General features: G+C 70.0%; 54 protein-coding genes and 1 tRNA gene (1 of these 55 cut by a window edge). 29 read left to right on the forward strand and 26 right to left on the reverse strand.

The features are described from left to right. The 5 genes from Q8S40_RS13830 to Q8S40_RS13850 all read left to right on the forward strand — a co-directional run. Window positions 1-693 (forward strand): VacJ family lipoprotein (locus Q8S40_RS13830; protein ID WP_305670850.1); only part of this gene is annotated, 693 nt, incomplete at its 5' end. Between the two features lie 144 nt (window positions 694-837). Continuing rightward, on the forward strand, window positions 838-1,827 hold the full coding sequence (locus tag Q8S40_RS13835; RefSeq protein WP_305670851.1) for a tripartite tricarboxylate transporter substrate binding protein: 990 nt from the start codon (window positions 838-840) through the stop codon (window positions 1,825-1,827). A gap of 59 nt (window positions 1,828-1,886) precedes the next feature. After that, window positions 1,887-2,351 carry a tripartite tricarboxylate transporter TctB family protein gene (locus tag Q8S40_RS13840; protein WP_304810297.1) on the forward strand — a complete coding sequence of 155 codons (465 nt, stop codon included), beginning with the start codon at window positions 1,887-1,889 and terminating at the stop codon, window positions 2,349-2,351. A 10-nt stretch (window positions 2,352-2,361) separates the two neighbouring features. Continuing rightward, the gene (locus tag Q8S40_RS13845; protein WP_305670852.1) at window positions 2,362-3,855 is read left to right on the forward strand and encodes a tripartite tricarboxylate transporter permease; all 1,494 of its coding nucleotides are present in this window, start codon (window positions 2,362-2,364) and stop codon (window positions 3,853-3,855) included. Beyond that, complete coding sequence (locus Q8S40_RS13850) at window positions 3,852-4,295, forward strand: MaoC/PaaZ C-terminal domain-containing protein (RefSeq protein WP_305670853.1); 444 nt, start codon at window positions 3,852-3,854, stop codon at window positions 4,293-4,295. Before Q8S40_RS13845 ends, Q8S40_RS13850 begins: the two co-directional genes overlap by 4 nt. A 61-nt stretch (window positions 4,296-4,356) precedes the next feature. Here the strand turns inward: Q8S40_RS13850 and fusA are convergent, their stop codons facing one another. After that, window positions 4,357-6,438 carry an elongation factor G gene (gene fusA, locus Q8S40_RS13855; protein ID WP_304813039.1) on the reverse strand — a complete coding sequence of 694 codons (2,082 nt, stop codon included), beginning with the start codon at window positions 6,436-6,438 and terminating at the stop codon, window positions 4,357-4,359. Between the two features lie 234 nt (window positions 6,439-6,672). On the opposite strand from fusA, the gene Q8S40_RS13860 reads away from it, so the two are divergent. From Q8S40_RS13860 to Q8S40_RS13905, 10 genes are all read left to right on the forward strand, one after another. Beyond that, window positions 6,673-7,995: a DUF1800 family protein gene (locus Q8S40_RS13860; RefSeq protein ID WP_305670854.1), complete on the forward strand. Its 1,323-nt coding sequence runs from the start codon at window positions 6,673-6,675 to the stop codon at window positions 7,993-7,995. Further along, entirely contained in the window at window positions 7,992-9,230 is a 1,239-nt protein-coding gene (locus Q8S40_RS13865) for a DUF1501 domain-containing protein (RefSeq protein WP_305670855.1), read from the forward strand. The genes Q8S40_RS13860 and Q8S40_RS13865 overlap by 4 nt, the downstream gene beginning before the upstream one ends. Window positions 9,231-9,292: 62 nt before the next feature. Beyond that, the gene (locus tag Q8S40_RS13870) at window positions 9,293-9,619 is read left to right on the forward strand and encodes a hypothetical protein (RefSeq protein WP_304813032.1); all 327 of its coding nucleotides are present in this window, start codon (window positions 9,293-9,295) and stop codon (window positions 9,617-9,619) included. A 43-nt stretch (window positions 9,620-9,662) separates the two neighbouring features. Further along, entirely contained in the window at window positions 9,663-10,745 is a 1,083-nt protein-coding gene (gene queA, locus Q8S40_RS13875; RefSeq protein WP_305670856.1) for a tRNA preQ1(34) S-adenosylmethionine ribosyltransferase-isomerase QueA, read from the forward strand. Next, window positions 10,742-11,911: a tRNA guanosine(34) transglycosylase Tgt gene (gene tgt, locus Q8S40_RS13880; RefSeq protein ID WP_305670857.1), complete on the forward strand. Its 1,170-nt coding sequence runs from the start codon at window positions 10,742-10,744 to the stop codon at window positions 11,909-11,911. The genes queA and tgt overlap by 4 nt, the downstream gene beginning before the upstream one ends. A 13-nt stretch (window positions 11,912-11,924) precedes the next feature. Next, window positions 11,925-12,401: a preQ(1) synthase gene (gene queF, locus Q8S40_RS13885; protein ID WP_370690797.1), complete on the forward strand. Its 477-nt coding sequence runs from the start codon at window positions 11,925-11,927 to the stop codon at window positions 12,399-12,401. Between the two features lie 10 nt (window positions 12,402-12,411). Then, entirely contained in the window at window positions 12,412-13,446 is a 1,035-nt protein-coding gene (gene queG, locus Q8S40_RS13890) for a tRNA epoxyqueuosine(34) reductase QueG (protein ID WP_305670892.1), read from the forward strand. After that, on the forward strand, window positions 13,443-14,135 hold the full coding sequence (queC, locus tag Q8S40_RS13895) for a 7-cyano-7-deazaguanine synthase QueC (protein WP_305670858.1): 693 nt from the start codon (window positions 13,443-13,445) through the stop codon (window positions 14,133-14,135). The genes queG and queC overlap by 4 nt, the downstream gene beginning before the upstream one ends. A gap of 103 nt (window positions 14,136-14,238) precedes the next feature. Further along, the gene (locus Q8S40_RS13900; RefSeq protein WP_304813018.1) at window positions 14,239-14,808 is read left to right on the forward strand and encodes a VUT family protein; all 570 of its coding nucleotides are present in this window, start codon (window positions 14,239-14,241) and stop codon (window positions 14,806-14,808) included. Next, complete coding sequence (locus Q8S40_RS13905; RefSeq protein WP_305670859.1) at window positions 14,805-15,323, forward strand: GNAT family N-acetyltransferase; 519 nt, start codon at window positions 14,805-14,807, stop codon at window positions 15,321-15,323. Before Q8S40_RS13900 ends, Q8S40_RS13905 begins: the two co-directional genes overlap by 4 nt. 17 nt (window positions 15,324-15,340) lie before the next feature. On the opposite strand, the gene Q8S40_RS13910 is transcribed toward Q8S40_RS13905, so the two are convergent. From Q8S40_RS13910 to Q8S40_RS13940, 7 genes are all read right to left on the reverse strand, one after another. After that, window positions 15,341-16,309 (reverse strand): tripartite tricarboxylate transporter substrate binding protein, encoded by a 969-nt coding sequence (locus Q8S40_RS13910; protein WP_305670860.1) that lies wholly within the window; start codon window positions 16,307-16,309, stop codon window positions 15,341-15,343. 30 nt (window positions 16,310-16,339) lie between these two features. Next, entirely contained in the window at window positions 16,340-17,296 is a 957-nt protein-coding gene (locus Q8S40_RS13915; RefSeq protein WP_305670861.1) for an ABC transporter substrate-binding protein, read from the reverse strand. Further along, window positions 17,284-19,431 carry a molybdopterin cofactor-binding domain-containing protein gene (locus tag Q8S40_RS13920; protein ID WP_305670862.1) on the reverse strand — a complete coding sequence of 716 codons (2,148 nt, stop codon included), beginning with the start codon at window positions 19,429-19,431 and terminating at the stop codon, window positions 17,284-17,286. Before Q8S40_RS13920 ends, Q8S40_RS13915 begins: the two co-directional genes overlap by 13 nt. Next, window positions 19,428-19,922, reverse strand: a complete 495-nt coding sequence (locus Q8S40_RS13925) for a (2Fe-2S)-binding protein (RefSeq protein WP_305670863.1) — start codon at window positions 19,920-19,922, stop codon at window positions 19,428-19,430. Before Q8S40_RS13925 ends, Q8S40_RS13920 begins: the two co-directional genes overlap by 4 nt. Next, window positions 19,919-20,896 (reverse strand): tripartite tricarboxylate transporter substrate binding protein, encoded by a 978-nt coding sequence (locus tag Q8S40_RS13930; RefSeq protein ID WP_304813005.1) that lies wholly within the window; start codon window positions 20,894-20,896, stop codon window positions 19,919-19,921. Before Q8S40_RS13930 ends, Q8S40_RS13925 begins: the two co-directional genes overlap by 4 nt. A gap of 71 nt (window positions 20,897-20,967) precedes the next feature. Then, window positions 20,968-21,549, reverse strand: coding sequence for an NAD(P)H-dependent oxidoreductase (locus tag Q8S40_RS13935; protein WP_304813003.1), 582 nt, complete (start codon window positions 21,547-21,549; stop codon window positions 20,968-20,970). Beyond that, complete coding sequence (locus Q8S40_RS13940) at window positions 21,549-21,980, reverse strand: cupin domain-containing protein (RefSeq protein ID WP_305670864.1); 432 nt, start codon at window positions 21,978-21,980, stop codon at window positions 21,549-21,551. The genes Q8S40_RS13935 and Q8S40_RS13940 overlap by 1 nt, the downstream gene beginning before the upstream one ends. Window positions 21,981-22,056: 76 nt before the next feature. Here Q8S40_RS13940 and Q8S40_RS13945 point away from each other — a divergent pair, with 76 nt between their 5' ends. From Q8S40_RS13945 to Q8S40_RS13970, 6 genes are all read left to right on the forward strand, one after another. Continuing rightward, the gene (locus Q8S40_RS13945) at window positions 22,057-22,638 is read left to right on the forward strand and encodes an NAD(P)H-dependent oxidoreductase (RefSeq protein ID WP_305670865.1); all 582 of its coding nucleotides are present in this window, start codon (window positions 22,057-22,059) and stop codon (window positions 22,636-22,638) included. Window positions 22,639-22,682: 44 nt separating this feature from the next. Beyond that, window positions 22,683-23,927: a Zn-dependent hydrolase gene (locus Q8S40_RS13950; RefSeq protein ID WP_305670866.1), complete on the forward strand. Its 1,245-nt coding sequence runs from the start codon at window positions 22,683-22,685 to the stop codon at window positions 23,925-23,927. Window positions 23,928-24,176: 249 nt separating this feature from the next. Continuing rightward, window positions 24,177-25,529 (forward strand): PAS domain S-box protein, encoded by a 1,353-nt coding sequence (locus Q8S40_RS13955; protein ID WP_305670867.1) that lies wholly within the window; start codon window positions 24,177-24,179, stop codon window positions 25,527-25,529. 64 nt (window positions 25,530-25,593) lie between these two features. Then, entirely contained in the window at window positions 25,594-26,841 is a 1,248-nt protein-coding gene (serA, locus tag Q8S40_RS13960) for a phosphoglycerate dehydrogenase (RefSeq protein WP_305670868.1), read from the forward strand. A 69-nt stretch (window positions 26,842-26,910) separates the two neighbouring features. Next, window positions 26,911-28,152: an Hsp70 family protein gene (locus Q8S40_RS13965; RefSeq protein ID WP_305670869.1), complete on the forward strand. Its 1,242-nt coding sequence runs from the start codon at window positions 26,911-26,913 to the stop codon at window positions 28,150-28,152. Then, window positions 28,149-29,063 (forward strand): DMT family transporter, encoded by a 915-nt coding sequence (locus tag Q8S40_RS13970; RefSeq protein WP_305670870.1) that lies wholly within the window; start codon window positions 28,149-28,151, stop codon window positions 29,061-29,063. The genes Q8S40_RS13965 and Q8S40_RS13970 overlap by 4 nt, the downstream gene beginning before the upstream one ends. A gap of 43 nt (window positions 29,064-29,106) precedes the next feature. Here Q8S40_RS13970 and katG read toward each other — a convergent pair whose 3' ends face one another. Beyond that, window positions 29,107-31,317 (reverse strand): catalase/peroxidase HPI, encoded by a 2,211-nt coding sequence (gene katG, locus Q8S40_RS13975; protein ID WP_305670871.1) that lies wholly within the window; start codon window positions 31,315-31,317, stop codon window positions 29,107-29,109. 317 nt (window positions 31,318-31,634) lie between these two features. Here katG and Q8S40_RS13980 point away from each other — a divergent pair, with 317 nt between their 5' ends. Next, entirely contained in the window at window positions 31,635-32,771 is a 1,137-nt protein-coding gene (locus Q8S40_RS13980; protein WP_304812979.1) for an efflux RND transporter periplasmic adaptor subunit, read from the forward strand. Then, window positions 32,768-35,887, forward strand: coding sequence for an efflux RND transporter permease subunit (locus Q8S40_RS13985; RefSeq protein ID WP_305670872.1), 3,120 nt, complete (start codon window positions 32,768-32,770; stop codon window positions 35,885-35,887). Before Q8S40_RS13980 ends, Q8S40_RS13985 begins: the two co-directional genes overlap by 4 nt. Window positions 35,888-36,002: 115 nt before the next feature. Here Q8S40_RS13985 and Q8S40_RS13990 read toward each other — a convergent pair. From Q8S40_RS13990 to Q8S40_RS14000, 3 genes are all read right to left on the reverse strand, one after another. Further along, window positions 36,003-36,078: transfer RNA gene (locus Q8S40_RS13990), tRNA-Glu, on the reverse strand. A gap of 41 nt (window positions 36,079-36,119) precedes the next feature. Continuing rightward, window positions 36,120-36,323 carry a DUF2256 domain-containing protein gene (locus Q8S40_RS13995; RefSeq protein ID WP_304812975.1) on the reverse strand — a complete coding sequence of 68 codons (204 nt, stop codon included), beginning with the start codon at window positions 36,321-36,323 and terminating at the stop codon, window positions 36,120-36,122. A 7-nt stretch (window positions 36,324-36,330) separates the two neighbouring features. Continuing rightward, entirely contained in the window at window positions 36,331-36,573 is a 243-nt protein-coding gene (locus tag Q8S40_RS14000) for a DUF6476 family protein (protein ID WP_304812972.1), read from the reverse strand. On the opposite strand from Q8S40_RS14000, the gene Q8S40_RS14005 reads away from it, so the two are divergent. The 3 genes from Q8S40_RS14005 (at window position 36,572) to Q8S40_RS14015 (ending at window position 39,535) form a co-directional block, all read left to right on the forward strand. After that, window positions 36,572-37,627, forward strand: coding sequence for an RluA family pseudouridine synthase (locus tag Q8S40_RS14005; RefSeq protein WP_305670873.1), 1,056 nt, complete (start codon window positions 36,572-36,574; stop codon window positions 37,625-37,627). The genes Q8S40_RS14000 and Q8S40_RS14005 overlap by 2 nt on opposite strands. Before the next feature lie 271 nt (window positions 37,628-37,898). Beyond that, window positions 37,899-38,783, forward strand: coding sequence for an RNA polymerase sigma factor RpoH (rpoH, locus tag Q8S40_RS14010; RefSeq protein ID WP_304812968.1), 885 nt, complete (start codon window positions 37,899-37,901; stop codon window positions 38,781-38,783). A 233-nt stretch (window positions 38,784-39,016) separates the two neighbouring features. After that, window positions 39,017-39,535 (forward strand): VOC family protein, encoded by a 519-nt coding sequence (locus tag Q8S40_RS14015; RefSeq protein ID WP_305670874.1) that lies wholly within the window; start codon window positions 39,017-39,019, stop codon window positions 39,533-39,535. A gap of 12 nt (window positions 39,536-39,547) precedes the next feature. Here Q8S40_RS14015 and Q8S40_RS14020 read toward each other — a convergent pair whose 3' ends face one another. From Q8S40_RS14020 to Q8S40_RS14040, 5 genes are all read right to left on the reverse strand, one after another. Beyond that, window positions 39,548-40,657, reverse strand: a complete 1,110-nt coding sequence (locus tag Q8S40_RS14020) for an MFS transporter (RefSeq protein WP_305670875.1) — start codon at window positions 40,655-40,657, stop codon at window positions 39,548-39,550. Between the two features lie 241 nt (window positions 40,658-40,898). After that, window positions 40,899-41,264, reverse strand: a complete 366-nt coding sequence (locus Q8S40_RS14025) for a cupin domain-containing protein (protein ID WP_305670876.1) — start codon at window positions 41,262-41,264, stop codon at window positions 40,899-40,901. A 19-nt stretch (window positions 41,265-41,283) separates the two neighbouring features. Then, window positions 41,284-42,573 (reverse strand): adenylosuccinate synthase, encoded by a 1,290-nt coding sequence (locus Q8S40_RS14030; RefSeq protein WP_305670877.1) that lies wholly within the window; start codon window positions 42,571-42,573, stop codon window positions 41,284-41,286. 5 nt (window positions 42,574-42,578) lie between these two features. Continuing rightward, window positions 42,579-43,733, reverse strand: a complete 1,155-nt coding sequence (locus tag Q8S40_RS14035; RefSeq protein WP_305670878.1) for an ATP phosphoribosyltransferase regulatory subunit — start codon at window positions 43,731-43,733, stop codon at window positions 42,579-42,581. A gap of 83 nt (window positions 43,734-43,816) precedes the next feature. Continuing rightward, window positions 43,817-44,443, reverse strand: coding sequence for a protocatechuate 3,4-dioxygenase (locus tag Q8S40_RS14040; protein ID WP_305670879.1), 627 nt, complete (start codon window positions 44,441-44,443; stop codon window positions 43,817-43,819). 85 nt (window positions 44,444-44,528) lie between these two features. Between Q8S40_RS14040 and Q8S40_RS14045 the strand changes: the two genes are divergently transcribed. Further along, window positions 44,529-45,062 (forward strand): hypothetical protein, encoded by a 534-nt coding sequence (locus Q8S40_RS14045; protein WP_304812950.1) that lies wholly within the window; start codon window positions 44,529-44,531, stop codon window positions 45,060-45,062. 16 nt (window positions 45,063-45,078) lie between these two features. Here the strand turns inward: Q8S40_RS14045 and Q8S40_RS14050 are convergent, their stop codons facing one another. Genes Q8S40_RS14050 through Q8S40_RS14060 form a run of 3 tightly spaced genes read right to left on the reverse strand, consistent with a single transcriptional unit; the run spans window position 45,079 to window position 47,579 of the window. Then, a complete protein-coding gene (locus Q8S40_RS14050; protein ID WP_305670880.1) occupies window positions 45,079-45,993 on the reverse strand; it encodes an SMP-30/gluconolactonase/LRE family protein in 915 nt (304 codons plus the stop codon). A gap of 4 nt (window positions 45,994-45,997) precedes the next feature. Beyond that, complete coding sequence (locus tag Q8S40_RS14055; protein WP_305670881.1) at window positions 45,998-46,918, reverse strand: MBL fold metallo-hydrolase; 921 nt, start codon at window positions 46,916-46,918, stop codon at window positions 45,998-46,000. A 10-nt stretch (window positions 46,919-46,928) separates the two neighbouring features. Then, window positions 46,929-47,579 (reverse strand): SDR family NAD(P)-dependent oxidoreductase, encoded by a 651-nt coding sequence (locus Q8S40_RS14060; RefSeq protein ID WP_305670882.1) that lies wholly within the window; start codon window positions 47,577-47,579, stop codon window positions 46,929-46,931. Window positions 47,580-47,664: 85 nt separating this feature from the next. Between Q8S40_RS14060 and Q8S40_RS14065 the strand changes: the two genes are divergently transcribed. Both Q8S40_RS14065 and Q8S40_RS14070 read left to right on the forward strand, forming a co-directional pair. Continuing rightward, on the forward strand, window positions 47,665-48,597 hold the full coding sequence (locus Q8S40_RS14065) for a LysR substrate-binding domain-containing protein (protein ID WP_305670883.1): 933 nt from the start codon (window positions 47,665-47,667) through the stop codon (window positions 48,595-48,597). Window positions 48,598-48,695: 98 nt separating this feature from the next. After that, complete coding sequence (locus tag Q8S40_RS14070) at window positions 48,696-49,514, forward strand: hypothetical protein (protein ID WP_305670884.1); 819 nt, start codon at window positions 48,696-48,698, stop codon at window positions 49,512-49,514. 39 nt (window positions 49,515-49,553) lie between these two features. On the opposite strand, the gene serA (Q8S40_RS14075) is transcribed toward Q8S40_RS14070, so the two are convergent. From serA (Q8S40_RS14075) to glmM, 6 genes are all read right to left on the reverse strand, one after another. Next, a complete protein-coding gene (gene serA / locus Q8S40_RS14075) occupies window positions 49,554-51,146 on the reverse strand; it encodes a phosphoglycerate dehydrogenase (RefSeq protein ID WP_304812938.1) in 1,593 nt (530 codons plus the stop codon). After that, window positions 51,143-52,342 (reverse strand): phosphoserine transaminase, encoded by a 1,200-nt coding sequence (locus Q8S40_RS14080; protein WP_305670885.1) that lies wholly within the window; start codon window positions 52,340-52,342, stop codon window positions 51,143-51,145. Before Q8S40_RS14080 ends, serA (Q8S40_RS14075) begins: the two co-directional genes overlap by 4 nt. 95 nt (window positions 52,343-52,437) lie before the next feature. Continuing rightward, entirely contained in the window at window positions 52,438-53,559 is a 1,122-nt protein-coding gene (locus Q8S40_RS14085) for a C4-dicarboxylate ABC transporter (protein ID WP_304812934.1), read from the reverse strand. Beyond that, on the reverse strand, window positions 53,556-54,419 hold the full coding sequence (locus tag Q8S40_RS14090) for a PhzF family phenazine biosynthesis protein (RefSeq protein ID WP_305670886.1): 864 nt from the start codon (window positions 54,417-54,419) through the stop codon (window positions 53,556-53,558). The genes Q8S40_RS14085 and Q8S40_RS14090 overlap by 4 nt, the downstream gene beginning before the upstream one ends. Then, entirely contained in the window at window positions 54,416-55,246 is an 831-nt protein-coding gene (thiD, locus tag Q8S40_RS14095) for a bifunctional hydroxymethylpyrimidine kinase/phosphomethylpyrimidine kinase (RefSeq protein WP_305670887.1), read from the reverse strand. The genes Q8S40_RS14090 and thiD overlap by 4 nt, the downstream gene beginning before the upstream one ends. After that, window positions 55,243-55,273, reverse strand: partial view of a phosphoglucosamine mutase gene (gene glmM, locus Q8S40_RS14100; RefSeq protein ID WP_305670888.1) — the final stretch only. 1,361 nt of this gene lie beyond the right edge of the window; 31 of the gene's 1,392 nt are visible here — the last part of the coding sequence; the start codon falls outside the window, past its right edge — the gene reads right to left on this strand; it ends in the stop codon at window positions 55,243-55,245. The genes thiD and glmM overlap by 4 nt, the downstream gene beginning before the upstream one ends.

The following is a 55,273-nucleotide window of genomic DNA, read 5'->3' on the forward strand; positions in this document are numbered from 1 at the left end:
GGCCTGATGCGCCACGTTGTTCTGCCCGCACTGCTGCTGGTGCTTGCCGCCGCCCCGGCCTCCGCGGCCTCGGACCCGCTGGAGGGGCTGAACCGCCGCATCCACGGCTTCAACCGCCTGGTGCAGGCGCATCTGCTGGACCCGGTGGTGGAGGCCTATGTCACCCACGCCCCGGCGCCGGTCCGCACCGGCATCGCCAATGCCTTCGCCAATCTGCGCGAGCCCATCACGGTGCTGTCCGGGCTGGCGGCGGGCGATTTCGGCCTCGCCTGGCACGCGACCGCCCGATTCGGCATCAATTCGAGCCTCGGCCTGGCCGGGGTGCGGGACAGCGCCGCCGAATGGGGCTGGCCGCGGCGCGTGGCGCAGCCGGGCGATGCGATCTGCGCCTGGGGCGTGCCGAGCGGGCCCTATGTGGTGCTGCCGATTCTCGGCCCCTCGACGCTGCGCGATGCCGGGGCGCTGCTGGCGACCAGCGCAGGGCTGGCCCAGGCGCTCGGGCCGCAGGTTTTCCTCCCCTTGCGCGGCGGCGACCTGATGGTGGCCTACAGCGAAATCTCGACGGAGCTGGGCCGGATCGAGGCCGAGGCGCTCGATGCCTATGCGGTCTATCGCAGCGCCTATCTGCAACGCCGCGCCGCCGCCTGCGGGGTGGATCGGGCGGCGCAGATCGCGGCGGCGGCGGAGGACTGACCGCGGCGGCGGTGAAACACCGGTAACCGCGCAATGAAGTTGCCTCGCCGCCGCTCTCCTGGCTTGAAGCCGCCAAGCAACCCGGCCTAGCCTGCCGGCAAGTGCCTGGGACCAACCTGGGCGCAGAGGAGGAGAGACGATTCCATGACCCTGCTGTCCCGCCGTACCCTGCTGGCCGCCAGCGGCGCCGCACTGACCGCGCCGCTCGCCGTGCCGGCCCTCGGCCAGGGCAATTGGCCGAACCGCCCGATCCAGCTCATTGTGCCGTGGGGCGCCGGCGGCGGCACCGATGCCACGGCGCGCATCGTCGCCAGCCTGCTGGAACGCGACCTCGGGCAGCCGGTGAACGTGGTGAACCGCACCGGCGGGTCCGGCGTGGTCGGGCATTCCGCCATCGCGACGGCGCAGCCGGATGGCTACACCATCGGCATGATCACGGTGGAAATCACCATGATGCACTGGCAGGGGCTGACCCAGCTCAAGCCGGATTCCTACACGCCGCTGGCGCTGATGAACTCGGACCCGCCGGGCGTGCAGGTGGCGCACAACTCGCCCTATGCCGACATCAAGGCGCTGGCGGATGCCATCAAGGCGCAGCCGGCCGGCACCTTCAAGGCGAGCGGCACCGGCCAGGGCGGCATCTGGCACCTGGCCCTGGTCGGCTGGCTGCAGGCGATGGGGCTCAAGGGCGACCATGTGCGCTGGGTTCCCTCCAACGGCGCGGCACCGGCGATGCAGGAACTGGCCGCTGGCGGCGTCGATATCGTCACCTGCTCGGTGCCCGAAGCCCGCGCGATGATCGATGCCGGCCGCGCCAAGTCACTCGCGATCATGGCGCCCGCGCGCAACCCGATGTTCGCCCAGGTGCCCACCTTGAACGAGACGCTGGGCATCAACTACTCGGTCGGTGCGTGGCGCGGCATTGCCGGGCCGAAGAACCTGCCGGCGCCGGTGGCCCAGCGCCTCGGCACCGCGCTGAAGGCGGCCTATGACAACCCGCAGTTCAAGGAGTTCATGACCAGCCGCGGCTTCGGCACGGTCTGGCAGGACGCGGCCGGCTTCGCCAGCTTCATGGCCGAGGGCGACCGCGCCATGGGCGAGGCGATGCGCGGCGCGGGCCTGGCGCGCGGCTGAGTTTCCGGGGGGGCGGCGCCGCCGCCCCCTTTGCCTGGGCGCCGTCCGGAAGACCGAATATGCGATTGAACGATGCCCTGCTGGGCGCGATCCTGCTTGGATTCGCGGGGTGGATCTGGTGGCTGACCAGCTTCTTCCCTGCCTTCCCCGGCCAGGATTACGGACCGAACCTGTTCCCCCGCATCCTCGCCACCGGCATCGGATTATGCGCGCTGGTGCTGGTGCTGCGCGGAGTGCGGAGCCGCGCGCCGCTGCTGGTGGTCGAGGGATGGGTGATGCAGCCCGCGCGGCTGATCTCCTTCCTGCTGATCCCGCTTGCGGCGGTGGCCTATATCCTGGTCTCCGACCCGCTCGGCTTCATCCCGACCGCCTTCCTGCTGCTGCTCGGCCTGTTCCTGTGGTTCAAGGCGCGGCCCGTGGTGGCGCTGCCGGTGGCGGCGGGGATGACCCTGCTGGTGCATTGGTTCTTCGCCGGGCTGATGCGCGTGCCGCTGCCGCGCGGCATCCTCGACAGCGTGTTGTGAGGACCGGCTGATGGACCCGCTGCTCCAGGCCTTCGGGCTGGTCTTCGACCCCTTCGTCCTGGCCGTGATCGGCCTGTCCGCCATATTCGGCATGTTCGTCGGCGCCATGCCGGGGCTGACCGCCACCATGGCCACCGCACTGCTGGTGCCCGTCACCTTCTTCATGCCGCCGGTGCCGGCACTTGGCGCCATCGTCACCGCGACCACCATGGCGATCTTCGCGGGTGACATCCCCGGCGCCATGCTGCGGATGCCCGGCACGCCGGCCTCCGCCGCCTATGCCGATGAATCCTACGCCATGACGCAGAAGGGCCAGTTGAACCTCTGCATGGGCGTCAACCTCGTATTCTCCGTTGGCGGCGGGCTGATCGGGGTGGCGGTGCTGATCGCCTTCGCGCCGATGCTGGCGGAAGTCGCTATCAACTTCTCCTCCTATGAGTATTTCTGGCTGGCCTGCCTCGGCCTGACCTGCGCCGTCTTCATGTCCAACGCCGATCCGGTGAAGGGTTTTCTTTCGCTGTTCTTCGGGTTGCTGCTGGCGACCGTGGGCATCGACCCGGCCGCCGGCTTCCCGCGCTTCACCTTCGACGATGTGAACCTGATGGGCGGGGTGAATTTCATCGCCACCATGATCGGCATGTTCGCGGTGAGCGAGCTGATGCGCGGCGCGGTGACGGTGGATGCGACCACCAAGGTGGTCACCCAGGCGGTGGGAAACCTGTTCCGTGGCCTCGGCGGCGTGTTCCGCCGCTACTGGGTGAACTTCCTGCGCGGCAGCTTCATCGGCACCGCCATCGGCGCCCTGCCCGGCGCTGGCGCCGATATCGCCGCCTGGATCAGCTATGCCGTATCCAAGCGCTTCTCCAAGCAGCCGGAAAAGTTCGGCACCGGGGAGGTGGAGGGCATTGTCGATGCGACCTCCGCCAATAATTCGGCGCTCGGCAGCGCCTGGATCCCGGCGCTGGTCTTCGGCATCCCGGGCGACAGCATCACCGCCATCGTCATCGGCGTGCTCTACATGAAGGGCATGAATCCGGGGCCGACGGTGTTCCAGGAAAACCCGCAGCTCATCTATTCGGTGTTCCTGATCTTCATCCTGGCCAATCTCATCATGCTGCCGCTGGGCTATGCCGCGATCAAATCCGCCCGGCAGATCCTGCGCGTGCCGCGCAACCTGCTGCTGCCGGTGATCCTGCTGTTCTGCCTGGTCGGCAGCTTCGCCATGACCAACAGCCTGTATGGCGTGGTGCTGATGCTGGCCATGGGCATCCTCGGCTGGATCATGGAGGAACATGGCATCCCCATCGCGCCGCTGATCCTGGGCCTGGTGCTGGGGGAGATGCTGGAGCAGACCTTCGTGCAGTCCATGATCAAGGCCGATGGCGCCTTCCTGGACTTCTTCAGCCGCCCGATCGCCGGCACGCTGGGTGTCCTTACCCTGATGATCTGGCTGGTGATGCTGGCGCGCGGCTTCCGCCGGTCCCCGGTGCCGAATGCCGCATGACGCCGCTGCGCTCGGCGGATGACCTTGCGCCCGGCCGGTCCTTCGACCTCGGCGGCTTCGTGCTGCCGCGGGCGGAGGTGCTGGAATTCGCCGCGCGCTGGGACCCGCAGCCCTTCCACCTGGATGAGGAAGCGGCGCGGCATTCCGTATTCGGACGGCTGGTGGCCAGCGGGCTGCACACCTATTCCGCCACCGTTGGCCACCTGATCCGCAGCGGGCTGCTGTCCGGGATCAACCTGGCCGGGGGCGGCGCAACGCTGGTCTGGCCCACACCCCTTGAGCCGGATGAGCCGGTGACGATGCGCCTGGTGGTGGAGGAGATCCGCACCAGCCGCAGCAAGCCGGACATGGCAGTGGCGAAGCTGCGCTACCTGGTGGCCACGGCGCGCGACGGCAGGCTGGTGCTGGATGCCTTGGGCACGCATTTCCTGAAGCGCTGAAACGACAAGCGGCGCGGGGGTTGCCCCCCGCGCCGCATGCCGGTCGCCGATCCCGGAGGGATCAGGCGGACTTCTTCATGATTTCCTCGGCGACGTTGCGCGGCACCGGGTCGTAGTGGTGGAACTGCATCGAGAAGCTGGCGCGGCCCTTGGTCATGCCACGCAGGTTCGAGATGTAGCCGAACATTTCCTTCAGCGGCACATGGGCGCGCACGATGACGGAGGTGCCCGCCATGTCCTGCGACTGGATGACGCCACGGCGGCGGTTCAGGTCGCCAACGACGTCGCCGACATGGTCGGACGGCGTGGTGACTTCCACATCCATGATCGGCTCCAGGATCACCGGGCCGGCCTTCTTCATGCCTTCGCGGAAGCAGGCCTTGGCGGCGATTTCGAACGCCAGGGCGCTCGAGTCGACGTCATGGTACTTGCCGTCCACCAGGGTGTACTTGAAGTCCACCGTCGGGAAGCCGGCCAGCACGCCGGTATCGGCCTGAACGCGGATGCCCTTTTCCACAGCCGGGATGTATTCGCGCGGCACCGAACCACCGGTGGTGCCGTTGACGAACTCGACACCCTCGGTGCGCTCCTTCGGCTCAAAGGTGATCTTCACCTCGGCGTACTGGCCCGAGCCACCGGACTGCTTCTTGTGGGTATAGATCTCGGTGTGGCTCTTGGTGATCGTTTCGCGATAGGCCACCTGCGGGGCGCCGATATGGGCGTCCACGCCGTATTCGCGCATCAGCCGGTCGACGATGATCTCGAGGTGCAGCTCGCCCATGCCGGACAGGATGGTCTGGCCGGTTTCCTGGTCCGTGCGCAGGCGCAGGCTGGGGTCTTCGCCCGCCAGCTTCTGCAGGCCGAGCGTCATCTTCTCGACGCCCTCCTTGGTCTTCGGCTCGACGGAGATGTCGATGACCGGCACCGGGAAGGCCATGCGCTCCAGGATCACCGGGTCGGCGGCATCGGCCAGGGTGTCGCCCGTGCCGGTGTCCTTCAAACCCACGAAGGCCGCGATGTCGCCGGCGAACACTTCCTTGATTTCCTCACGCTTGTCGGCGTGCATCTGGAACATGCGGCCGATGCGCTCACGCGAGTCCTTGGTGGTGTTCATCACCATGTCGCCCTGGCGCAGCGTGCCGCGATAGACGCGCACGAAGGTCAGGTTGCCGTACTTGTCGTTGATGATCTTGAAGGCGAGGCCGGCGAAGGGCGCGTCCGCATCGGCCGGTATGATCCGGCGGTCGGCGGTCTCATCCTCGCCCTCGGCCGGGGCCACCTTGATGCCCGGGATGTCGATCGGGCTCGGCAGGTAGTCCAGCACGGCGTCGAGCAGCGGCTGCACGCCCTTGTTCTTGAAGGCGGTGCCGCACAGCACCGGGCGGAACTCGCCGCTGATGGTGCCCTTCTTGATGCACTTCTTCAGGGTCTCGACGGTCACGTCGCCCTTGTCGAAGTATTCCTCCATCGCCGTCTCATCGATGCCGACGGCGGTGTCGACCAGCTTCTGGCGATACTCGGCGGCCTTTTCCTTCAGGTCGTCCGGAATCTCCTGGTATTCGTACTGCGCGCCCAGCTCATCGCCGAACCAGACGATCGCCTTCATCTCCACCAGGTCGACGACGCCCTTGAAGGTGTCCTCGATGCCGATCGGCAGCTGCAGGGCCACCCAGTTGATGCCCAGCTTCTCGGTCAGCGTGTCCGCGGCGCGATAGAAATCGGCGCCCGTGCGGTCCAGCTTGTTGATGAAGATGATGCGCGGGACGTTGTAGCGGTCGGCCAGGCGCCAGTTCGTCTCGGACTGCGGCTGCACGCCGGCCACGCCCTCGATGATGAAGATGGCGCCGTCGAGCACGCGCAGCGACCGGTTGACCTCGATGTTGAAGTCGATGTGGCCGGGGGTGTCGATGACGTTGATCCGGTGATCCTTCCAGATCGCCGTCACGGCGGCGGAGGTGATGGTGATCCCCCGCTCACGCTCCTGCGCCATGTAGTCCGTCGTGGTGTTGCCGTCATGCACCTCACCGATACGGTGGGACTTGCCGGTGTAGTACAGGATCCGCTCGGTCGTGGTCGTCTTACCGGCATCGATATGCGCGGTGATGCCGATGTTGCGGATCAGGGCCAGTTCAGTGCGCGCCACGATGGGTCTCCATACGCGAAAGCGGGTTCGACATCGAGCTTCCGCCCGTTGCCGCCCGCGCCATGGTTCCGAGAGTTTGTCCGACTCTAAGCTTGTCGAGGCGGGACATGCCCTCTCCCAACGGTTTTTGCAAGCACTCGCCGCATGCCGCGCTCAGGATGCACGGGGGTAGCGCGCAACGCGTTGTCACGAGCTGTTACCCCAAGCGCGCGCTTGTTGTGGTATGCTATCGCCATGAGCATGCTTGGGCATATCGCCGCCATCCGCTTCGGCCTGGGTCTCAGGCTTGGGGAGGCTCCCCCGGCGCAGCCGCAGGCGTGGCTGCTGGAGCAGATCGATCAGCAGGCGCCCCCGCCGGACGGCGTCAGCCTCGCGGAGGCGCTGACCATCCGCGAGGCGGATATCGTGGCCCGCCGCCCCCGCGACCCGGAGGGAGACCCGCAACAGACCCGGGCTGCCATCGCCGCCCTGCTGCGGCAGGAAACCGAGGGCTGGGCCGCGCGGCGGCTGGAGGCGGAGCAGCCGTTCCGGGAAAGGCTGGTCGATTTCTGGATGAACCATTTCACCGTCAGCCGCCGCGCCGGCAGCACCTCCGTGCTGATCGGCAGCTATGAGCGGGAGGCGATTCGCCCGCATGTCACCGGCCGCTTCGCGGATATGGTCGTGGCGGTGGCGCGGCATCCGGCGATGCTGATCTATCTCGATAACTGGAGCTCGATCGGGCCGGGCAGCCCGACCGGCCGTCGCTCACGCCGCGGCCTGAACGAGAACCTGGCGCGGGAAATGCTAGAGCTGCACACCCTTTCCCCCGCCGGTGGCTACACCCAGAACGACGTCCAGGAACTGGCCAAGATCCTGACCGGCTGGACCTTCACCGGCGCCAGCACCGGCGCTGGCGACACGCCTGGCTTCCGCTTCCGCGCCAATGCCCATGAACCGGGTGAGAAATTCCTGCTTGGCCGGCGCTTCGGCCCCGGCGAAGCCGCCGGTGAGGCGGCGCTGCGCCTGCTGGCCGAACACCCCGCTACCTGGCGGCATCTGGCGGTGAAGCTGGCGCGGCATTTCGTGGCGGACAATCCGCCGCCCGAGGCCGTCAGGACGCTGGAATGGGCGCTGCGGGACAGCAAGGGCGACCTGGCCGAGACCAGCCGCGCCCTCGTCGCCCTGCCGCAGGCCTGGGACCCACCCCTGACCAAGCTGCGGGCGCCGGTGGACTATGTCCTGGCCGCCAGCCGGGCGATGGGCCGGACGGCGCGTGAGGCCCGGCCGATGCTCGGGGCCCTGGCCAGCCTCGGCCAGCCGCTCTGGATCGCACCGCAGCCGATCGGCTGGCCCGACATCGCCGCCGAATGGGCGACGCCGGATGCGCTGATGCGCCGGATCGACTGGGCCTTCACCCTGGCCGGCCGGATGGAACGGTTGGACGGGATGGCCGTGGCCGAGGCGGCGCTCGGCCCGCTCGGCCGGGCCGAGACGGCGCAGGCGATGCGCCGCGCCGGTTCGATGCGCGATTCGCTGACCCTTTTACTTGGCAGCCCGGAGTTCATGCATCGATGAACGTACCGATCAGCGCGCCCAGCCGCGACGCCCCGCACGCTTCCTTCCGCATCGGCCGCCGCGGCCTGCTGCTCGGCCTTGGCGCCAGCTTCGCGGCCGGCAAGTCCCGTCTCGCTTTAGGCGAGGCGCCAGGGGATCGGCGGCTGGTGGTGGTGTTGCTGCGCGGCGCGCTGGATGGGCTGTATGCGGTGCAGCCCTATGGCGACCCGGGCCTCGCGCCGCTGCGCGGCCCGCTGGCCTTGCCGGAGCCTGGACGAGGTGAGCCGGGGCAGGAAAATGCGCTGCTCGACCTCGGCGGCCTGTTCGGCCTGCATCCGGCGCTGGCCAACCTGCATGCGATGTACCAGGCAAACCAGGCCATGGTGCTGCATGCGGTGGCCGGCCCCTATCGCAGCCGCAGCCATTTCGAGGCGCAGGACCTGCTGGAAGCCGGCAGCGCCCAGCGCCTGGCCAGCGGCTGGCTGAACCGCGCCCTGCAGGCGCTGCCGCCAGGCGAACAGGCGCGCACCGGGCTGGCCGTCGGCACCGGCGTGCCCTTGCTTTTGCGCGGTGCCGCGCCGGTCGGCGCCTATGCCCCGCCCGGGCTGGACCGGCCAGCGGCCGAGCTGATGTACCGGCTGGCGGCGTTGCAAGAGGCCGATCCGCGCCTCGGCCCGAGCTTTGCGGAGGGCATGCGCGCCCGGGGCTTCGCGGCCCAGGCGCTGGGCGAGACGGAAACCAGCCGTGAGCGTGTTACCTTCCCGCGCCTGGCCGGCATCGCCGGACGGCTGCTGGCGGAAGCCGCCGGGCCGCGCGTGGCAGCCCTCGAGCTGGGCGGCTGGGACACTCATGTCGGACAGGCCGGCCGAATCCTGGGGCCGATGCGCGCGCTGGATAGCGGGCTGGGCGAGCTTCGGGACAGCCTGGGCGAACACTGGACCCGCACCGCCGTGCTGGTGGTGACCGAATTCGGCCGCACCGCGCGCATCAATGGCAGCATGGGCACGGACCACGGCACCGGCGGCGTTGCCTTCCTGGCCGGTGGCGCCGTGGCCGGTGGCCGGGTGCTGGCGGATTGGCCGGGCCTGGCGGAGGACAAGCTGTTCGAGAACCGGGACCTGCAACCCAGCCTGGATCTGCGCAGCGTCGCCAAGGGCCTGCTGCGCGACCATCTCCGCCTGCCGGAGGCCGCGGTGGCCCGCGCCTTTCCCGGCAGCAACGCGGCACCGGCGATGCGGGGCCTGGTCCGCGCCTGAGCGGATCGCAACCGCCGAGGCGCCCCCGGCGTTGCAGTCCCGAACAGGACAGGACCGCGCGCATGGCCGAACGCTTCCCCCTCTATCGCTACGAGACGCAGCACCCGGACGGCCCGGCGGAGGCCCGCTATTCCTTCGCGCCGATGGAAGGCGTGGGGTATGCCGGGCGCGGCAGCGCCACCAGCGCCGGCGATGCCGATACCCCCTCCACCGAGGCGCGCCCCGCCGGCCATGTGGAAGCCCCGGCCGGATCGCGGATCGTCAATGTCGAGCCGCCGACGCTCGAGGTGCCCGGCCGCGGCCAGGTGGATATCTCCGCCGTGGTCGGGGTGACCGATGGCGAGACCTCGGCGACGAGCGACGTGGTGCTCTGGCACCCGGCTGGATGATCCAACTGGACAAGCCGGGCGGGTCGCGTCACATGCCGCGCCCATGCCCGAGGCGCCCCCCCAACCCTCCCTCCGAACCGAGGATTTCGATTTCGCCCTTCCCGAAGGGCTGATCGCGCAGTCCCCGGTGCGACCGCGCGATGCGGCGCGGCTGCTGGTGGTGCGGGCGGATGGGGTGTCGGACCAGGGCGTGCTGGACCTGCCGGGGCTGCTGGAGCCGGGCGACGTGCTGGTGGTGAACGACACGCGCGTCATCCCGGCCCGGCTGAAGGCCCGCCGCGGCGAGGCGCGCATCGAGATCATGCTGAACCGCGCCGAGGGTGGCGGGCTGTGGCAGGCGCTGGTCCGCAATGCCCGGCGGCTGCGCGTCGGCGATGTGGTGGAGATCGAAGGCGCGCCCGGCTGCACCGCGCGCGTGGTGGAACGCCAGGAAGGCGGCTCCGCGCTGTTCGATTTCGGCCCGGACCAGGCAGCGCTGGCCGCGGCGCTGGAGATGGCCGGCGAGATCCCCCTGCCCCCCTATATCCAGCGCGAGGGCAAGCCGGGCGCGGAGGATGCGGCCGACTACCAGACCATCTTCGCGCGAAACCCCGGCGCCGTGGCGGCGCCGACCGCCAGCCTGCACTTCACCGACCGGCTACTGGCGGCGCTGGAGGCGCGCGGCATCACGCGGGTGCCGGTGACGCTGCATGTCGGCGCCGGCACCTTCCTGCCGGTGCGGGATGACGACCCGCGGGCCCATCGCATCCATCAGGAATGGTGCGAGATGCCGGAGGCCTCGGCGGCCGCCATCAACGCCGCGCGCGCCGCCGGCCGGCGCATCGTGGCGGTCGGCACCACCGCGCTCCGGACGCTGGAAAGCGCGGCGGGGGAGGATGGCATGGTGGCGCCGTTCCGTGGCCTGACCGGCATCTACATCCTGCCCGGCCATCGCTTCCGCGCGGCGGATGCGCTGCTGACCAATTTTCACTTACCCAAATCGACGCTGCTGATGCTGGTCTCGGCCTTCGCCGGCACGCGCCGGATGCGCGCGGCGTATGCGCATGCGATCCGCGAGAACTACCGCTTCTTCTCCTATGGCGACGGCAGCCTGCTGTTCCGCTGCGACCAGGACTCTGCCGAATGACCCTGCATTGGAAGATGGCAGCGCGCGACGGCGCGGCGCGGGCTGGCGTGCTGCATACCGCGCATGGCGAGGTGCAAACGCCGGTCTTCATGCCGGTCGGCACCGCCGGCACGGTGAAGGCGATGACCGCCGATTCCGTGCGGGCAACGGGTGCGCGCATGGTGCTCGGCAACACCTACCACCTGATGCTGCGGCCGGGGGCGGAACGCGTGGCCCGCCTCGGCGGGCTGCACAAGATGATGGACTGGCACGGACCGATCCTGACGGATTCCGGCGGCTTCCAGGTGATGTCCCTGTCCGGCCTGCGGAAGCTGGATGCGGATGGCGTGACCTTCCAGAGCCATATCGACGGCTCGAAGCACCGCATCACCCCCGAACGCAGCGTCGAGATCCAGAACCTGCTGGGGGCTGACGTCACCATGTGCTTCGACGAATGCACCCCCTTCCCCGCCACCCACGACCAGGCCGCCGACAGCATGCGCCTGTCGATGCGTTGGGCCGCGCGGTCGCGCCAGGCCTTCGTGGCGCGGGAGGGGCATGGGCTGTTCGGCATCGTCCAGGGCAGCGTCTTCGAGGATCTGCGACGCGAAAGCGTGGCCGCGCTGACCGCGATCGGCTTCGAGGGCTACGCCATTGGCGGCCTCGCGGTGGGCGAGGGCCAGGCGGAGATGCTGCGCGTGCTGGATTTCACCGCGCCTATGCTGCCGCAGGATGCCCCGCGCTATTTGATGGGGGTGGGCACGCCGTCGGACCTGATCGAATCGGTTCGGCGTGGCGTCGATATGTTCGACTGCGTGATCCCGACGCGCTCCGGCCGCACCGGGCGGGCCTATACCAGCCGCGGCGTGCTGAACATGCGGAACGCAAGGCACGCCGAGGATACCCGGCCGCTGGACCCCGATTGCGACTGCCCCGCCTGCCGCAACCATTCGCGCGCCTATCTGCACCATCTGATCAAGGCGGAGGAGATGCTCGGCCCGATGCTGCTGACCTGGCACAATATCCGCTACTACCAGACCCTGATGACCCGGCTGCGGACGGCGATCCTGGAAGGCCGCTTCGAGGCCGAGGCGACGGCGATCGAGGCCGGCTGGGCTGCGAGCACCGACGAGCTCTCCTCGCCCCCTGCCCGCCCCGCTGCTATAGCGCCGGCCAACCAAGGCTAGCGGAACACAGGCGGTGACCGAACCCTCGATTTCCACCGATACCAGCGGGCTGACCCTGCTCGGCCGCCAGGCCGGCGCGCCGGACAACCCGGATGCGGCGGTGCTGGAACGGGTGCCCAACCCGCATCCCGGCACGCGCTATTGCGTACGCTTCACCGCGCCGGAATTCACCTCGCTCTGCCCGATGACCGGCCAGCCGGATTTCGCGCATCTGGTGATCGACTACATCCCCGGCGACTGGCTGGTGGAGAGCAAGTCGCTGAAGCTGTACCTCACCGCATTTCGCAACCACGGGGCCTTCCATGAATCCTGCACCGTGGGCATCGCCAGGCGGCTGATCGACGAGTTGGCGCCCGAGTGGCTGCGGATCGGTGGCTACTGGTATCCGCGCGGCGGCATCCCGATCGACGTGTTTTTCCAGTCCGGCGAAGCCCCGGCGGGGGTCTGGATCCCGGCCCAGGACGTGCCTGGGTACCGTGGCCGCGGCTAGCGGCAAGGGGATGGGGAGCGCGGGTGAGGAGATCCGCGCCGAGGCTTTGCGCCTCGGCTTCGATGCGGTGGGCTTCGCCCGCGCCCATCTGGCGCCTGAGGCGCGCGAGCGGCTCGGCCGTTTCCTGGCGGAAGGCCAGCATGGCGACATGGGCTGGATGGAGGCGCGCGCCGAACAGCGCGCCCACCCCCGCGCGCTGTGGCCGGAGGCGGTTTCGGTCATTTCGCTCGGCCTGAACTACGGGCCGGAAACGGACCCGATGGAAAGCCTCGCCTGGCGCGACCGCGGCACCATCAGCGTCTATGCCCGCAACCGGGACTACCACGACATCGTCAAGAAGCGGCTGAAGGCGCTCGGCCAGTTCATGGCGCATCGCTTCAAGGGTCAGCCGCTGAAGGTCTTCGTCGATACCGCGCCGGTTATGGAAAAGCCGCTGGCGCAGCAGGCGGGGCTGGGCTGGCAGGGCAAGCACACCAATCTGGTTTCTCGCAGCCATGGGTCCTGGCTGTTCCTCGGCGAGATCTTCACCACGCTGGACCTGGCGCCGGATGTGGCGGAGCGCGACCATTGCGGGTCGTGCCGGGCCTGCCTGGATGTCTGCCCGACCGATGCCTTCCCCGCGCCCTATCGCCTCGATGCGCGGCGCTGCATTTCCTACCTCACCATCGAGCATCGCGGGCCGATCCCCGCCGATCTGCGCCCGCTGATGGGCAACCGCATCTATGGCTGCGACGACTGCCTTGCCGTCTGCCCCTGGAACAAATTTGCTCGAATTCATGAGGAGCCTGGCCTGCTGCCACGCGCCGAGCTGACCGCGCCGCGCCTGGCGGAATTGGCGACGCTGGATGATGCGGGATTCCGCGCAAAATTCAGCGGCAGCCCGATCAAGCGCATCGGCCGCGACCGTTTCGTGCGCAACGTGCTGGTCGCCATTGGCAATTCCGCCGATGCGTCGCTGCACCCCGTGGCGCAGGCGCTATGCGCGGACGTGGATGAAACGGTGGCGGATTGCGCCCGCTGGGCGGCTGAAAGGCTCGTTGCATGAGGGATGATGCCGCGCTGGTGCTGTTCAGCGGCGGGCAGGACAGCGCCACCTGCCTCGCCTGGGCGCTGGACCGCTTCGGCCATGTGGAGACGCTCGGCTTCGACTACGCCCAGCGCCATGTGATCGAGCTGGAAACCCGCGCCGCGATGCGGGACGCGCTGTGCCGCGATGCGGGCTGGGCCGCGAAGCTCGGCCCCGACCATGTGCTGGACCTGCGCGCATTGGGTGGCATCAGCGAGACTTCGCTGACCCGCGACGTCGCCATCGAGATGGAGACGGGCGGCCTGCCCAATACCTTCGTGCCCGGCCGCAACCTGATTTTCCTGACCTTTGCCGCCGCGCTCGCCTATCGCCGGGGCATCAGGAACATCGTCACGGGCGTCTGCGAGACCGATTACTCCGGCTATCCGGACTGCCGGGACGACACCATCAAGGCGCTGCAGGTCGCCATCAACCTCGGCATGGAGCGCCGCTTCGTGCTGCACACGCCGCTGATGTGGCGCGACAAGGCGGCGACCTGGGAACTGGCGGAGAAGCTGGGCGGGCCGGCGCTGATCGACTCGATCAGGACCGTGACGCATTCCTGCTACCTCGGCGACCGGACGCCGCATGAATGGGGTGCGGGCTGCGGCACCTGCCCGGCCTGCGAATTGCGCGCCGCGGGATGGAGAAAATATCAGTGCAAGTAGCACCCTCAATCGTGCCGCAGGCACGCCAAAGGCATGACGGGCGCGGCCTTTGGCCGCCCGGCGCACAAGGCCGGCCGGCAGCCACCAATCCCAGGACATTCGCATGACCGGCCGCCAGCAAGGCTTCCTGTTCCTCGCCGGCTTCGCGCTGTGCATCCCCGCGGCCAATTGGCTGATCGGCAATGTCGGCACCTATTGCGTGCCGCAGGGGCCCTGCCTGATTCCCGTCGCGCCCGGCATCATGGCGCCCTCCGGCGTGCTGATGATCGGCCTGGCGCTGGTGCTGCGGGACCTGGTGCAGCGGCGGCTTGGCGTGCGTTGGGGCTTCGGCGCCATCCTGGCCGGCACGGCGCTGTCCGCCCTGGTGGCACCGCCATCGCTGGTCCTCGCCTCGGCCGTGGCGTTCCTGCTTTCGGAAACGGCGGATATGGCCGTCTATACGCCGTTGCAGCGGCGCGGGCTGGTGCGGGCGGTGCTGGCGAGCAGCCTGGTCGGGCTGGTGATCGACAGCGCCATCTTCCTCTGGCTCGCCTTCGGCAATCTGGACCTGCTGCCGGGCCAGGTGCTGGGCAAGCTGTGGATGGTGCTGGCGGCGCTGCCGCTGGTGCATTGGCTGCGGCGCCGGGACACGGCGCGGGGCCTGCGGCCGGATGGCGCACCGGGCCTGGCATGACCGCCGGCGCCGCGACCCCGGTGCTGGAGACGCCGCGCCTGCGGCTGCGCCCCCATGTCGCGGCGGATTTCGAGGCGCTGGCCGCCCTGTGGGCCGATCCGGAGGTCACCCGCCATATCGGCGGCCGGCCCTCCACGCGGGAGGAAAGCTGGGCGCGGTTGCTGCGCTATGCCGGGCTCTGGCGGCTTTGCGGCTTCGGCTACTGGGCGGTGGAGGATAGGGCGACCGGCCGGTTTCTCGGCGATCTCGGCTTCGCCGATTTCCAGCGCGCCATGGACCCGCCGGCGCCCGCGCTGCCCGAGATCGGCTGGGTCCTGGCGCCGCACGCCCAGGGGCGCGGCTTGGCGACGGAGGGGGCGGCGGCCGCACTGGCCTGGCTCGCCCGCCCCTGCTTCTGCATCATCGCCCCGGCCCATGCCGGGTCCCTGCGCGTGGCGACCAAGCTTGGCTTCCGGCAGCAGGGGCTGGCCCGCTACCGGGAGGATGCGGTGGCGGTGCTGGTGCGGGAGGGCTGAACCCCCCCCGCGCCACCTCAATCCGGCTGGATGTTGGCGGCGCGCACCAGCGCCCCCCAGGTTTCCACCTGCCCCTGGAAGAAGGTGCCGCATTCGGCGGGCGAGGACAGCACAAGGCGGGCCTGCTGCGTCTCCGTCATCACCGTCCGGGCGCGTTCCTCGGACAGCGTCTCACGCAAGGCGGTGTTCATGCGGTTGACCAGCTCCGCCGGCGTGCCGCGCGGGGCGAAGACGGCCCACCAGGCCTCGGCCTCCATGCCCGGGAACCCGGCCTCGGCGGCGGTCTGGGTGTCCGCAAGGCGGGACAGGCGCTGCGGGCCGAATTGCAGCAGCGGGCGCAGCGATCCGCCGGAGATATGCGGCAGCATCAGCGCGGCGCTGCCGATCATCATGTCCACATGGCCGGCGACCGCATCATTCACCGCCAGGCCACCGCTGCGATAGGGCACATGCGTGATCCGGATGCCGGCCTTCTCCGCCAGCCGGATCATGGAAAGATGCCCGATCGTGCCATTGCCGGTGGAGCCGTAGGAGACCGCATCCGGCCGCGCCTTCGCCGCTGCCACCACATCCGCCATGGTCTGGAACGGCTTGTCCGGCCGCGTCGCCACCGCATAGGGCGAGCCGCCGATATGCATGACCGGGTCGAGGTCCTTCAGCACATCGAAGGGCGGGTTGCGCAGCAGGGCCGGGATGGTGGCGTGGCTGTCGAAGGTCAGCAGCCAGGTCTGCCCATCCGGCCGCGCCTTGGCGACGATATCCGCCCCGATGGAGCCCGCGGCGCCGGAGCGGTTTTCCACCAGCACCGTGGCGCCAAGCCGCTGCTGCAAGCCTGGCGAGACCAGCCGCGCCACCGAATCCGTGGACCCGCCCGGGCCGAAGGGCACGACGATCCGGATGGTGGAGGTCTGCGCGCGGGCCAGGTTGGGCGCGGCCAGCAGGGCGGCCATGGCGCCGAGCCCGGCACGGCGGGTGATCTGGGTCATTCTTGTTTTCCTCCCATTTCGCAGCGGCCTTCAGGTGCCGTGCGTGGTCTTGTCGAACAACTCCTCCACCGCAACGGCCTGTGCCGTCAACCCATCGGCCTTGGCATAGCGGCACATGGCATCCAGTTCCGCCCGGTTGCGGGTGAAGCCGTAGGGCCAGGGGTCGCCGCCCAGCATCGCCGTCTGCGCCGCCGCTTCCGCCACGATCCAGGGCAACGAGACGCGCAGGAAATTGCCCATGCTGAGGTCCGCCACCGCCTGGTCCTTGGCCGCGGTGAAGGCATGGTGCACGGCCATGGCCAGCCCCGGGCGATCCTCCACCAGGCTGCGGCGGATGGCGATGCAATGCATGATCGGGAAGAAGCCGGTGGCGCGGCAGTAGGATTCCTCCTCCGTCCGGCTGTTGGGGAACAGCCGCGCCACCGGGGCGCTGCCATCCAGGAAGCAGGCGGGCGGGCGCGGGCCGATGAAGGCGTCGATGCGGCCCTCCGCCAGCATCGTCTCCAGCGTCTCCCCCTCCCCGATCACCTGCATGTCGATCTCGGGCGGCAGCGACAGCGGCGTGCGTTCCCCGGCCGAGCGCCAGGAGATGCTGGACATCGACACGCCGTAGTAGGTCCGCATCATGCCGCGCACCCACATCGCCGCGGTCTGCTGGTATTCCGGCACGCCGACGGTCCGCCCGGTCAGGTCCTTCGGCCCGGTGATGCCCCGGTCCGTGCGGATATAGATGGCCGAATGCCGGAAGGCGCGGGAGGGAAACACCGGCACGCCGATATACTGGCTGTCACCCCGCGCCACGGACAGGATGTGGCTGGCCATGGAGAGTTCGGTGATGTCGTAGCGCGCCTCCCGCATCGCGATGCGGAACAGCTCCTCCGGCTCCCCGGCCGTCGCCACGATCTCCTGGCCCTCGACGGCGATGCGGCCATCCAGAATCGGCTGGGTGCGGTCGCTGCGGGTGCAGGCAAGGGTCAGTTTGGGCATGTCGGTTCAATGGCCTTGGCGATGTTCTCGGGCGTGAATGGCCAGTGGCGGAGCCGGATGTCCAGGGCATCCGCAATCGCATTGGCGATGGCGCCGATCACCGGCCCCATGCTGCATTCGCCCGCCCCCAGCGGCGGTGCCTCCGGCCGCGCCACCAGCGTGGCCTCCACCTGCGGCACCTCGGAGAAGCGCAGGATCGGGTAGTCCTCCCAGCTCCCGGCGAGGACGTTGCGCGCATCGTGGCGCACCTGCTCCAGCAGGCACAGCGAGGTGGCCTGGATGGCGCCGCCCTCGATCTGGTTCAGCGTGCCGTCGGGGTTGATCACCTCCCCCACATCGGCGGCGAGCCACAGGCGGCGGCAGAACACCCGCTCCGCCGCCTCGATCTCCGCCACCGCCGCGCACCAGGCGCCGGTGCCCTTGTAGCGGGCGACGGCGAGGCCGAGGCCGAAACCTTCCCGCTTCACGCGGCCGGACCAGTTCGCCATCTCCGCGGCGCGGGTCAGCACGTCCCGCGCGCGGGCATCCTCCATCTGGCGCAGCCGGTAGGCCAGCGGATCGGCGCCGGCCTTGGCCGCCATCTCGTCCATCACGCTCTCGATCGCCCAGACATTCGCCAGCGCACCGAGGCCGCGCAGCGCGCTGGTGCGGACGGGCATTTCGGCCAGATGCGTCATGCCGACATGCAGCGCCGGAATCGCGTAGCCCGGCACCGCATTGCGCTGCGCACCGCCGCCACCGGCCAAGGGCGGGTTGATGGCGTTGGGCACGGCGAAAGGTTCGGCCAGGATCGAGGCCGCGAGCAGCGTCGGCAGCGCGCCGCGCCCCGGCCGGCCGGAATGGCCGTTGGAGGTGACATGCTGGGTCCAGCGCAGCAGCGTGCCCTCGGCATCCGCCTCTGCCGCCACATCCACCAGCATGGCGGGGGAGACGGGGCCCCAGCCGAGTTCCTCCGCCCGGCTCCACAGCACGCGCACCGGCACACCGGGATGGGCACGGGCCAGCAGGGCTGCTTCCAGCGCCACGTCATCGGCGCCGTTATGGCCGTAGCAGCCGGCGCCCTCGACGTGCTGGATATGGAAGGCCTCGGCCGGCAGGTGCATCGCCTTCACCAGATCGGCGCGCAGATTGTAGATGCCCTGGCTGTGGCTCCAGATCCGCATCCGTGCGCCATCCCACTGCGCCAGGGCACAGCAGGTGCCGATCGAGGCGTGGGTGACGAAGGGTCGGAAGAATCGGCCTGAGACGCGATGCGCCGGTTCGGGCGTTTCGGCGACGCGGTCCAGCACGGTGCTGGCCTCGCCGGGCGCCCCGGCCAGCCAGGATTCGGTGTGGTCCGGCAGCGTGTCCCGCACCGCCCATTCGGCGCGCGCGGCCACCCGCAGGGCGGCGGCCTCCGCCTCATGTTCCTCTGGCGCCAGCACGGCCAGGAAGCTGCCGTCGCGATGGATGGTGGCACCATTGGGCAGCGCGCCGTCGCGCAGGGAGACCAGCTTCGCCCCACGCGCTGCCGGCCGCACCATGCGGGCGTGCAGCATGCCGGGCAGGCGCAGATCCTGAATGAAGCGCGGCGCCCCAAAGACCTTCTCCGGCAGGTCGAGCCGTGCCGCGGAGGTGCCGGTGACCCGGCGCTGATCCGCGCGCTTCGGCGTCGCATCCGGCGTCGCTTCCACCGCCAGCAGCGCGGCCTCCGCCAGCGACCAGTAGCTGCCGAGCACACGCCCATCCGGCGCCACGAAATCACCGTCCCGCACCACGATGTCCTCGCGCGACACACCGCTGCGCTGCGCGATGACACCAACGAAAATGCCGCGCGCCTCGGCGCAGGCGTGGCGGATCGCCATGCCGGATTCCTGCACGGAGAGGCTGCCGCTGGTCACCGCCTCATCCGGGCTGGTCGGCGTGGCCGCCGCCTGCACGCGGATGCGGGGCAGCGCCACATCCAGCTCCTCCGCCGCGATCTGGGCGAGCGCGGTCAGGATGCCCTGCCCCAGCTCCACCTTGCCCGGCGTCAGCACCACCGCGCCCTCGGGCAGCATCCGCAGCCATTGGTCGAGCCGCCGGTTCACCTGGAGACTGCCGGGCAGCTTCGGCCGGCCGTCGGCGGGCTGCGGCCCAAGAAATGCCAGGTTCATGGCGTGGCCCCCCTGGGCGCGGCCTCCATGGGGGCCATCTCCTCCGCCGCCCGCAGGATGGCGCGCAGGATGCGGTTGTGGCTGCCGCAGCGGCAGAGATGCGGCTCCAGCGCCGCCCGCACCTGGTCCTCGCTCGGCCGCGGCGTTTCGCGCAGCAAGGCCACGGCGCGGATCTGGATGCCGGAGAGGCAGAAGCCGCATTGCCCCGCCTGCAATTCCAGCAGCGCCCGCTGCACCGGATGCGGGGAGTCTGGCGTGCCCAGCCCCTCCACGGTGGTCACCCGCCGCCCCGCCACCGCCGAGACCGGCAGCGTGCAGGCAAACTGAGGATGATCATCCACCAGCACCAGGCAGGCGCCGCATTGCTCCGCGCCGCAGCCGAACCTTGTGCCGGACAGCCCGAGCGGGCCGCGCAAAGCCGCCAGCAGCGACGCCTCCGGCGCGATCGGCGCGGCCACCGCCGCGCCGTTCAAATGGAAGCTGGTGCTCAAGTGGGCGTCATCTTCGCCATGCGGATGAATTCCGCCTGCTTGGTGATGTCGGCGCGCAGATAGGCGTCGAAAGCCTCCATCGACATCGCCATGGGCTGCGCGCCGAGCCTGGCCTGCGCTGCCGCCGTCGCCGGCAGCGCCAGGATGCGGTTGACCTCCGCATTGATGCGCTGGCGCAGTGCCGCGGGCGTCGCCGCGGGTGCCATGAAGCCGAGCCAGATGGAGGCCTCATAGCCCGGCAGCGCTTCCGCCACCGCGGGCAGTTCGGGCATCAGCGGGCTGCGCTGCGGGCCGGTGGTGGCCAGGCCGCGCACCAGCCCACCCTCGATCTGCGGGCGCATGGTGGGGATGGCGTCGAACATGATCGGCACGGTGCCGCCGATCACGGCGGTGCGCGCCTCGTTCGATCCGCGGAAGGGCACATGCGTTGCCGTCACGCCGGCCATCGCCAGGAACACCTCGCCCGCCACGTGATAGGGCGTGCCGGGGCCGGAGGAGGCATAGTCGTACTTACCCGGATTGGCGCGCAGCAGCGCGATCAGTTCCTGGAGGTTGCTGGCCGGAAGCGAGGGATGCACCGCCAGCACATGGTGGGCGATGTTGATGGCCGCGACCGGCGCCAAGTCCCGCATCAGCACATAGGGCCGGTTCGGCAGCAGCGTCTCATTGGCCGTATGGGTGTTGGACATCAGCAGCAGCGTGTGGCCATCGGGCGCCGATTTCGCCACCGCATCGGTGCCGATGGTGGCGCCGGCGCCGGGGCGGTTTTCCACCACGAAGGGCTGGCCGAAGGCCTGCGACAGTGGCTCCGCCAGGAAGCGCGCCGCGACATCGGCGGACCCGCCAAGGCCGAAGGGCACCACGATCCGCACGGGGCGGGTGGGCCACGCGGCCTGCGCCCGCACCACGCCTGGCGCGGCGAGCGCGCCGACGGCCGCCCCTGTGGCAGCCAGTACCAGCCTGCGTCCGATCATCTTCCTGTTCCTCCCATGCAATCGATTGGGTGCAAGATCGCCTCACGAGGCGGCGAGGGCAAGGGGTTGGTTCAGAACCGTGCCATCCGGCCCCGCACCTGCGCCAGGAAGGCGGCGCGGCGGCGGTCATCCGCGCGGTTCATGTCGTACAGCGCCTGGTAGCCGATTTCCGCCCGCCCGGCGGTCAGCAGGCGGAAATAGCGGGTGACGGCCTTGCGCGGCGGGTCACCCGCCAGCATGGCGGTCCAGCGCGGGCGGCCATAGGTGCTGATGCCGGCCACCTTGCGGAGATGCAGCAGGTTGGGCTTCGCCACCCCATCCTCCAGCCGGAAGGACACGCCGGGCAGCAGCACCCGGTCCATCCAGCCCTTCAGGATGGCCGGCAGGCCGAAGCACCAGGTGGGGAAGGACAGCACCAGCGCCTCCGCCTGCTCCAGCCGACGGACGTAGTCCTCCACCGGGGCGCGGTTGTCCGGGATGGCGTGGTAGCCACGGCGTTCCTCGGCCGACAGCACCGGGTTGAAGCCCTCCGCATACAGGTCGCACAGATCCACCACATGGCCGGCCTGGCGCAGGCCCTCGCGGGCGGCGTCGCGGATGGCGGCGTGGAAGCTCTCGGGCAGCGGGTGGGCATACAGGTACAGCACGCGCATCAGGGCGTGCCGGCGATCACGGCGATGTCTTCCGCGGTCAGTTCCACTGGAACGCCGCCGCGGATCAGTTCCGCAAAACCCTCATTCGGCGCCATGAAGGTCAGGCAATACAGCTTCTCGGCGGTGTCGTTCACCAGGACATGCTCGACGCCCGGCCGCAGCACGAAGGCATCGCCAGGGCCGACCGGCATCTCCACCCCGTCGGCATAGGCCTTGCCCGCGCCCTTCAGCACGAAAAAGCATTCCTCCGCCACCTGGTGCGTGTTGGGCGGGGTGCGGCCGCCCGGCTCGAAAATCTCGATAACCAGGGTGAAGGACACGCCATCCGCCACCGGGTCGAACAGGCAGGCGAAGTAGTTGCTGTCGCCCGGCGCGATGCGGAAGCCGCGCAGATCGGCGGCGCGCCGGGCGAGGACGGGGGCGGACATCATCGGCGGCATATCTCCGTTGCGGTATCGGCCCGGAGCGTTGCATGAGGCGTGCCAGTCCCACAAAGGCCCCTCCGCCATGCGCGTGCTGATGATCCATTGCCACCCCCGCGCGGACAGCTTCTCCGCCGCCCTGCGCGATGCCGCCCGCCGCGCGCTGGAATCGCGCGGCCATGTGGTGGAACTGCGCGATTTATACGCGGAGGGCTTCGACCCCGTGCTGTCCGCCGAGGAACGCGGCCGCTACCACGAACTGCCCGCGAATCTGGCCGGCATCGAGGACCATGTCGAAAGCCTGCGCCGGGCCGATGCGCTGCTGCTGGTCTATCCAACCTGGTGGTACGGCATGCCCGCCATGCTGAAGGGCTGGTTCGACCGCATCTGGGCGCCGGGCGTGGCCTTCCAACTCGGCGAGGGCGCTATCACGCCGCTGCTGACCAACATCCAGCGCATCGGCGTGGTCACCACCTATGGCTCGCCCAACTGGCTGCTGTGGTATATTGGCCGCATCGACCGCAAGCTGCTGAACCGCGGCATCCGCCGGCTCTGTGCCCGCAACTGCCGCACGGATTGGTACACCCTGACCCGCATGGACCATCGCAGCCGCCCGGAATGCGCGGCCTTTGTCGCGCGGGTTGAGAAGGCGCTGGCGGGCTGGTAGCGCATCCGCTTTCACATCCGGCGGCAGGCTGTTACGCCCGCCGGATGAGGCAGGAGCAGGCGATGCAGGTCAGCGAGCAGCGGCAATGGGACCGGCTGATGCAGATGGCGCAACTCGGCGCCATTCCGGGCGATGGCGTGAACCGCGCGGCGCTGACCGACCTGGACCAGCAGTCCCGGCGACTGCTGCTGTCCTGGGCGCAGCCGCTCGGCCTTGCCCCATCCGTCGATGCGCTGGGCAATCTGTTCCTGCGGCATGAGGGCACGGACCCCTCCCTGCCCGCGGTGCTGGCCGGCAGCCACATGGATAGCCAGCCGAAGGGCGGCCGCTTCGACGGCATCTGGGGCGTGCTGGCGGCGCTGGAGGCGGTGCAGGCGATCCGTGAGGCGGGCATCACCACCAAGCGCGCCATCGAAATTGTCGCCTGGACCAATGAGGAAGGCGGCCGCTTCGCCCCCGGCTGCATGGGCAGCATGGCTTTTTCCGGGTTTCGCCCGCCGAACACCTGGGACGATGTAAGGGACAGGGACGGGCTGCGCTTCGGTGACGAACTGGCCCGGCTGCTGGCGGCGGAGGCCGGTATTCCGCGCCGCCCGCTCGGCTACACCCCCTTCGCCTATATCGAACCGCATATCGAGCAGGGCCCGCTGCTGGAGGCGGAGGGGCTGGATATCGGCGTCGTCACCGGCATCCAGGGCAGCCGCTGGTTCCTGGTGGAGATCGCCGGCAAGACCGACCATGCCGGCACCGCGCCCCTGTCGCTGCGCCAGGACGCCGTGCAGGACATGGTGCGCGCCATTTCCGCGCTGAACGCGCTGACCAGCGACCCTGACGACGTGCTGCGCTTTACCGTTGGTCGGGTCGAGGTATTTCCGAATTCCTCCAACACGGTCGCCGACCTGGCGCGTTTCAGCATCGACCTGCGCCACCCGGAAGCGGCGGTGCTGACGGCGCGCGGCGATGCCATTGCCGCCACCATCCACGCCGCCATGGCGAAGTGCCGCGCCACGGTGACGGAAACCTTCAACGCCCTGCCCGCCCGCTTCGACCCCATGGTGCAGGATTCGATCGAGGCGTCGGCGCGCGCCCTTGGACTCGGCGTGAAGCGGATGCCCTCCGGCGCCTTCCACGACGCGCAATTCCTGGTGCCGGTCTGCCCGAGCGGGATGATCTTCATCCCCTCCCGCGGCGGGATCAGCCATCATCCGGCGGAATATTCCACGCCGTCGCAGGTTGCCGCCGGGGCGGCGGTGCTGGCGGGGGTGCTGGTGGATCTCGCCGCGCGCTGAACGTATCGGCCAGCGCAACGAAGCCGCGCTGCCCAACCCGCGCCACGTTCCGCGTGCTAAACATGTGTTGAACAGTGACCGTGCGACCTGTTGCCCGGCCAGGGGTTGTCGTTGCGTGGCCAGCTTCGAGGCCGCGAATGCGGCCGGAGAGACGACAGAGAGATGCCTTTCCCAGAGATCGACTGGTCGGGGACCCCGCTGGGCCCGAGGGAGGACTGGCCCCCGGCCCTGGCCGCCGTCTACCGCCTGATGATGCATTCGCGTCAGCCGATGTTCCTCGCCTGGGGCGAGGAGCTGACCTTTCTGTACAACCAGCCCTACGCCACCATCCTCGGCCCGCGCCACCCGGCTGCCTTCGCCCGGCCCTTCGAACAGGTGTGGTCCGATATCTGGCCGGACATCAAGCCGCTGGTCGACCGCGCCCTGGCCGGCGAATCAACCTGGCGCGAGAACATGCACCTGGTGATGACCCGCCACGGCTACCCCGAGGACACCTGGTACACCTTCTCCTACAGCCCGTTGCATGATGATGACGGCCGGATCGTCGGCATGTTTTGCAGCGCGATCGAAACCACCGGCCAAGTGCTGGCCGAACAGGCCCTGCGGGAGAATGAGGGGCGCTTCCGCGCCCTGCTGGACGCGACGCCGGCCATGATGTGGGTGACCGACCGCAACGGCGACTGCACCCATCTCAACCAGAGCTGGTACGCCTTCACCGGCCAGACCCCGGCCACCGGCCTTGGCCATGGCTGGCTGGATGCCGTGCATCCGGCGGACCGGCCAGCGGCGGAGCGGAAATTCGAGGACGCGACCCGCACCAAGTCGCCGCTGCGCCTGGACTACCGGCTGCGCCATGCGGACGGGACCTGGCGCTACGCGATTGATGCAGCGCAGCCACGGCTGGCGGAAGACGGCACTTATCTTGGCCATGTCGGTTCCGTGCTCGACATCACCGACCGGCGGCAGGCGGAGGAACGCCAGACCCTGCTGGCGCGGGAGGTGGACCACCGCGCCAAGAACGTGCTGGCCGTGGTGCAGGCGATGATCCGCATGACCCAGGCCGATGACGTGGACAGCTACGCCCTGGCCCTGCAGGGCCGCGTGGCCGCACTCGCCCGCGCACACACGCTGCTGGCGGCCGATCGCTGGGCGGCCGCCGATCTCGGCGCGCTGCTGGCCGGCGAGCTGACCGCCTTCCTGGGCGAGGAACGGGCGGTTCGGGTGGTCCTGACGGGTCCGACCGTGGCGCTGCCGCCCGGCACGGCGCAACCGCTGACCATGATCGTGCATGAACTGGCGACCAACGCCTTCAAGCACGGCGCGCTTTCGGCGCAGACGGGGCGGCTGGAAGTGTGCTGGTCCGTGCAGGACGGGCGGTTGCGCCTGGACTGGACCGAGCGTGGCGGACCGGCGCTGGCCGGTGCCCCGCAGCGCCTCGGCTTCGGCACCAGGGTGCTGGATGGCACGGTGCGGCGCCAGCTCGGCGGCCGGCTGCAGCTCGACTGGCGGGCCGAGGGCCTGGCCTGCCGGCTGGAGGTGCCGTTGACCCCGAAGGCGGCGGGTGCAGCCGAACAGCCGGGCCTGATGTGGGGCACGGGGTAGCGCCGGGCCTTGCCGGGGCGGCCTGAAGGGCGCAGAAGGCGCCGGCTTCAACTCGGCCAGGCGCATGAACGACCGCATCTCCCTCCCCAAGGGCCGCATCAAGATCCTGCTGCTGGAAGGCATCGCCGACAGCGCGGTGGATCTGTTCGGCCAGGCTGACTACGTCACCATCCAGCGGGAAAAGAAGGCGCTGGAAGGCCAGGCGCTGATCGATGCGGTGAAGGGTGTGCATATCCTCGGCATCCGGTCCCGCACCGAGGTGACGGAGGAGGTGCTGGCCGCCGCCGACCGGCTGATTGCCATCGGCTGCTTCTGCATCGGCACCAACCAGGTGGATCTGCGGGGCGCCGCCCGGCGCGGCATCGCGGTGTTCAACGCGCCCTTCAGCAACACCCGCAGCGTGGCGGAGCTGACGCTGGCGGAATCCGTGATGCTGATGCGCGGCATCGTCGACAAATCCAACTCCGCCCATGCCGGCGGCTGGGACAAATCCGCCGCCAATAGCTGGGAGATGCGCGGCAAGACGCTGGGCATCATCGGCTACGGCAATATCGGCAGCCAGTTATCGGTGCTGGCCGAGGCCTTCGGCATGCGCGTGCTGTACCACGACCACACCGGCAAGCTGCCGCATGGCAATGCGACGCCTGCCGCCAACCTGCACGACCTGCTTACGCAATCGGATGTGGTCACCATCCATGTGCCGGAGACGCCGGACACCATCGGCATGATGGGCGCCCGGCAATTCGCCGCCATGAAGCCCAGCGCCGTCTTCATCAACAATGCCCGCGGCACGGTGGTGGATGTCGATGCGCTGGCCGCGGCGCTGCGGGAAAAGCGCATCCTGGGCGCCGCGCTGGACGTGTTCCCCGAGGAGCCGAAGCGGAATGGCGAGGCCTTCGTCTCCCCCCTGCAGGGCCTGCCCAACGTCATCCTGACGCCGCATATCGGCGGCAGCACGGCGGAGGCGCAGGACCGCATCGGGCAGGAAGTGGCGCGCAAGCTGGTCGATTATTCGGATACCGGCGCCACCATGGGCAGCGTCAACCTGCCGCAGGTGCAGCTTCCGGCCCGTCCGACCGGCGCGCGCTGGACGCATCTGCACCGCGATGCGCCCGGCATCCTGTCCCAGATGAATGCCTGCTTCGGCCGGCGCGGGCTGAACATCGCCGCGCAGTACTACCAGACGGATTCCGAGCTGGGCTATGTGGTGGTGGAAAGCGTCGAGGCGCGGGCGGAGGCGGAGCTGATCCTGGCCGAGCTGCGCGCCCTGCCCGGCACGGTGCGCGCAAGGCTGATCTACGAGCGACACTAGGCGGCAAGGGTTGCCTTGGAGGGCGGGGTGGGTTCTAAGCCGCGGCCCTCCCCGGCCAAGGCGCTCACCATGCAACCCGTCATCGGTATCGATTTCGGCACCACCAACAGCGTGGTCACCGCGCTGGCCGCCGATGGCAGCGTGCGCGTGCTGCGGCATGCGACGGATGACGTGTTCCGCAGCGTGATCTGCTTCTGGAACGGCGCCGATGGCCGGGTGAAACACGCCGCCGGGCCAGCGGGAATCGAGGCCTATCTCGATGATCCGCTGGACTCCCGCCTCATCATGTCGATGAAAAGCTACCTGGCGCAGCGCAGCTTCCAGGAAACGCGCATCCTCGGCCAGCCCTGGTCGCTGGAGCCGCTGGTGGCGGTGTTCCTGCGCGCGCTGCTGGCGCCGTTCCGGGATGATCTGGCCGGCGCGCAGGTGGTGGTGGGCCGCCCGGTGCGCTTCGTGGGCGAATCCGCCGATGACACGCTGGGCGAGCGCCGGCTCCGCGCCGCCTTCGCGCTCGCCGGGATGGAGCATGTGCAGGTGGCGCTGGAGCCCGCCGCCGCCGGGCACCGCTTCGCCGCCGGGCTGGACCGGCCGGCCACCGTGCTGGTGGCGGATTTCGGCGGCGGCACCAGCGATTTCTCGCTGCTGCGCTTCGACCCCGGGCCACCGCGGCGTGTCACCGCGCTCGGCCAGGCCGGTGTCGGCGTGGCGGGCGATGCCTTCGACTACCGGATCATCGATCGCGTGGTCTCCCCGCTGCTCGGCAAGGGCGGCAGCTATCGCGTCACGGGCACGGACCTGCCGATCCCGCCCGCCTGGTACAGCAGCTTCGCCCGCTGGCACCTGCTGTCGCTGATGCGGGCGCCGAAGACCATGCGGGATATCGAGGCGGTGGCCCGCACGGCGGAACACCCCGAGCAACTGCACCGGCTGATGCGGCTGGTGAAGGATGAGGCAGGCTACGCGCTGTACCGCGCGGTATCTGCCGCCAAGGCCGCGCTGTCCAAGGCGGAGACGGCCACCCTCCGCTTCCGCCATGCGGATTTCGAGGTGGCGGCGGAGATCGCGCGCAGCGATTTCGAGGCCTGGATCGCGCCGGAACTCGCCCAGATGCGGGTCGCGGTGGATGCGGCGCTGGCCGATGCGGGCCTGCCGGCCACGGCGGTGGACCGCGTCTTCCTCACCGGCGGCTCCTCCCTCGTGCCCGCCGTGCGGCGCATCTTCGAGGATCGCTTCGGCGCGGATCGGGTGGTGGCGGGCGGTGAGTTCGTCTCGGTGGCGGAGGGGCTGGCCCTGATGGGCAGCAGCACATGACCGCCCCGCGCGAACACCCGATGTGGGGCATCGCGCTGCGCCTGACGGCGACGCTGCTATTCACCGTGATGGGGCTGCAGGTGCGGCTGGCCTCGGCGGAAGCGCCGGTCGGGCAGATCGTGTTTCACCGCAGCGCCTGGGCGCTGATCCCGGTGCTGGCCTACCTGACCTGGCGCGGGCAGTTCCCGCGCGGGCTGCGGACGCGCAATCCGCTCGGGCATGTGCGGCGCAGCATGTATGGCTGCGCCTCGATGTTCTTTTCCTTCCTCTCACTGTCCAAGCTGCCGCTGGCGCTGGCGACCGCGCTGAGTTTCCTGGCACCGTTGCTGGCCGTGCCGGCGGGGATGATCTTCCTGCGGGAGAGGCCGGGGCTGCTGGTCGGCGGTGCCGCGGTGCTCGGCTTCGGCGGCGTGCTGCTGATGCTGCTGCCCGCCTTCATCGGCCCGACGCTGGATGCGGATACGTTGATCGGCGTCGGCGCCGGGCTCGCCACCGCAGCCACCGTCCTGGGTGCGCGCGTCGAGGTGAAGCGGCTGACGGCGACCGAACTGCCGGGCACCATCGTGCTTTATTTCTCGCTGGTCTGCGCCGCGGGCGGGTTGGCGACCTGGCCGTTTGGCTGGGCCGATGTCACCGGCACGGGCTTCCTGTACCTGGTCGGCGCCGGCTTCGCCGGGGGCCTCGCGCATATCTGCATGACGGAGGCGGTGGCGCGTGCACCCATCTCCCTGCTCGCGCCCTTCGAATACACGGCGCTGCTCTGGGCGGTGCTGTTCGACCTGCTGATCTTCGGCCTGGTGCCGGCGCTGCCCAGCCTGCTGGGCGCGGTGCTGATCGTGGCGGCGGCGGTGCTGGTGGTGTTCGCGGACCGGCTGGGGCCGGTGCTGGCGCGCTGGGTCGGGCGGGGGTAGCGCCGGCCCGGCGGAGGTTCCGCCGGGCCGGGTCGTCACGGCATTACGCCAGGTCGAAGCGGTCCAGGTTCATCACCTTGGTCCAGGCGGCGACGAAGTCCTTCACGAAGGCCTCCTTCGCATCATCGCAGCCATAGCGTTCCGCCAGGGCGCGAAGCTGGGAATTGGAGCCGAACACCAGGTCCACCCGCGTGCCGGTCCACTTCAGCGCGCCGGTCGCCCGGTCACGGCCCTCGAACACCTCCGCTGCTTCCGAGGTCGGGCGCCAGACGGTGCCCATGTCGAGCAGGTTGGTGAAGAAGTCGTTGCTCAGCGTCTCCGGCCGCTGCGTGAAGACGCCGTGCTGCGCCTGGCCGGTATTGGCGTTCAGCACGCGCAGCCCGCCCACCAGCACCGTCATCTCCGGCGCCGACAGCGTGAGAAGCTGCGCGCGGTCCACCAGCAGTTCTTCCGCCGTCAGGCTGTAGCGGGTCTGCTGGTAGTTGCGGAAACCGTCCGAGGTCGGCTCCAGCACCTCGAAGGATTCGACATCCGTCTTGTCCTCGGAGGCGTCGGTGCGGCCGGGGGTGAAGGGCACCTCCACCTCATGCCCACCCTTCCGGGCCGCCTGCTCCACCGCCGCGCAGCCCGCGAGCACGATCAGGTCGGCCAGCGAGACCTTCTTGCCGCTGGTCTGCGCCGCGTTGAAGTCCTGCTGGATCGCCTCCAGCTTCGCCAGCACGCCGGCGAGCTGGGCGGGCTGGTTCACCTCCCAGTCCTTCTGCGGCGCCAGGCGGATGCGCGCGCCATTGGCGCCGCCGCGCTTGTCCGAGCCGCGGAAGGTGGAGGCCGAGGCCCATGCGGTGGCGACCAGCTGGTGGATCGGCAGGCCCGAGGCCAGGATGCGGCCCTTCAGCGCGGCAATGTCCTGCGCATCGACCAGCGGATGATCGACCGGCGGCACCGGGTCCTGCCACAGCAGTTCTTCCTGCGGCACGAGCGGGCCGAGGTAGCGGTCCTTCGGACCCATGTCGCGATGGGTCAGCTTGAACCAGGCGCGCGCGAAGGCATCCGCCAGCTGCTCCGGGTTCTCATGGAAACGCTTGGAGATGGGCGCGTAGATCGGGTCCATCTTCAGCGCCATGTCGGCCGTGGTCATCATCGGCGCGTGGCGCACGGACGGGTCATGCGCGTCCGGCACGGTGCCATCGCCGCTGCCATTGGCCGGGGTCCACTGCCAGGCGCCGGCCGGGCTCTTCGTCAGCTCCCATTCGTAGTTGAACAGGTTGTCGAAGTAGCCGTTGTCCCACTGCACCGGGTTGTTGGTCCAGGCACCCTCGATGCCGCTGGTGATGGCGTGCACGCCGACGCCGGTGCCGAAGGTATTGCGCCAGCCGAGGCCCTGTTCCTCGATGCTGGCCCCCTCCGGCTCACGCCCCACCTGGGCGGCATCGCCGGCACCGTGGCACTTGCCGAAGGTGTGGCCGCCGGCGACCAGCGCCACGGTTTCCTCATCGTTCATCGCCATGCGGGCGAAGGTCTCGCGGATGTCCTTGGCCGAGGCCAGCGGGTCCGGCTGGCCGTTCGGGCCTTCCGGGTTCACGTAGATCAGGCCCATCTGCACGGCGGCCAGCGGGTTCGCCAGTTCGCGTTCGCCGCTGTAGCGGGCATCGCCCAGCCAGGTGTCCTCGCTGCCCCAGTAGACGTCCTCCTCCGGCTCCCACTGGTCGACGCGGCCACCGGCGAAGCCGAAGGGCTTCAGGCCCATGGATTCGATGGCGCAATTGCCGGCGAAGACCATCAGGTCGGCCCAGGAGAGCTTGTCGCCGTATTTCTGCTTGATCGGCCACAGCAGGCGGCGGGCCTTGTCCAGATTGCCATTGTCCGGCCAGCTGTTCAGCGGCGCGAAGCGCAGCGTGCCGGCGCCGGCGCCACCACGGCCATCGCCGGTGCGATAGGTGCCGGCGCTGTGCCAGGCCATGCGGATGAACAGCGGGCCGTAATGCCCGTAATCCGCCGGCCACCAGGGCTGCGAATCCTTCATCAGCGCGAAGATGTCCTGCTTCACCGCCTCGAGGTCGAGCTTCTTGAATTCCTCGGCATAGTTGAAGGCCGGGTTCATCGGGCTCGAGGCGGGGGCGTTCTGGTGGAGAATCCTGAGGTTGAGCTGGTTCGGCCACCAGTCACGGTTGGACCTGCCGCCGAAGCTCGTATGCCGCGGTGCGTTGTGCATCACGGGGCACTTGCCGCCGCCGGGGGGGCTGTTTCCGTCCATGGTTTCTCTCCGATCCTGTTCGTTCTGCCGCGACGGAGGGGGTGTTGGCGAGCCAATGCGGCACGGCACAGGGCCGGCCACACCCGTTCCCGCATGGCGTCAGTGAAGACACGGTAGACGTTTCGCCTGCATCAATGGAAGTTTGGTAACTCAATGGGATCGATTGAGTGAGACTATCGGGTCAGCGGCGCTGACGGGTTGCCGCCGCGCCCGAGCCAGGCACGCCGCCACCGAACACGCCCGCGTTATGGCCGCAACTGTGCTGGTGCCTTAGCCTTGGAGAGACGAGGCGCAACGGGGGACAGGCTATGGCAACGATGCAGCGACGCGGTTTGGCGGCGCCCCGGATATGCGCCGGCGCGGTGGTGGTGGTGCTGCTGAACCTCGCCCTCGCCCTGCCCGCCACAGCGCAGCCCACCCCGCCCCCCCCGGCAGTCGTGGTGGCGGAGGTGGTGGCGGAGCCGGTCAGCCGGCCGGCGGAATTCGTCGGGCGCATGGAAGCGATCCGCAGCCTCGATCTCCGCGCCCGCGTCCAGGGCTTCGTCACGGAAGTGCCCTTCGAGGAAGGCTCTGCCGTGCGGCGCGGCGACCCGCTGTTCCTGCTGGACCCCTCGCAGCATGAGGCCGAGCTGGCTTCCGCCGAGGCACAGCTGTCCCGCGCCCAGGCGACGGCGGAGGAGGCGCAGCGCAGCCTCGGGCGCAGTACGGAGCTGCGCCGCACCAATACCGTGCCGCAGGCGCGGGTGGATGAGGCGCAGGCGATCTATGACGGCGCGCGGGCGGATGTGCTGGCGGCGGAAGCCGCGGTGCGGCTGGCGCGCCTGACCCTGTCCTACACCCGCATCGAAGCGCCGATCGATGGCCGCATCGGCCGGGCCAATTTCTCCACCGGTGCGCTGGTCGGGCCGGATAGCGGGGCATTGGCGCGCGTGGTGCAGTTGCAGCCGCTGCGCGTCGTCTTCTCCGTCACCGAGGGCATGATCGTCGATTTCCGCGAGGCGCAGCGCCGAGAGGGCGCGGCCGTGCCGGACATGACCCTGCGGCTGCGCCTGCCCAATGGCAGCCTGTATGACCGGCCCGGGCGTTTCGACTTCCTGGACAGCGAGGTGGCGAGCAACACGGGCACGGTGGCGGTGCGGGCCATCTTCGACAATCCGGATGAAATCCTGCTGCCCGGCCAGTTCGTCACCGTGATCGTCGCGGCGCGCGCGCCGGAGATGCGGCCGCTTGTGCCGTTTTCCGCCGTGCAGCGGGACCGGGAGGGGGCCTTCGTCTTCGTCCTCGGGGAGAACGACACGGTGGCCCGCCGCCGCATCGAGACCGGCGCGCGGCTGGCCCGCGGCTGGTCCGTGACAAGCGGGCTCGCGGCCGGGGAAACGGTGGTGGTGCAGGGCACCCAGCGGCTTCGGGACGGCCTGGCGGTGCGCCCGGCGCGCCAGGGTGAAGGCGCGTGATCTCCAGCCTGTTCATCTCCCGCCCCAGGCTGGCGGCGGCGATCTCCATCGTCATCGTGCTGGCCGGCGCCATCGCCTACCTGTTCCTGCCGGTCTCGCAATACCCGCCCATCGCGCCACCCTCCGTCACCGTCACGGCGAATTATCCGGGCGCCAACGCGCAGGTGATCGCCGATACCGTCGGCGCGCCGCTGGAATCCGCGGTGAACGGGGTGGAAGGCATGATGTACATGTCCTCCAGCAGCTCCAATGCCGGGCAATACACGCTGACGGTGACCTTCGAAGTCGGCACCGACGCCGATATCGCACAGGTGAATGTGCAGAACCGCGTGCAGCTCGCCTCCTCCCGCCTGCCATCGCAGGTGGTCCAGCAGGGCATCACCGTGCGTGCGCAATCGCCGGATTTCCTGCTCGCCATCGCCTTCTACCCGGCGGAGGGCAGCGCGCTGGACCCGCTCGAGGTCAGCAACTACGCCAGCACGCTGATCGCCGATGCGATGTCGCGCATCGAGGGTGTGGGAGAGGCGCGCTCCCTCGGCACCGCCGACTACGCGATGCGGATCTGGCTGGACCCCAACCGCATGGCCATGCTGGGGCTGACGCCGGATGACGTGGCGGCGGCGGTGATGCGGCAGAATGTGCAGGCCTCGCTCGGCCAGGCCGGCGGCATGCCCGCCCCGCCTGGGCAGCAGGAGCAATACAGCATCATCGCCGAGGGGCGGCTGCCGGATGCCGCCTCCTTCGGCGACATCATCATCCGCAGCGGTGCCGATGGCGCCATCCTGCGTATTCGCGACATCGCCCGTACCGAGCTGGGCGCGCAGAGCTACATGGCCAATGCCAGCTTCCGCGGCCAGCCCGCGACGATGATGACCCTCGCCCAGTCGCCCGGCGCCAATGCGCTGGACACGGCGGATGCGGTGCGGGCGGAGATCGAAAGGCTGGCGCGCGACTTCCCCGAGGGGATGGCCTATGCCGTGATCTACGACGCCACCGCCTTCGTCCGCGCCACTGTGCAGGAAATCCTGGTGACGCTGGCGATCACCTTCGTCGTCGTCGTGCTGGTCACTTTCGTCTTCCTGCGCAGCTGGCGCGCCACGTTGATCCCGGCGCTCACCATCCCGGTCTCCCTGATCGGCACGCTGGCCGTGCTGCTGGCTGCGGGGTTCTCGGCCAATACGGTCAGCCTGCTGGCGCTGATCCTGGCGATCGGCCTGGTGGTCGACGACGCGATCCTGGTGGTCGAGAATGTCGAGCGCATCCTGGACGAAACGCCGGACATCACCCCCGCCGAGGCGGCGCGGCGCGCCATGGGGCAGGTTTCGACACCGATCATCACCACGACGCTGGTGCTGCTGGCGGTCTTCGTACCAACGGCCTTCCTGCCCGGCATCAACGGCCAGCTCTACCGGCAATTCGCCGTCACCATCTCCTCCGCCCTGGTATTGTCCTCGGTGGTCGCGCTGACCCTGGCACCGGCGCTGGCGGCCAGCCTGCTGCACCGCAGCACGCCGGGACGCGGGCCGCTGGCGGCCTTTGCGCGCGGGCTGGATGGGCTGCGTGACCGCTACGTGATCGCCGTTGGCTGGCTCGTCGGGCGCAGCCTGCTGGCGCTCGGCGCGGTGCTGCTCTGCATGGCCGGGGCCGTCTACCTGTTCCTGGCCTTGCCGGCGACGCTGGTGCCCAACGAGGACCAGGGCGCCGTCTTCGTCGATATCCAGCTACCCGATTCGGCCTCCCTGGAACGGACCGAGGCGGTGGTGGCGCAGGTGCGGCAGATCATGGCGGAGACGCCCGGCGTGCGTGACGTGGTGATGGTTGCCGGCTTCAGCATATTGCAGGGCTCGCCACGGCCGAATGGCGGCTTCGGCCTCGCCGCTCTGCAGCCATGGAGTGAGCGCAAGGCGGCGGAGGTGGGGCTGCGCCACATCCTCGGTTCCCTGCAGCAGCGTTTCGCGGCGATCCCGGAGGCCCAGGTCATCGCGTTTCCGCCGCCGTCCCTGCCTGGCGCCGGGGCGGTCGGTGGGCTTGATTTCCGGCTGCAGGCGCAGCGTGGCCAGTCGCCGCAGGAATTGGCGGAGGTGACACGCGCCCTGGTCACCGCGGCCAATGCGCATCAGGCGGTTGGCAGCGCTTCCTCCAGCTTTTCCGCCGATGTGCCGCAGATCCGGCTGCACCTCGACCGCATCAGGGCGGAGACCTTCGGGGTCGGCGTCGGCGATGTATTCTCCACCATCGGCGCCTTCTTCGGCTCCCGCTACATCAACGACTTCACCTATGCCAACCGCGTCTACCAGGTGGTGATGCAGGCTGACGCGCCGCATCGCGCCGCGCCGGAATCGGTATTGTCGGTGCATCTGCGCAATGCGGAAGGCGGCATGGTGCCGGTGCGCGCCCTGGCGGGGGTGGAGACCGAACTCGGCCCCTATGCGCTGTCCCGCTACAACCTTGCATTGGCCGCGCAGGTCAATGCGCAGGCCGCGGCCAGCACCGGCGCGGCGATCGCGGCGTTGCAGGAGGTGGCGGCGGAGGTGCTGCCGGAAGGCTACAGCTACGAATGGTCCGGCACCGCCTTCCAGCAATTGCGCGCGGGTGCGCAGCTTCCAATGATTCTCGCCGTCGCGCTGGCCTTCGCCTATCTGTTCCTGCTGGCCCAGTATGAAAGCTGGACGCTGCCGCTGCCGATCCTGCTGTCACTGGCCGTGGCGGGGCTGGGTGCGACCGCGACGCTCACGGTGGTCGGGTTGGAGAACAGCCTCTATGCGCAGATCGGCCTGGTCTTGCTGATCGGGCTTGCCAGTAAGAACGCGATCCTGATCGTCGAAGTCGCCCGGCTGCAACGCGATGCGGGAAAAAGCGTGGCGGAGGCCGCCACCATCGCCGCGGCGCAGCGCTTCCGCGCCGTGCTGATGACGGCCATTTCCTTCATCATCGGCGTGTTGCCACTGGCGCTGTCCACCGGCGCCGGCGCCGGCGCACGCAGGGCCATCGGCTTTACCGTCCTGGGCGGCATGCTGGCGGCGACGACGCTTGGGTTGCTGGTGATCCCGGCCTTGTACGCTGCGATGCAGCGGATGGCGGAAGCGACGATGGCGCGTTTCGGCGGCAAGGCTTGAGCGCCGCTGGACCGCCATTTCCGCGAAGGCGTCAGCCGAAGGCGCGCGCTGACGCGCGGTCGGGCAGGTCACTGTCTGTTGCCGAATCTGGTGCCGCGGGCCCTTTCGGGCGGTGTGGCGTCCCCTAGGGGATTCGAACCCCTGTTACCGCCGTGAGAGGGCGGTGTCCTAGGCCTCTAGACGAAGGGGACCCAGACAACCCGCGGCGCCGAAGCAACGCGAGGCGCGCTGATTAGCCGCCCGGCGGCTTGGGATCAACCCGGTCCGCGGCAGATTTTTCAGCCCCGGCCCGGACCGCGTCCCGGCGCCCGCTGCGGCAGGCGTCGGAGCAGTAGCGCACGCTGTCCCAATCCCGCGCCCATTTGCGCCGCCAGGCGAAGGGACGGCCGCAGGCGGCGCAGATCTTCTCCGGCAGATTGGGCTTGCGGTGTGCCATCAGGCCCTCACTCCGCCGCCCGCAATTCCCCGACCACGCGGCCCCGCGCGGCATCCAGCAGCAGCAGGCGTTCCGTGCCATCCGGCCTTGCGACCAGCACGGCAATGCGCCCTTCCGCGCCCGCCACCGAGAGCAGCCGCGTGCCGGCCGGCTGCCCGAGCGAGGCCGGCGGCAGCCGCACCTCCACACTGGCCGCGCCCATGCGCTGGACGAGAACCAAAACCAGGGCCACCGTGCCGAGGACAATCATGACCCCCATCACCCCGACCAGCCATTTGAGCGCCGCCACGCAAACCCCCTTCTCCGACCCCGATGCGGGTCAAACCCTTGAAATCCTGGCCCCGCCGGAGGCCGCGGGCCTGCGCGCCGATCGGTTCCTGACCGATGCGCTGGCCGCCGGGATAGGCGGCCTGTCGCGGTCCCGGGTCAAGGCCCTGATCGAGTCGGGCCAAGCCATGCGCGATGGCGTGCGGGTGCATGACCCGGCGGAGCCGGTGCGCCCCGGTGCCCGCTACACCCTGCACCTGCCGCCGCCGGAGGATGCGGTGCCGCAGCCGCAGGACATCCCGCTGACCATCCTGTTCGAGGACCGGCACCTGATTGTCCTCGACAAGCCCGCCGGCCTGGTGGTCCACCCTGCCCCCGGCAACCGCGACGGCACGCTGGTGAACGCCGTGCTGGCCCACGCGGCGGAGGATCTGACCGGCATCGGCGGCGAAAAGCGGCCCGGCATCGTGCATCGGTTGGACAAGGACACCTCCGGCGTCATGGTGGTGGCGAAATCCGAGCGCGCCCATGCGGCGCTGTCGCTGGCCTTCGCCAACCGGGACCTGGACCGCGAATACCTGGCCCTGGTCTGGGGCCTGCCCAACCCGCTGGAGGGGGAGATCGTGGGCGACATCGGCCGCCACCCGATGGACCGCAAGCGGATGGCGGTGGTCACCCGCAACGGCAAGCATGCGCAAACCCGCTACCGCACGGAACGCGCCTTCGGAACATCCTGCGCCCTGCTGCGCTGCCGCCTGGCCACCGGGCGGACCCACCAGATTCGCGTCCACCTGGCGCATATCGGCCACCCGCTGGTGGGCGACCCGGTTTATTTGCGGCGCATTCCGGCGGCGGCGCGTAACCTTTCCGCCGTCGCGCGCGAAATGCTGACAGGCTTTCCACGCCAGGCGCTGCATGCGGCCACCCTCGGCTTTAACCATCCGGTCACAGGTGCCGCGCTAAGTTTCAGCGCAAACCTGCCGCCGGACATGGCCGCGCTGCTCGCCTGCCTGGATGGAAATGTTACCGGGCGGTAACCGAACGTAAACCTACCTTGCAGGTCGGTTTTTCTTGATCGCCGCTTGAATACGCTCTAAGAATCGTCAGTCAGCTTCGGTCGGGTGCCGCTTCGCGCCCCCAGGCCTCGGGTCAGACCCCGGCGCCAGGAACGCCCCGTCCATCATCACCCCGTCGTGACCGGGGTCGGGATGGAAAGGGAGGGCCCGTCCCACGTTGGCAGAACAGCACAGCCGTCATGGGCCCCGCCGTCACGGGGGGCTCCAGGCGACCGAGGAGGCAGTTCTCACCATGGCTTCCACTTTGTCCATCCCGATGGCCCCCGAAGGCAACCTGTCCCGGTACCTTCAGGACATCCGCAAGTTTCCGATGCTGACGCCGGAGGAGGAGTACAATCTCTCCAAGCGCTGGAAGGATGAGGGCGACGAGCCTTCCGCCCATCGCCTCGTCACGTCCCACCTCCGCCTCGTCGCCAAGATCGCCATGGGCTACCGCGGCTACGGGCTGCCGGTCGGTGAGCTGATCTCCGAGGGCAATGTCGGCATGATGCAGGCCGTCAAGCGCTTCGACCCGGATCGCGGCTTCCGCCTGGCGACCTACGCCATGTGGTGGATCCGTGCCGCCATCCAGGAATACATCCTGCACAGCTGGTCCCTCGTGAAGATGGGGACGACCGCGGCGCAGAAGAAGCTGTTCTTCAACCTCCGCCGGCTGAAGGGCCAGATGGCGGCGCTGGAGGAAGGCGATCTGAAGCCGGAGCAGGTGGAAAAGATCGCCCGCGTCCTGGCCGTGCCGGAAGCCGATGTGGTCTCGATGAACCGCCGCCTCGCCTCGCCCGACAACAGCCTGAACGCCCCCGTTCGCGCCGACAGTGATGGCGAGTGGCAGGATTGGCTGGTCGATGACGGTGAGAGCCAGGAGACGGAGCTTGCCGAGCGGCAGGACATGTCCAACCGCCGCGAGCTGCTGGGTGAGGCGCTGAAGACGCTGAACGATCGGGAACGCCATATCCTGATCGAACGGCGCCTGAAGGATGAGCCGACGACGCTGGAGGAACTCTCCCAGCAGTACAACATCAGCCGCGAACGCGTGCGCCAGATCGAGGTGCGCGCCTTCGAGAAGCTGCAGAAGAGCATGAAGACCCAGATCGTCGAGCGCCGCCTCGGCGTCGTCTGACAGGGTCAAGACCGGCAGCTTCGCAAACGCCCCGTGCCAACCGGTACGGGGCGTTTTCATTGCGCGCCACCGGCAGCCGCACCTCGCCCAAAGCCGGCCGCACGATCCAGGTTGCGCGATGGGGTGACGCCGGGCCGAGGCCCATCATCCGGGGCGATATGGCCCATGCGACAGGCGGATTGGACCCGGGCACCCCGCGGGACCACTCTCAGGCACCAGTAAGGAGCCCCGCCATGTCCCTCACCCTCGAAGGTAAAGCCCCGATTGCCCCCTATGTGATGCCGGCCGGCGCCCGCATCGGCCATGTCCACCTGAAGGTGGCGGAGCTGGAGCGCAGCCTGCGCTTCTGGCGCGACCTGATCGGGCTGGAGGTGCAGCAGCGCATCGGCGACCAGGCGGTGTTTCTCTCGGCCGGCGGCTATCACCACCACATCGCGCTGAATACCTGGGAAAGCGCCGGCGGCAGCCCACCCGCGGCCCGTACCACCGGCCTGTACCACGTGGCGCTGCTGCTGCCGGACCGCCCCGCCCTGGCTCGCGCGCTGCGCCAGCTTGTGCAGGCTGGCTGGCCGCTGGAAGGCGCCAGCGACCATGGCGTGTCGGAGGCGCTGTATCTGCGCGACCCGGATGGCAATGGCGTGGAGCTGTATCGCGACCGTCCTCAGGCCGAATGGCCGCGCGGGGCCGATGGCGCGCTGACGATGTGCACCAAACGGCTGGATTTGAAGGCGCTGCTGGCCGAGGCGGTCTGACCAGCACCCAGCCTATCGGCGCAGCGCCGCCAGGGACGCCACGGTCAGCAACGCCGCGGCGCCGATATACAGCCAAACCGCCGGCACCAGCGGCAGCAGCACCCCGGCCACCAGCGGCCCGACACCGGCGCCGATATCCCGCCAGGTGGCCAGCCGTGCCAGCGCCGCCACGCGGTCCTGCGGCGCGGCCCTGGCGGCGGCGACCGGTGCCGGCAGCGGCTGCAGCAGCCCACGCAGCCCGACCACCAGCAGGCTGCCGACCCAGAGCCACCCCACCCCGATCACGGCAAGCCCCGCGGCCGAAGCAAGCGAGACCAGCAGCAGCAGCCGCGCCGCCCCCAGGCGTTCCGCCAGCCGCCCGGCCGGCGCTCCCAGCACCACCTCCGCCAGATAGCGCGCGGACAGCGCCGCACCGGCCGCCAGCGCAGCACCCTGCGGCAGGGCGGCGGCGGCGAGGAAGGCCAGGCCGAGCACGAACAGCCCATCCAGCGTCAGCCCCTGCACGAAGGACCAGACATCCAGCGGCTTCGGCAGCGCGAAGCGTGGGCCGGCGGCGCGCAGCCGCGGCCCCTCCCCGCCCGGCAGGCGCCAGGCGAAGGGCAGTGCGGCCAGCGACAGCAGGCCGAGGCCGAGGAACACCACCTGCGGCCCCGCCACCTCGGCCACCACCGCGCCGGCCAGCAGGCCGAGCATCGGCCCGGTGGAGATGATGGCGCGGGATACGCCGCTTCGGCGCGCGGCGCCGGAAGCCTCGGCCGTCGCCAGCGCCTGGGTGGCGATGTTCATCGCAGCGAAGGACAGGCCCCAGATCAGCCGTGCCGGCAGCAGCCACCAGACCCCCGGCAGCACGGCATAGCCGCCGGTGGCGCAGGCAGCGCCCAGCACCGCCAGCAGGCAGGCATTGCGTGGCCCGGACCGTTCATAAAATCGCGCAACCCAGCCATAGCCGATGATCCGCACCAGACGGTTCGCCGCCAGCAGCAGCCCGGCCTCCGCCAGCGTCACCCCGAAGGCGGCGGCATGCAGCGGCAGCAGCAGGTACAGCACCGCATCGCCCGGCAGCGTCAGGCCGAGCACGATGGAGGCGTCGCGGGATGCGCGGTCGGCCTCGGGGCGCGTCATGGCGAGGGCGGCGTCCTGGGCGCACGCCCTGGCGGCCGGCTGGCCGCGCGCGAGGTGAGGTCTTCGGCATGGCGGTCGTGGAGCGTCGGCATGGCGGGAGCCTGCCAGCGTGACGGTCTCGTGACAACCGGATGTCTAGATGAATTAGGCGGCGAGATTCAGCTGGTCGCCCGTCCTGGGGCGACGCCTCACCCCTACCCTCTCCACCGGCCGGGTGGAGAGGGAGGAGCAAGCGACCGCGTCAGCCGAAGCCCTTGCCCTGCTTGCGATAGGCCTCGCGCGGCGGGGCGAAGATGTCCAGCACCCGGCAGCCTTCCGGCCCCGCCTTCATGGTGTGCGGCACGCCGCCCGGGGTGCGCCAGAAATCGCCCTTCTTGACGCTGATTTCCTCGCCACCCTGGATGCGGATTGCGCTGCCCTCGATCAGCACGCCCCATTGCTCCTCCGGATGGTCGTGCATCGTGCCCATGGCGTTGGGGGCGATGCTGACGATGGAGAGCATGGCGTGCTCCCCCGGGAAGATCCGGGTGGTGACGCCGGGCGCGAGTTCGCGGGCCAGGCCCTGCGTCTCGTCATCCAGATTGTGGAATTCCTCGGCCTGGCTCATCGCTGGGTCCCTTTCCGTCTCAGCCCGCGAACGGGTCGCGCAGCATGATGGTGTCGTCGCGGTCCGGGCTGGTGGAGAGCAGCACCACCGGCGCCTCCACCAGTTCCTCGATCCGGCGGACATACTTCACCGCCTCGGCCGGCAATTCGGCATAGCTGCGGGCGCCGCGGGTGGAGCCGGGCCAGCCGGTCATCACCTCATAGACCGGCTTCGCCTTTTCCTGCGCCGCGATCGAGGCCGGCAGGCGGTTCAGCACCTGGCCATCCACCTCGTAGCCGGTGCAGATGCGGAGCTCCTTCATGCCGTCCAGCACGTCGAGCTTGGTCAGCACCAGGCCCTCCACGCCGCCGACCTTCACCGCCTGGCGCACCATGCAGGCATCGAACCAGCCGCATCGGCGCGGCCGGCCGGTGACGGTGCCGAATTCATGGCCGCGCTCGCCCAGCAGACGCCCGGTCTCGTCCTTCAGCTCCGTCGGGAAGGGGCCCGAGCCGACGCGGGTGGTGTAGGCTTTGGCGATGCCGAGCACATAGCCGATCTGCTTCGGCCCGACGCCCGAACCCGCCGCCGCATTGCCCGCCACGGTGTTGGAGGAAGTGACATAGGGGTAGGTGCCGTGGTCCACATCCAGCATCACCGCCTGCGCGCCCTCGAACAGCACGCGCTTGCCGGTGTGGTGCGCCTCGTCCAGCAACTGCCAGACCGGCTCGGAGAAGGGCAGCAGAAGCGGCGCCAGTTCCAGCAGCCGGTCGAGCAGCACCTGCTTCTCGAAGACCGGCGCGCCGAGGCCCTTCAGCAGCGTGTTGTGGTGCAGCAGCAGCTCATCCAGCTTGTGCGACAGCACCTCCGGCTCCGCCAGGTCGGACAGGCGGATGGCGCGGCGCGCCACCTTGTCCTCATAGGCCGGGCCGATGCCGCGACCCGTGGTACCAATCGCGGACGCACCGCGCGCCACTTCGCGCGCCTTGTCCAGCGCGGGGTGCAGCGGCAGGATCAGCGGCACATTCTCCGCGATCCGCAGATTTTCCGGCCCGACCTTCAGGCCCTGCGCGTTGACCTTGGCGATCTCGGACAGCAGGTGTTCCGGGTCCAGCACCACGCCATTGCCGATGACGCCGAGCTTGCCACGCACCACGCCCGAGGGCAGCAGCGACAGCTTGTAGACCTGGTTGCCCACCACCAGCGTATGGCCGGCATTATGGCCGCCCTGGAACCGCACGACGATGTCGGCGCGGCTGGCGAGCCAGTCCACAACCTTCCCCTTGCCCTCGTCGCCCCATTGGGCGCCGATGACGGCGACATTGGCCATCGCGACTACTCCTGAACCGGGTGCTGCACGGGGCGCGCGGCCCCGCTGGCGTCCATCACATGGGTGCAGCGCAGGGATTGCGCCGTATCGGTCGGGGCGAGCTGCGCCACCGTGGCATAGCCCTGCGCCCGCAAGGCCGCAGCCTGCCCGGCCTGCGCCAAGCGCGGCAGAAACACGCGCAGACGCGGTGCCGCGGGCGGCACGGCGCGCAGCACGGCATCCGGGTAGAGCGTCATGCCGGTGGCCGGCTCCTCCCCCGAAAGATAGCGGCCGCCGCGTGCCAGCTCCCCGGTGCGGCCGGCGCCGAAGATCGTGAAGGCGACGCCGGTGTGGTAGTGCAGGCCGCGGAATTCCAGCGGATCCAGCGTGATCCGCAGCGCCGGCGCCAGTTCCCGGATCGCCGCGACCACGGCGGCGGCGTGGTCCGCGATCTGGCGCGCGGCCGGGGGCAGCGCCTCCGCCTCCAGCACCGCCAGCGCGGCATCGGCCGGCCCGGCGGCGGCCAGCAGGGCGGGCAGCAGCAGCGCGGCACCGCCGGATTGCGCGGCGTATTCGGCCACCGCCGCGGCGTCCTTGCGATCCAGCGCGCGGGCCAGCTTGCGGCGCGCGTCACCCTGCACCCCGGCCTCATCCAGAAGCGCCGGGGCAAGCCGCGGCAGGGTGATGTCGAGCGAGGCGTCGAGGATGCCGACGGCGGCCAGCGCCTCCGCCGCCACGGCGGCCACTTCGGCATCCGCCGCGGCGCTTTCCGGCCCGATCAGCTCGATCCCGGCCTGGGGAATCTGCCGCGCGGGGGCCAGTTGCGTGCCCTGCACGCGCAGCACCTGCCCGGCATAGCTCAGCCGCAGCGGGCGCGGCACGCGGGCCAGGCGGGTGGCGGCGATGCGGGCGACCTGCGGCGTGGTATCCGCGCGCAGCCCCATCATGCGATGGCTGACCGGGTCCATCAGGCGGAAGGTCTGTTCCGCCACGGCGGCGCCGGAGCCAGCCAGCAGGCTGTCCTCGAATTCCAGCAGCGGCGGCTTCACCCGCTCATAGCCATGCAGGGCAAAGGTCTCGGCCAGCACCTCGACAAGCATCGCCTCCCGCTCCGCCTCGGGCGGCAGGACGTCGGACAGGCCAGCGGGCAGCAAAGCGGGGTTCGGAGGATCGTCGGTCATTTTTAGGTTCAGCGCCGCGGAAAGGCGGCGCGTGTGTGGCAGGGGGGCGGCCCCTCCGCAACCCCCAGCACCCAGACCGGTGCCTAGGCCAGGATGATATCGAAGGCGGCGCGCTGGCCCTCATCCGTGGCGGAAAGCCGCGCCAGCAGCAGCGCGCGACGATCTTCCGCCACGCGCCGCAGCAGCCCGTCCCGCGCATTCAGCAGCTCATCCGGAAAATACACCTGCGTGGTCAGCGGTGGGCCACCGGCGGGGGGATGCGCGCGCAGATGGATATGCGGCGTGCGGCCAGGGTATTCGCCGGGGCGGATGGTGCGGAAGGCGTAGCGGCCCTGGGCATCGGCGCGGGTGCGGCCATAGCCCTGGAACCCGGCATCGCGCTGCGCCAGGCGCCCATCGCGCGGGTGCAGGTAGATGCCGGCATGATCGGCCTGCCAGATCTCCACCATGGCGCCGGGCAGCGCCGCGCCATCCAGGTTGCGCACCAGCCCCACCAGCAGCAGCGGCCGCCCCCGCGCCACCTGGCCCAGCCCGGCGACGCGACGCAGATCGGCATCCGCATCGGCCGGGATGGCGTGGGGGTAGTAGGGGCCTTCCATCTGCGCCGGCGTGCCGAAGGCAGATTGGGCCTGGGTGCGGCCGGGCAGCAGCAAGGCGGGCGCGGCCAGGATCAGGCCACGACGCGGCAGGGCGGGCAGGTGCAGGGTCATGGCCCAGGATTCCCGCATCCACGCGCGCTGGTCACGTGACGAAGCGTGACTTGCCGTGACGCTGGCGGCCCACCAGTTCCGATCCATGCGCCTTGCCCTTCTGCCCCTGTTGTTCGCCACCGCCTGCGCCGACCCTGCGGCACAGCATCTGGGTGGCTTCGGAGACCCGGTGCGCGGCGCTGCGCTATCGGCCCCCTGGTGGCTGGCCGATACCTCCCGCCTCGCCGGCAACCCCGCCCAGGCCGCCCGCGCGGCCGTGCAGCTGGAGGTGGTGGCCGATGCCCTGCGGCAGGATCCGCGCTACCGGCATGAGGCTTCCGGCCCCGCCCTCCATGCGACCCGGCTGGGCGTGGCGGAGCTGCGCCAGGCGATCGGCATCGCGCCCGAGGCGCCGCCGGCCGCCGTCATCGCCGCGCTGCGCGATGCCGCCGTGGCGCTGGACCAGGGCCGCCCCGCGCGTGCGGAGGCGGCGTTGAGCGGGCCGGATTTCCCGCTCGGCCCACAGGCCACGCTGGCCCGGCTCGCCACCCTGCCCCGCCTGCCGCGCGTCTCGGAGGCGGCGGCGGCGGCCTATGGCGAAATCCGGCGGCTGGATGGCGGCGGCCGCAGCCGCGGCTGACACGGCGGCGGCGCCCTCAGGCGAGGCGGATGCGGGCCAGCACCGCCTCCCCCTGCCCGCCCGAGGTCAGGCCGCCGGTACCCAGCGCATACAGGCCGCGCCCATCCGGCGTCAGCGCCACGGCCGTGCTGCCCTCCACGCCCGGCGCCGGGATGGTCTCGGGCGCCGTGGCACCGGGTGACAGGCGCGCCAGGTCGGTTGCATGGGTGGCGGCAAAGACGGTGCCATCGGGCGCGACGGCGAAATCATCGACGCCGCCGGTCATCTGCGCCACCACCTCCGGCACGCCGGCCGCCGCGCCACCCTCCAGGCGCACCCGCAGCAATTGCCGGGTCGCGGAGTTGGAGACCAGCAAGGCATCGCCCTGCATCTTCAGACCGTTCACGCCCGGGCCGCCGCGCCCGGCCACCGGGGCCAGCAGCGGGTGGTCGAACCAGGGCGCCACCGTGCCCGCCGCAATGCCGATCGCCCAGATTCGCCCCAGCGCGCTGTCCGCCAGCAGCAGGCGGCCCGGTGCCAGCAGCACCCCGCCATTGGGAAAGACCGCCTCCGGCAGGGCTATGTGGCCCTGGACGCTGCCATCCGCCGCCAGCAGCAGCACCGCGCCGCTGCCACGCAGCACCGCAGGCCCGCCGAGGAAGGACGCGCCATGCACCGCCAGCGCCTGCCGCCCATCATCCAGCGCGGTCAGGCTGACCGGATGCGCCGGCACCTCCGCCCACAGCGCCGCGCCCTGGCCCTCCGACCAGGATTCGAGGCGGCGCGCGAAGTAGTTGGTGAACAGCACCCGCCCATCCGGCATCACCACCAGATTCTCCAGGAAGGTGCCGTGCAGGAAGCGGGCGAGGATCTCTGGCGCGGGTTGCGCCTGCACGGGCCGGGCCAGCAGCGAGGCGGGCGCCAGGGCCAGGAAAAGGCGTCGCTGCATCATGCGTTCAGCCTCCGGTGATCTCGCGCGCCAGGGCGGCGGCGTTCAGCTCGATCAGGTTGGGTTGCGGCGCCACACGGGGGAAACCCGGGTAGCGGGCCTCCATCGCCGCGCGGATGCGCTGCGCGGCGGCGGGGGAGAGTGGCGTGGCGGTGGCGAGTTCGTCGCGCACCAGCCCCTCCATCGCGCGCAGATAGGCAATCTGCTCACGGATCAGCACGCCGGCCGGCGCCGCGGCGCCATGGCCAGGCAGTGCGGTGCCGACGCCCGCATAGCGCGGCAGCGCCTGTTCCAGCTGCGCGATCCACTCCAGCGTATGGCCATCCAGCAGCCAGGGCGTCGCGCGATTGCCGCAGAGATCCGCGGTCACCAGCACATCATTCGCCTCGGAATACAGCAGCGTCATGCCGCTGGCCTCGCCGCGGCCGAGCTGGTCGACGCGCCATTCGGCGCCGGCCAGGGTGATGCGCTCATCCGGGCGCAGCACGCGGGTCGGCACCGGCAGGCGGTCCGGCACGCGGCCGGGGAAGAAGCCCTGCATCATGCCGATCAGCTCCTGCCCGCTGCGCGCGATCCAGTCGCGCGTCACCTCGCCAGCCAGGATCGGCGCCTCGGGGAAGGCGCGGTGCAGCACCTCGAGGCCCGTCACATGGTCGGCGTGTTCGTGCGACAGGAAGATCGCCTCCACCGGCAGGCCGGTGCCGCGCGCATGGGCCACCACCTGCGCCGCCTCCACCGTCGTGCGCTGGCAATCGACGATGACGAGGGAGCGCGGCCCGATCAGCAGGAAGGAATTGACCGAACCCTCGCCGGGCCGGTCGTATTTCGCCACCTCCAGCCCCGCGCCGGGCGTGTAGGCCTGCGCGCGCGCCAGCGTCAGGACGGAGAGTGCGCCGGTTGCGAGCGCAAGTTTGCGACGTGTGAACATGATGGCCTCCTCAGCCCTGGAAGATGATCTCGGCGCGGAAGGCGCCGGGCGGGTCCTGGTGCAGCGACCAGAAGGCCTCCGCGATGCGCGCCGGGTGGAAGGCGATGCCGGGGGGGGCGGTGCCGGGGGCGATCATGCCGGCCACGGTGACGGTGCCGGCATGGATGCCGGCTGGCGCCAGTTCCGCATGCAGCGTCTGCGCCAGGCTGCGCAGCCCGGCCTTGCCGATGGCGAGCGAGGCCGCCGGCAGCCAGCCCGTGGGATCCAGCGCCAGCCCGCCGCCGGTGAACAGGATGGAACCGCGCCCGGCCGTGCGCATGCCGGGCAGCACGGCCTGGGCCGCCGCCAGCGCGCCGCCCACATTCACCGCGAAATCCGCCGCGAGTTCCGCGACCGGCAGCGCGGAGGGGCCGGGCGCGGCCATGGTGGCGCGATAGGCGTTGCAGATCAGCACATCGACCGGCGCATCCAGCGCGGCGGTCAGGGAGCCCGGATCGGCGGCATCGGCGGCGCGCAATTCGATGCCGCTGGCCGCATGGCGGGCCGGGTCGCGCGCCAAGCCTACCACACGGTAGCCGCCGCTGGCGAAGCGGGTGGCGAGGGCGGCGCCAAGCCCAGGCCCGTAGCCGAGGATGGCGCAGAAAGGCGGGGTGTTGCTCATGCGGATGCCCTGCAGGATCTTGTTGTCGATCGGGCATGTTTGCGGGCAAAGGCGATGAACAATCCAAGCTCCGGTGGATATCCACATGAGCCAGATTCATAGCGCCGGGCTGGACCTCAACCTGCTGAAGATCTTCGACGCCGTGATGGAAACGCGCAGCGCATCCCGCGCCGCGGCGCGTCTCGGCATCGGGCAATCCGCCGTCAGCCACGGCCTGGCGCGGCTGCGCACGGCGACCGGCGATGCGCTGTTCGTCCGCAGCGCCACCGGGCTGGAGCCGACCGCCCGCGCCCAGCGCCTGGCGGAGCCGGTGCGGGAGGCGCTGCTGCTGGCGACCCGCGCCCTGCGGCCCGCGGCCGAGGCAGCGTTCGACCCGGCTGGCCGCCGCACCGAATTCCGCATCGGCGCCGGCGACTACGCCGCCGCGGTGCTGCTGCGCGGTCTCGCCGCGGAAATCGCCGTCACGGGCTGGGACATCGGCCTCGCGGTACGGCCGGTGGATCGGCGCAGCGCGCCGGATCTGCTGGATGCCGGTGAGATCGACCTCGCGCTCGGCATGCTATCGCCACCGCGCCGCTGGCAGGAACGCCAGGCGTTGTTCGAGGAAGGCCATGCCTGCCTGTTCGACGGCGCGCGGCTTGGACTATCGGCCCCGATCACGCTGGAGGATTTCACGCGGCTGCCGCACATCCTGCCCAGCCTGCACGCGGAATTCTCGAGCTTCGTCGATACGGCACTCGAGGCGCAGGGGCTGCGGCGGCGGAGCATCCTGGCCACCGCGCATTTCCTCGGCATTCCGCTGTTGCTGAAATCCGTCCCGGCCATCGCCACGCTGCCGCTGCGCCTTTCGCGGCTATGTGCCAATGCGGCGGCGCTGACCGTGAGCCCCCTGCCCTTCGAGGCGCCGCGCTTCGAGGTCAGCATGCTGTGGCACAAGCGCGACACGCCGGTGCCGGCGCAGCAATGGCTGCGAGAGCGACTGGCGGCGCATAATGCCGCGCAGCACGCCTTCGCGTAGCGCCGCTCCGGCGACCCGGATGTCGCGGCATCATGCCGGATTGCCATTTCCCAAAGCTATCGCGAAGATGATACGGCGCAGCAAAGAGGGAAAAACGCGTGGCCCAGACCGTTACCATGGTAATACGCGACCCGGTCACCGACGAGGTCGACTACAGCTTTACCGAGGTGCCAGGCATCTACGGCTCCTACTTAGCCAGCTACGTTGCCACCGCAACCGACTACGATCTGACCGGCGCGTATCCCTGGGCAAGCTACACGGTGGAACGTGGACCAGGCGGCAACAGTTACTCGATCATCAACCGGGTCGTCGCAGTGATGGATGACGGCAGCACGGTTCAGCGGGACTTCGGCTACTTTTACGCATTGGGCAACACGCCAAGGCACTACTACGACACCTTCACGGCGACGGACAGCCTCGGCCGGTTGGACTCCGTGACGGTGATTTTCCAGAGCACCATACCGAGTTACGGCCACACCACCAATTTCAGCTACAAGGCACTGGATTACGACACGGCGACAGGGAGGCTGAACTATAGCTACACCACCTTCCGGGATGGCCATACGGAGGCGATCCAATATGACGCCGCAACCGGCAACAAGGACTACGCGGTTGCCACCTACCTCTATCTGCCGACAGCCAGAGAGGAGCTTCGCGCGCTGTATGACGGCCGCGTGGTGGCGGAGGATTTTGACGCAACGACCGGGCTGCTCGACTATGCCTACATCATCTGGCCGGACGGCCGCACGCTCTCCCAGGACTACGACGCGCAGGGCCGGCTGGACTACGCCATCGAACGCTTCGCCGATGGGCGCATGATCGTCACCGACTATGACCTGGCCGGCACCCAGCCCGGGGACTCCTACAGCATCGCCTATGACGCAGCCGGCCTCATCGCAGGCACCACGGTGCTGTAGCGGCGAAGGGCGGGCTCTCTCGCCCGCCCACGCCAACGGTCAGAACGCCAGCGGCGTCGCCCGCACCACCAGCGGCAGGGCGCGCACCGTGGCCAGCACGGCATCCGGCACCGGCGCATCCAGGCCAACCAGGCAGATCGCATCCCCGCCCGGCGTGTTGCGGCCCAGATGGAAGGTGGCGATGTTGATGCCCGCATCGGCGAGCGTCGTGCCGAAACGGCCGATGAAGCCGGGGCGGTCCTGGTTCGTCACATACAGCATGTGGGGCGCGAAATCGGCCTCCACCGCGATGTCCTTGATCTCCACCAGGCGCGGCTTGCCGGTGCCGACCAGCGTGCCGGCGACGGAGCGGTTGAGCGCCTGCGTCACCACCGTCACGCGGAGCAGGGTCGCATAATCGCCGCTGCGTTCCAGCACCGTCTCCGCCACCTCGATGCCGCGCTCGCGCGCCACCACGGGGGCGTTGACCATGTTCACCGCGCCCATCATGGGCGTCAGCACACCGGCCAGCGCGGCAGCCGTCAGCGGCCGCTGGTTGAGCTCGGCCGCCTGGCCCTCATAGGCCACATGGATCGCCTTGATCTCCTCGCCCTGGGCGGCGGTGAGCTGGCCGGCGAGTGCGCCGAGCTGGCGGGCGAGTTCCATGTAGGGGCGCAACCGCGGCGCCTCCTCCGCGGTGACGGAGGGCATGTTGATGGCGTTGGAGACGGCGCCGGTCAGCAGGAAGTCGCTCATCTGCTCCGCCACCTGCAGCGCCACATTCTCCTGCGCCTCGGCGGTGGCGGCGCCCAGATGCGGGGTGCAGACCACATTCTCCAGTGTGAAGAGCGGGCTGTCGGTGGCGGGTTCCACCTCGAACACATCCAGCGCCGCGCCGGCCAGATGGCCGGAGGTCAGCGCCTCGAACAGCGCCGCCTCATCCACCAACCCGCCGCGGGCACAGTTGATCAGCCGCGCGCCCTTCTTCATGGCGAAGATGCGTTCGCGCGACAGGATGTTCTTCGTCTGCTCGGTGAAGGGCGCGTGGATGGTGATGAAATCCGCCCGCGCCACCAGCGTGTCGAGATCCACCTTCTCCACGCCAAGTTCCACCGCCCGCTTCTCCGACAGGAAGGGGTCGAAGGCGATGACCTTCATGTGCAGGCCGGCGGCCCGGTTGGCGACGATGCTGCCGATATTGCCCGCACCCACCAGGCCGAGCGTCTTGGCCGACAGCTCCACCCCCATGAAGCGGTTCTTCTCCCACTTGCCCGCCTTGGTGCTGGCGCTGGCTTCCGGGATCTGCCGGGCGAGGGCGAACATCATCGCGATGGCGTGCTCCGCCGTGGTGATGGCGTTGCCATGCGGCGTGTTCATCACGACCACGCCGCGCGCGGTCGCGCTCGACACATCGACATTGTCGACGCCGATGCCGGCACGCCCCACCACCTTCAGCCGCGGTGCGACATCCAGCACTTCCCGCGTCACCTTGGTGGCGCTGCGGATCGCAAGGCCGTCGTAATTGCCGATGATCTCGCGCAATTCGGCGGGCTTCAGGCCGGGCTTGAAATCCACCTCGATGCCGCGGCCCTTGAAGATGGCGATGGCGGCGGCGGAGAGCTTGTCGCTGATCAGGACCTTGGGCGCGCTCATGCCGCCACCGCCTTCTGCTCGGTGGCGATGCTGGCAAAGGCCCAGTCGAGCCAAGGCAGCAATGCCTGGATGTCGCTGGTCTCCACCGTGGCGCCGCCCCAGATGCGCAGGCCCGGCGGGGCATCGCGGTAATTCGCGGCGTCCAGCGCGACGCCTTCCTTCTCCAGCATGCCGGAGAGCTTCTTGGCGACGGCCGCCTGGCCCTCGGCATCGAGCGCGGTGAACCAGGGTGCGACGATCTTGAGGCAGATCGAGGTGCAGGACCGCGTGGCCGCGTCCTCCGCCAGGAAGGCCGCCCAGTCGCTGCCGGCGACCCAGTCGGCGATGGCGGCGAGGTTGGCTTCTGAACGCGCGACGAGGCCCTTCAGCCCGCCAACGCTCTCCGCCCAGCGCAGCCCGTCAATCGCATCTTCCACGCAGAGCATCGAGGGCGTGTTGATCGTCTCGCCCTTGAAGATGCCCTCATTCAGCTTGCCGTCCTTGGTCATGCGAAAGATCTTCGGCATGGGCCAGGCGGGCTTGTGGGATTCGAGGCGGGCGACGGCACGGGGCGAGAGCGCCAGCATGCCATGCGCAGCCTCGCCACCCAGCACCTTCTGCCAGGACCAGGTCACCACATCCAGTTTTTGCCAAGGCAGTTCCATGGCGAAGGCCGCGGAGGTCGCGTCGCAGATCGCAAGGCCCTCGCGGTCATCTGCGATGAAGTCGGCGTTGGGCAGCCGCACGCCGCTGGTCGTGCCGTTCCAGACGAAGACCAGGTCGCGCGCCTTATCGACCTGAGCCAGGTCCGGCAGCTTGCCGTAGCCGGCGGAGATCACCCGCACATCATCCAGCTTGAGCTGCTTGGTGACATCCGTCGCCCAATCCTTGGAGAAGGATTCCCAGGCCAGGATATCGACGCCGCGCGGCCCGAGCAGCGACCACAGCGCCATCTCCACCGCGCCGGTATCCGACGCCGGGACGATGCCGAGGCGCCAATCCTTCGGCATGCCGAGGATCGCCTTGGAAAGCTCAATGGTCTCGGCGAGCTTCGCCTTGGGGTCCTTGGCGCGATGGCTGCGCCCGAGCAGCGCGCCATCCAGCGCCGCCAGCGACCAGCCGGGGCGCTTGGCACAGGGACCGGAGGAAAACTTTGGATTTTCCGGCCTGTCGGCCGGGCGGGGGTTCTTCGGACGCAGGTCCGGCTTTGCGGTCATATGCGGCTCCCTTCCAGAAGCAGATGCGCTCCGGTGGGGGAGCGTGGCCCGCCGCGAGGGTTAGACCCGCGCCGCGCGCCGCGCAAGCATCCGCTTCAGTGGGCCTCGGGCCGCAGGAAAACGCCGGAACGCGCCGCCCGCAGGGTGCGCCAGGCGACCCAGCCGGTCAGCCAGGTATTCAACGCCAGCGCCAGCCAACCAAAGACCGGGTGGAAGCCGAGCCCCATCAGCATGATGGCGAAGGCGGCGGAAGGGAAAGTGACGCCCCACCAGGACAGGCTGAACGGCACGCGCGCCAATTCCCCCGCCAGCGACAGCACCGCCGCCGCCACCAGCAGCGCCACGCCGGTGAAGGCCAGCGCCACGCCATGCGTATCCCCGACCAGCGCCGCCAAGGCCAGCGCGCCCACCGCGGGCGGCGCCACGAAGATCGCGACGCTCGGGCGCATCGCAAACGGCAGCGGTGGCCCGGCCACCAGCCGGTACAGCAGCAGCGGGAACACCGCCAACCACAGCAGCGTGCCGACGCCGAACATCATCCAGGATGCATCAAGGAAGCCCATCCGCACGCCGAAGACCGGCGCCAGGATGTTGCCGACGAAGGGGATCAGCAGCGGCGGCGCCAGCATCGCCGCCTCCCCCCGCCCGGCCAGCACCCGGCGCAGCAGCAGCATCGCCACCACCAGGTGCAGCGCCACCGCCACGCACCACAGCCCGGCACCGAAGCCAGGCGCATGGGGCCAGACGGCGCCGGCCAGGATCATCAGCCCGATCGTCGGCGCCGCGGCGAAGGCGACGCGCACCGGGTGGCGCAGTTCGGCCAGCATGGCGTCCGGGTAGCGCAGCGTCCGCAGCACCTGGCCGACCACCACCACGAGCCAGACGAGCGCGGTCAGCAGCAGCAGCGCGCCGCCGATCACGGAAGGCGCGCCGAGCAATTCGGCTGCTTCCCGCCAGGCCAGGCCGAGGCCGCCCAGGCCCATCGGCAGCACCAGCAGCGGCAGCGGCAGATGCGCGAGGCCTGGCGGCGCGGCGGGCACCGGCACGGCAGCCAGCACGGGCGCGGCTGCGGGCTGCGGCGCAGCCTGGCTCGGGACTGCCAGCGCCGGCCCGTATTCCGGCGCGTCCACCGGTGCGGCGCTGGCCGGGATGGCGCGCTTCGGCGCGGCGGCCTTGGTCCGGGGCTTCGCGGTGCCGCGCTTGCCGCTACCGCTCATAGCTCGATCTCCCCGCGCAACATGGGCACGCAGCCACCGCCGACCGTGGCGCGAATGCCATCCCGCGCGCGGCGCGCGGTGGTCCGCAGCAGGCTCGGCCGGCCCATCTCGACGCCCTGGGTGATGTCCCAGGCGCCCTGTTCCTGTCCCGACAGCTTCAGCAGCAGGGCGGCGAGCGGCGTGGCCGCGCTGCCCGTGGCCGCATCCTCCACCGTGCCGCCGAGCGGGGCAAACATCCGCGCCCGCACCGCGTTTCCGTCCGGCGCATACAGATACAGGGCGAAGCGCCCCTGCAGCGCCGGCACCGCCTCCAGCCCCGCCCGGAATCCGGCGAAATCGGGCTGGGCACGGCCGAGCGCCTCCGGCGTCACTTCCGCGAGCACGAAGAAATTGCCGGTGCCGGCGCGCACCGGCGCGTGGCGCGCGACCACGATATCCGCCTCCGCCAGCCCCGTCGCCCGGGCGATCAGCGCCGCGGGCAGCTCCACATCCAGCGTGAGAGGCTGCGGCGCGGCGATGGTGGTGCCTTGTTCCTCCACCCGCACCTCCACCAGGCCGGCGATCTCCTCGAAGCGCAGCACGCCATCCACCGCGCGGTCCGCCAGCACGAAGCCGGTGCCGACATTGGGGTGGCCGGCGAAGGGCATCTCATATTGCCGGGTGAAGATGCGCACGCGCGCGGTATTGGCCAGGTCCGCCGGCGGCAGCACGAAGGTGGTCTCGGAGAGGTTGAACTCCGCCGCCAGCGCCTGCATCTCGGCATCGCTCAGACCACGCGCATCCGGGAAGACGGCCAGCGGATTGCCACCGAAGCGACGGTCGGTGAACACATCCACCGTCACGAAATCAAAGCGTCTCAATTCAGCAGCTCCAGGCGGGCGGGGTCGAGCGTGATGCCATGGCCGAGCGGCCCATGACCCTGCCCCAGCCCGGGCGCGGCGCGCATGGCAGCCCGCACATAGGCGCGGGCGCGCAGCACCGCGTCGCGCAGCGACATTCCCTGGGCGAGGCCGCAGGCGATGGCCGATGCCAGGGTGCAGCCGGTGCCATGGGTGCTGGTGCTGGCGATGCGCGGGCTTTCGAAGGTCTCGCGGCCCTCCGCGGTGGCCAGCACATCGGTCAGCACGGCGCCGTCCAGATGCCCGCCCTTCACCAGCACCGCGCGCACGCCCATCCGCAGCAGCGCATCCGCCGCGCGGTGCATGGCGGGCACATCGGCCACGGGGAAGCCGACCAGCGCCTCCGCCTCCGGCAGGTTGGGCGTGATCAGGGCGGCCATCGGCAGCAGCCGCTCCGCCAGTGTGGCCACCCCATCCGCCGCCAGCAGACGGTGGCCGCCCTTGGCGACCATCACCGGGTCCGCCACCAGCGGAATGCCCGCGCCATGGGCGGCCAGCGCATCGCAGACCGCCCCGATGGTGGCGACATCGGCCAGCATGCCGGTCTTGATCGCGTCGGCGCCGAGATCCTCCAGCACCATGCGGATCTGGAGCTGGATGAAAGCCGGCGGCACCCCCATCACGTCCTGCACGCCGAGCGTGTTCTGCGCGGTCAGCGCCGTCACCGCGGTCGCCGCATAGCCCCCCAGCGCGGTGACGGATTTGATATCCGCCTGGATTCCCGCCCCGCCGCCGGAATCGGACCCGGCGCAGATCAGCACCCGGCCCTTCGCCCGAAGCCCGCTCATTCCGCCGCGCCGGCCTTCTTCAGCGAA

The organism is Falsiroseomonas sp., from assembly GCF_030695085.1.
Lineage (GTDB): Bacteria > Pseudomonadota > Alphaproteobacteria > Acetobacterales > Acetobacteraceae > Falsiroseomonas.

What these genes read in the sequence shown, in the direction of transcription:
- Q8S40_RS13940 (WP_305670864.1), bottom strand. Translation starts at nt 21,980, where the DNA reads ATGATGTCCGCCCCCGTCCTCGCCCGGCGCGCCGCCGATCTGCGCGGC.
- tgt (WP_305670857.1), top strand. Translation starts at nt 10,742, where the DNA reads ATGACCCTGCATTGGAAGATGGCAGCGCGCGACGGCGCGGCGCGGGCT.
- Q8S40_RS14080 (WP_305670885.1), bottom strand. Translation starts at nt 52,342, where the DNA reads ATGACCGCAAAGCCGGACCTGCGTCCGAAGAACCCCCGCCCGGCCGAC.
- Q8S40_RS13920 (WP_305670862.1), bottom strand. Translation starts at nt 19,431, where the DNA reads ATGAACCTGGCATTTCTTGGGCCGCAGCCCGCCGACGGCCGGCCGAAG.
- Q8S40_RS13915 (WP_305670861.1), bottom strand. Translation starts at nt 17,296, where the DNA reads ATGCCCAAACTGACCCTTGCCTGCACCCGCAGCGACCGCACCCAGCCG.
- Q8S40_RS13935 (WP_304813003.1), bottom strand. Translation starts at nt 21,549, where the DNA reads ATGCGCGTGCTGTACCTGTATGCCCACCCGCTGCCCGAGAGCTTCCAC.
- Q8S40_RS13955 (WP_305670867.1), top strand. Translation starts at nt 24,177, where the DNA reads ATGATGCATTCGCGTCAGCCGATGTTCCTCGCCTGGGGCGAGGAGCTG.
- Q8S40_RS14005 (WP_305670873.1), top strand. Translation starts at nt 36,572, where the DNA reads ATGACCCCCATCACCCCGACCAGCCATTTGAGCGCCGCCACGCAAACC.
- queA (WP_305670856.1), top strand. Translation starts at nt 9,663, where the DNA reads ATGCCCGAGGCGCCCCCCCAACCCTCCCTCCGAACCGAGGATTTCGAT.
- Q8S40_RS14060 (WP_305670882.1), bottom strand. Translation starts at nt 47,579, where the DNA reads ATGAGCAACACCCCGCCTTTCTGCGCCATCCTCGGCTACGGGCCTGGG.
- Q8S40_RS14000 (WP_304812972.1), bottom strand. Translation starts at nt 36,573, where the DNA reads ATGATTGTCCTCGGCACGGTGGCCCTGGTTTTGGTTCTCGTCCAGCGC.
- queG (WP_305670892.1), top strand. Translation starts at nt 12,412, where the DNA reads ATGGGGAGCGCGGGTGAGGAGATCCGCGCCGAGGCTTTGCGCCTCGGC.
- Q8S40_RS14025 (WP_305670876.1), bottom strand. Translation starts at nt 41,264, where the DNA reads ATGAGCCAGGCCGAGGAATTCCACAATCTGGATGACGAGACGCAGGGC.
- Q8S40_RS14020 (WP_305670875.1), bottom strand. Translation starts at nt 40,657, where the DNA reads ATGACGCGCCCCGAGGCCGACCGCGCATCCCGCGACGCCTCCATCGTG.
- Q8S40_RS13980 (WP_304812979.1), top strand. Translation starts at nt 31,635, where the DNA reads ATGCAGCGACGCGGTTTGGCGGCGCCCCGGATATGCGCCGGCGCGGTG.
- serA (WP_305670868.1), top strand. Translation starts at nt 25,594, where the DNA reads ATGAACGACCGCATCTCCCTCCCCAAGGGCCGCATCAAGATCCTGCTG.
- Q8S40_RS14040 (WP_305670879.1), bottom strand. Translation starts at nt 44,443, where the DNA reads ATGACCCTGCACCTGCCCGCCCTGCCGCGTCGTGGCCTGATCCTGGCC.
- Q8S40_RS14050 (WP_305670880.1), bottom strand. Translation starts at nt 45,993, where the DNA reads ATGATGCAGCGACGCCTTTTCCTGGCCCTGGCGCCCGCCTCGCTGCTG.
- serA (WP_304812938.1), bottom strand. Translation starts at nt 51,146, where the DNA reads ATGAGCGCGCCCAAGGTCCTGATCAGCGACAAGCTCTCCGCCGCCGCC.
- Q8S40_RS13840 (WP_304810297.1), top strand. Translation starts at nt 1,887, where the DNA reads ATGCGATTGAACGATGCCCTGCTGGGCGCGATCCTGCTTGGATTCGCG.
- Q8S40_RS13865 (WP_305670855.1), top strand. Translation starts at nt 7,992, where the DNA reads ATGAACGTACCGATCAGCGCGCCCAGCCGCGACGCCCCGCACGCTTCC.
- Q8S40_RS13950 (WP_305670866.1), top strand. Translation starts at nt 22,683, where the DNA reads ATGAGGCAGGAGCAGGCGATGCAGGTCAGCGAGCAGCGGCAATGGGAC.
- Q8S40_RS13965 (WP_305670869.1), top strand. Translation starts at nt 26,911, where the DNA reads ATGCAACCCGTCATCGGTATCGATTTCGGCACCACCAACAGCGTGGTC.
- thiD (WP_305670887.1), bottom strand. Translation starts at nt 55,246, where the DNA reads ATGAGCGGGCTTCGGGCGAAGGGCCGGGTGCTGATCTGCGCCGGGTCC.
- Q8S40_RS14085 (WP_304812934.1), bottom strand. Translation starts at nt 53,559, where the DNA reads ATGAGCGGTAGCGGCAAGCGCGGCACCGCGAAGCCCCGGACCAAGGCC.
- rpoH (WP_304812968.1), top strand. Translation starts at nt 37,899, where the DNA reads ATGGCTTCCACTTTGTCCATCCCGATGGCCCCCGAAGGCAACCTGTCC.
- Q8S40_RS13870 (WP_304813032.1), top strand. Translation starts at nt 9,293, where the DNA reads ATGGCCGAACGCTTCCCCCTCTATCGCTACGAGACGCAGCACCCGGAC.
- Q8S40_RS13970 (WP_305670870.1), top strand. Translation starts at nt 28,149, where the DNA reads ATGACCGCCCCGCGCGAACACCCGATGTGGGGCATCGCGCTGCGCCTG.
- katG (WP_305670871.1), bottom strand. Translation starts at nt 31,317, where the DNA reads ATGGACGGAAACAGCCCCCCCGGCGGCGGCAAGTGCCCCGTGATGCAC.
- Q8S40_RS13945 (WP_305670865.1), top strand. Translation starts at nt 22,057, where the DNA reads ATGCGCGTGCTGATGATCCATTGCCACCCCCGCGCGGACAGCTTCTCC.
- Q8S40_RS14045 (WP_304812950.1), top strand. Translation starts at nt 44,529, where the DNA reads ATGCGCCTTGCCCTTCTGCCCCTGTTGTTCGCCACCGCCTGCGCCGAC.
- Q8S40_RS13845 (WP_305670852.1), top strand. Translation starts at nt 2,362, where the DNA reads ATGGACCCGCTGCTCCAGGCCTTCGGGCTGGTCTTCGACCCCTTCGTC.
- Q8S40_RS13930 (WP_304813005.1), bottom strand. Translation starts at nt 20,896, where the DNA reads ATGATCGGACGCAGGCTGGTACTGGCTGCCACAGGGGCGGCCGTCGGC.
- Q8S40_RS13900 (WP_304813018.1), top strand. Translation starts at nt 14,239, where the DNA reads ATGACCGGCCGCCAGCAAGGCTTCCTGTTCCTCGCCGGCTTCGCGCTG.
- Q8S40_RS14055 (WP_305670881.1), bottom strand. Translation starts at nt 46,918, where the DNA reads ATGTTCACACGTCGCAAACTTGCGCTCGCAACCGGCGCACTCTCCGTC.
- Q8S40_RS13910 (WP_305670860.1), bottom strand. Translation starts at nt 16,309, where the DNA reads ATGACCCAGATCACCCGCCGTGCCGGGCTCGGCGCCATGGCCGCCCTG.
- Q8S40_RS13835 (WP_305670851.1), top strand. Translation starts at nt 838, where the DNA reads ATGACCCTGCTGTCCCGCCGTACCCTGCTGGCCGCCAGCGGCGCCGCA.
- Q8S40_RS13860 (WP_305670854.1), top strand. Translation starts at nt 6,673, where the DNA reads ATGAGCATGCTTGGGCATATCGCCGCCATCCGCTTCGGCCTGGGTCTC.
- Q8S40_RS13995 (WP_304812975.1), bottom strand. Translation starts at nt 36,323, where the DNA reads ATGGCACACCGCAAGCCCAATCTGCCGGAGAAGATCTGCGCCGCCTGC.
- queC (WP_305670858.1), top strand. Translation starts at nt 13,443, where the DNA reads ATGAGGGATGATGCCGCGCTGGTGCTGTTCAGCGGCGGGCAGGACAGC.
- Q8S40_RS14030 (WP_305670877.1), bottom strand. Translation starts at nt 42,573, where the DNA reads ATGGCCAATGTCGCCGTCATCGGCGCCCAATGGGGCGACGAGGGCAAG.
- Q8S40_RS14065 (WP_305670883.1), top strand. Translation starts at nt 47,665, where the DNA reads ATGAGCCAGATTCATAGCGCCGGGCTGGACCTCAACCTGCTGAAGATC.
- Q8S40_RS13850 (WP_305670853.1), top strand. Translation starts at nt 3,852, where the DNA reads ATGACGCCGCTGCGCTCGGCGGATGACCTTGCGCCCGGCCGGTCCTTC.
- Q8S40_RS14015 (WP_305670874.1), top strand. Translation starts at nt 39,017, where the DNA reads ATGTCCCTCACCCTCGAAGGTAAAGCCCCGATTGCCCCCTATGTGATG.
- Q8S40_RS14035 (WP_305670878.1), bottom strand. Translation starts at nt 43,733, where the DNA reads ATGACCGACGATCCTCCGAACCCCGCTTTGCTGCCCGCTGGCCTGTCC.
- Q8S40_RS13905 (WP_305670859.1), top strand. Translation starts at nt 14,805, where the DNA reads ATGACCGCCGGCGCCGCGACCCCGGTGCTGGAGACGCCGCGCCTGCGG.